48 protein-coding genes and 1 riboswitch (2 of these 49 only partly in view) are annotated in these 55,671 nt (G+C 73.4%); of the genes, 17 read left to right on the top strand and 31 right to left on the bottom strand.

Going from position 1 to position 55,671, the window contains the following annotated elements; genetic code table 11:
• Positions 1–608 carry the 5' portion of a GntR family transcriptional regulator gene (locus tag AC1Q5D_RS06035; protein WP_481737666.1) on the bottom strand. It extends 64 nt beyond the left edge of the window, so 608 of the gene's 672 nt are visible here — the first part of the coding sequence; the start codon lies at positions 606–608; its stop codon lies beyond the left edge, outside the window.
• Between the two features lie 132 nt (positions 609–740).
• On the opposite strand from AC1Q5D_RS06035, the gene AC1Q5D_RS06040 reads away from it, so the two are divergent.
• The 5 genes from AC1Q5D_RS06040 to AC1Q5D_RS06060 all read left to right on the top strand — a co-directional run bounded on the left by AC1Q5D_RS06040 (position 741) and on the right by AC1Q5D_RS06060 (position 7,478).
• Complete coding sequence (locus AC1Q5D_RS06040; RefSeq protein ID WP_481737667.1) at positions 741–2,600, top strand: FAD-dependent oxidoreductase; 1,860 nt, start codon at positions 741–743, stop codon at positions 2,598–2,600.
• Positions 2,600–3,934: an MFS transporter gene (locus AC1Q5D_RS06045; RefSeq protein WP_481737668.1), complete on the top strand. Its 1,335-nt coding sequence runs from the start codon at positions 2,600–2,602 to the stop codon at positions 3,932–3,934. The genes AC1Q5D_RS06040 and AC1Q5D_RS06045 overlap by 1 nt, the downstream gene beginning before the upstream one ends.
• A 126-nt stretch (positions 3,935–4,060) precedes the next feature.
• Entirely contained in the window at positions 4,061–5,185 is a 1,125-nt protein-coding gene (locus tag AC1Q5D_RS06050; protein ID WP_481737669.1) for a PLP-dependent cysteine synthase family protein, read from the top strand.
• 65 nt (positions 5,186–5,250) lie between these two features.
• Positions 5,251–5,342, top strand: a riboswitch (TPP riboswitch).
• Positions 5,343–5,392: 50 nt separating this feature from the next.
• On the top strand, positions 5,393–6,157 hold the full coding sequence (locus AC1Q5D_RS06055) for a 3-oxoacyl-ACP reductase (protein WP_481737670.1): 765 nt from the start codon (positions 5,393–5,395) through the stop codon (positions 6,155–6,157).
• Between the two features lie 4 nt (positions 6,158–6,161).
• Complete coding sequence (locus tag AC1Q5D_RS06060; RefSeq protein ID WP_481737671.1) at positions 6,162–7,478, top strand: LLM class flavin-dependent oxidoreductase; 1,317 nt, start codon at positions 6,162–6,164, stop codon at positions 7,476–7,478.
• A gap of 79 nt (positions 7,479–7,557) precedes the next feature.
• Here the strand turns inward: AC1Q5D_RS06060 and AC1Q5D_RS06065 are convergent, their stop codons facing one another.
• Positions 7,558–7,827, bottom strand: a complete 270-nt coding sequence (locus AC1Q5D_RS06065; RefSeq protein WP_481737673.1) for a hypothetical protein — start codon at positions 7,825–7,827, stop codon at positions 7,558–7,560.
• A gap of 145 nt (positions 7,828–7,972) precedes the next feature.
• Between AC1Q5D_RS06065 and AC1Q5D_RS06070 the strand changes: the two genes are divergently transcribed.
• The gene (locus AC1Q5D_RS06070) at positions 7,973–8,746 is read left to right on the top strand and encodes an alpha/beta fold hydrolase (RefSeq protein ID WP_481737674.1); all 774 of its coding nucleotides are present in this window, start codon (positions 7,973–7,975) and stop codon (positions 8,744–8,746) included.
• Positions 8,747–8,894: 148 nt separating this feature from the next.
• On the top strand, positions 8,895–9,470 hold the full coding sequence (locus tag AC1Q5D_RS06075; RefSeq protein ID WP_481737675.1) for a hypothetical protein: 576 nt from the start codon (positions 8,895–8,897) through the stop codon (positions 9,468–9,470).
• Between the two features lie 87 nt (positions 9,471–9,557).
• Here AC1Q5D_RS06075 and AC1Q5D_RS06080 read toward each other — a convergent pair whose 3' ends face one another.
• The 4 genes from AC1Q5D_RS06080 to AC1Q5D_RS06095 are packed head-to-tail and all read right to left on the bottom strand — an operon-like array spanning position 9,558 to position 14,544.
• Positions 9,558–11,183, bottom strand: coding sequence for an amidohydrolase (locus tag AC1Q5D_RS06080; RefSeq protein WP_481737676.1), 1,626 nt, complete (start codon positions 11,181–11,183; stop codon positions 9,558–9,560).
• Positions 11,180–12,442, bottom strand: coding sequence for an MFS transporter (locus tag AC1Q5D_RS06085; protein ID WP_481737677.1), 1,263 nt, complete (start codon positions 12,440–12,442; stop codon positions 11,180–11,182). Before AC1Q5D_RS06085 ends, AC1Q5D_RS06080 begins: the two co-directional genes overlap by 4 nt.
• Before the next feature lie 42 nt (positions 12,443–12,484).
• A complete protein-coding gene (locus tag AC1Q5D_RS06090) occupies positions 12,485–13,504 on the bottom strand; it encodes an agmatine deiminase family protein (protein ID WP_481737678.1) in 1,020 nt (339 codons plus the stop codon).
• A 14-nt stretch (positions 13,505–13,518) separates the two neighbouring features.
• On the bottom strand, positions 13,519–14,544 hold the full coding sequence (locus tag AC1Q5D_RS06095) for a nitrilase-related carbon-nitrogen hydrolase (protein WP_481737679.1): 1,026 nt from the start codon (positions 14,542–14,544) through the stop codon (positions 13,519–13,521).
• A gap of 149 nt (positions 14,545–14,693) precedes the next feature.
• Here AC1Q5D_RS06095 and AC1Q5D_RS06100 point away from each other — a divergent pair, with 149 nt between their 5' ends.
• Positions 14,694–15,299 carry a TetR/AcrR family transcriptional regulator C-terminal domain-containing protein gene (locus AC1Q5D_RS06100; protein WP_481737680.1) on the top strand — a complete coding sequence of 202 codons (606 nt, stop codon included), beginning with the start codon at positions 14,694–14,696 and terminating at the stop codon, positions 15,297–15,299.
• Positions 15,300–15,710: 411 nt separating this feature from the next.
• On the opposite strand, the gene AC1Q5D_RS06105 is transcribed toward AC1Q5D_RS06100, so the two are convergent.
• From AC1Q5D_RS06105 to AC1Q5D_RS06115, 3 genes are all read right to left on the bottom strand, one after another.
• Positions 15,711–16,511: an ABC transporter permease gene (locus AC1Q5D_RS06105; RefSeq protein ID WP_481737724.1), complete on the bottom strand. Its 801-nt coding sequence runs from the start codon at positions 16,509–16,511 to the stop codon at positions 15,711–15,713.
• A 109-nt stretch (positions 16,512–16,620) separates the two neighbouring features.
• Positions 16,621–17,610, bottom strand: coding sequence for an ABC transporter ATP-binding protein (locus tag AC1Q5D_RS06110; RefSeq protein ID WP_481737681.1), 990 nt, complete (start codon positions 17,608–17,610; stop codon positions 16,621–16,623).
• The gene (locus tag AC1Q5D_RS06115) at positions 17,607–18,785 is read right to left on the bottom strand and encodes a LolA family protein (RefSeq protein WP_481737682.1); all 1,179 of its coding nucleotides are present in this window, start codon (positions 18,783–18,785) and stop codon (positions 17,607–17,609) included. The genes AC1Q5D_RS06110 and AC1Q5D_RS06115 overlap by 4 nt, the downstream gene beginning before the upstream one ends.
• Positions 18,786–19,069: 284 nt before the next feature.
• Between AC1Q5D_RS06115 and AC1Q5D_RS06120 the strand changes: the two genes are divergently transcribed.
• The 3 genes from AC1Q5D_RS06120 (at position 19,070) to AC1Q5D_RS06130 (ending at position 21,739) form a co-directional block, all read left to right on the top strand.
• A complete protein-coding gene (locus AC1Q5D_RS06120; RefSeq protein ID WP_481737683.1) occupies positions 19,070–20,161 on the top strand; it encodes a thermonuclease family protein in 1,092 nt (363 codons plus the stop codon).
• A gap of 50 nt (positions 20,162–20,211) precedes the next feature.
• Positions 20,212–20,505: a hypothetical protein gene (locus AC1Q5D_RS06125; RefSeq protein WP_481737684.1), complete on the top strand. Its 294-nt coding sequence runs from the start codon at positions 20,212–20,214 to the stop codon at positions 20,503–20,505.
• Between the two features lie 118 nt (positions 20,506–20,623).
• Positions 20,624–21,739: an alcohol dehydrogenase catalytic domain-containing protein gene (locus tag AC1Q5D_RS06130; RefSeq protein ID WP_481737685.1), complete on the top strand. Its 1,116-nt coding sequence runs from the start codon at positions 20,624–20,626 to the stop codon at positions 21,737–21,739.
• Positions 21,740–21,856: 117 nt separating this feature from the next.
• Here the strand turns inward: AC1Q5D_RS06130 and AC1Q5D_RS06135 are convergent, their stop codons facing one another.
• Together AC1Q5D_RS06135 and mmsB are read right to left on the bottom strand one after the other, a co-directional pair.
• A complete protein-coding gene (locus AC1Q5D_RS06135) occupies positions 21,857–23,383 on the bottom strand; it encodes a CoA-acylating methylmalonate-semialdehyde dehydrogenase (protein ID WP_481737686.1) in 1,527 nt (508 codons plus the stop codon).
• 5 nt (positions 23,384–23,388) lie between these two features.
• Entirely contained in the window at positions 23,389–24,306 is a 918-nt protein-coding gene (gene mmsB / locus AC1Q5D_RS06140; protein WP_481737687.1) for a 3-hydroxyisobutyrate dehydrogenase, read from the bottom strand.
• Positions 24,307–24,431: 125 nt separating this feature from the next.
• Here mmsB and AC1Q5D_RS06145 point away from each other — a divergent pair, with 125 nt between their 5' ends.
• Positions 24,432–25,319 (top strand): LysR family transcriptional regulator, encoded by an 888-nt coding sequence (locus AC1Q5D_RS06145; RefSeq protein WP_481737688.1) that lies wholly within the window; start codon positions 24,432–24,434, stop codon positions 25,317–25,319.
• Between the two features lie 62 nt (positions 25,320–25,381).
• Here the strand turns inward: AC1Q5D_RS06145 and AC1Q5D_RS06150 are convergent, their stop codons facing one another.
• A complete protein-coding gene (locus AC1Q5D_RS06150; protein WP_481737725.1) occupies positions 25,382–26,731 on the bottom strand; it encodes an MFS transporter in 1,350 nt (449 codons plus the stop codon).
• 270 nt (positions 26,732–27,001) lie between these two features.
• Between AC1Q5D_RS06150 and AC1Q5D_RS06155 the strand changes: the two genes are divergently transcribed.
• On the top strand, positions 27,002–27,361 hold the full coding sequence (locus AC1Q5D_RS06155) for an ArsR/SmtB family transcription factor (protein WP_481737689.1): 360 nt from the start codon (positions 27,002–27,004) through the stop codon (positions 27,359–27,361).
• Positions 27,358–28,065 carry a cation diffusion facilitator family transporter gene (locus tag AC1Q5D_RS06160; protein ID WP_481737690.1) on the top strand — a complete coding sequence of 236 codons (708 nt, stop codon included), beginning with the start codon at positions 27,358–27,360 and terminating at the stop codon, positions 28,063–28,065. Before AC1Q5D_RS06155 ends, AC1Q5D_RS06160 begins: the two co-directional genes overlap by 4 nt.
• Before the next feature lie 18 nt (positions 28,066–28,083).
• Here the strand turns inward: AC1Q5D_RS06160 and AC1Q5D_RS06165 are convergent, their stop codons facing one another.
• From AC1Q5D_RS06165 to AC1Q5D_RS06190, 6 genes are all read right to left on the bottom strand, one after another.
• The gene (locus AC1Q5D_RS06165; RefSeq protein ID WP_481737691.1) at positions 28,084–29,094 is read right to left on the bottom strand and encodes a PDR/VanB family oxidoreductase; all 1,011 of its coding nucleotides are present in this window, start codon (positions 29,092–29,094) and stop codon (positions 28,084–28,086) included.
• Positions 29,095–29,119: 25 nt separating this feature from the next.
• On the bottom strand, positions 29,120–29,911 hold the full coding sequence (locus AC1Q5D_RS06170; RefSeq protein ID WP_481737692.1) for an amino acid ABC transporter ATP-binding protein: 792 nt from the start codon (positions 29,909–29,911) through the stop codon (positions 29,120–29,122).
• On the bottom strand, positions 29,908–30,861 hold the full coding sequence (locus AC1Q5D_RS06175) for an amino acid ABC transporter permease (protein WP_481737693.1): 954 nt from the start codon (positions 30,859–30,861) through the stop codon (positions 29,908–29,910). Before AC1Q5D_RS06175 ends, AC1Q5D_RS06170 begins: the two co-directional genes overlap by 4 nt.
• 10 nt (positions 30,862–30,871) lie before the next feature.
• Positions 30,872–31,828, bottom strand: coding sequence for an ABC transporter substrate-binding protein (locus AC1Q5D_RS06180; RefSeq protein ID WP_481737694.1), 957 nt, complete (start codon positions 31,826–31,828; stop codon positions 30,872–30,874).
• A 90-nt stretch (positions 31,829–31,918) separates the two neighbouring features.
• Positions 31,919–32,362: a hypothetical protein gene (locus AC1Q5D_RS06185; protein WP_481737726.1), complete on the bottom strand. Its 444-nt coding sequence runs from the start codon at positions 32,360–32,362 to the stop codon at positions 31,919–31,921.
• Between the two features lie 15 nt (positions 32,363–32,377).
• The gene (locus tag AC1Q5D_RS06190) at positions 32,378–33,424 is read right to left on the bottom strand and encodes a Rieske 2Fe-2S domain-containing protein (RefSeq protein ID WP_481737695.1); all 1,047 of its coding nucleotides are present in this window, start codon (positions 33,422–33,424) and stop codon (positions 32,378–32,380) included.
• A gap of 178 nt (positions 33,425–33,602) precedes the next feature.
• Here AC1Q5D_RS06190 and AC1Q5D_RS06195 point away from each other — a divergent pair, with 178 nt between their 5' ends.
• Together AC1Q5D_RS06195 and AC1Q5D_RS06200 are read left to right on the top strand one after the other, a co-directional pair.
• Entirely contained in the window at positions 33,603–34,259 is a 657-nt protein-coding gene (locus AC1Q5D_RS06195; RefSeq protein ID WP_481737696.1) for a GntR family transcriptional regulator, read from the top strand.
• Between the two features lie 113 nt (positions 34,260–34,372).
• Positions 34,373–35,629: a M20 metallopeptidase family protein gene (locus AC1Q5D_RS06200; protein WP_481737697.1), complete on the top strand. Its 1,257-nt coding sequence runs from the start codon at positions 34,373–34,375 to the stop codon at positions 35,627–35,629.
• 357 nt (positions 35,630–35,986) lie between these two features.
• On the opposite strand, the gene AC1Q5D_RS06205 is transcribed toward AC1Q5D_RS06200, so the two are convergent.
• The 8 genes from AC1Q5D_RS06205 to AC1Q5D_RS06240 form a co-directional block, all read right to left on the bottom strand.
• Positions 35,987–37,612 (bottom strand): amidase, encoded by a 1,626-nt coding sequence (locus tag AC1Q5D_RS06205; protein ID WP_481737698.1) that lies wholly within the window; start codon positions 37,610–37,612, stop codon positions 35,987–35,989.
• Complete coding sequence (locus AC1Q5D_RS06210) at positions 37,609–38,943, bottom strand: M20 family metallo-hydrolase (RefSeq protein WP_481737699.1); 1,335 nt, start codon at positions 38,941–38,943, stop codon at positions 37,609–37,611. Before AC1Q5D_RS06210 ends, AC1Q5D_RS06205 begins: the two co-directional genes overlap by 4 nt.
• A gap of 16 nt (positions 38,944–38,959) precedes the next feature.
• Positions 38,960–40,282: an MFS transporter gene (locus tag AC1Q5D_RS06215; protein WP_481737700.1), complete on the bottom strand. Its 1,323-nt coding sequence runs from the start codon at positions 40,280–40,282 to the stop codon at positions 38,960–38,962.
• A gap of 262 nt (positions 40,283–40,544) precedes the next feature.
• Positions 40,545–41,459 carry a LysR family transcriptional regulator gene (locus AC1Q5D_RS06220; protein WP_481737701.1) on the bottom strand — a complete coding sequence of 305 codons (915 nt, stop codon included), beginning with the start codon at positions 41,457–41,459 and terminating at the stop codon, positions 40,545–40,547.
• Positions 41,460–41,843: 384 nt separating this feature from the next.
• Positions 41,844–43,304: an aldehyde dehydrogenase family protein gene (locus tag AC1Q5D_RS06225; protein ID WP_481737702.1), complete on the bottom strand. Its 1,461-nt coding sequence runs from the start codon at positions 43,302–43,304 to the stop codon at positions 41,844–41,846.
• A gap of 115 nt (positions 43,305–43,419) precedes the next feature.
• Positions 43,420–44,865, bottom strand: a complete 1,446-nt coding sequence (locus AC1Q5D_RS06230) for a plasmid pRiA4b ORF-3 family protein (protein ID WP_481737703.1) — start codon at positions 44,863–44,865, stop codon at positions 43,420–43,422.
• Positions 44,866–45,084: 219 nt separating this feature from the next.
• On the bottom strand, positions 45,085–46,458 hold the full coding sequence (locus tag AC1Q5D_RS06235; RefSeq protein WP_481737704.1) for an aminotransferase class III-fold pyridoxal phosphate-dependent enzyme: 1,374 nt from the start codon (positions 46,456–46,458) through the stop codon (positions 45,085–45,087).
• A gap of 10 nt (positions 46,459–46,468) precedes the next feature.
• Positions 46,469–47,962, bottom strand: coding sequence for a CoA-acylating methylmalonate-semialdehyde dehydrogenase (locus AC1Q5D_RS06240; protein WP_481737705.1), 1,494 nt, complete (start codon positions 47,960–47,962; stop codon positions 46,469–46,471).
• Positions 47,963–48,097: 135 nt separating this feature from the next.
• On the opposite strand from AC1Q5D_RS06240, the gene AC1Q5D_RS06245 reads away from it, so the two are divergent.
• Positions 48,098–49,861, top strand: coding sequence for a PucR family transcriptional regulator (locus tag AC1Q5D_RS06245; RefSeq protein ID WP_481737706.1), 1,764 nt, complete (start codon positions 48,098–48,100; stop codon positions 49,859–49,861).
• A gap of 123 nt (positions 49,862–49,984) precedes the next feature.
• Here AC1Q5D_RS06245 and AC1Q5D_RS06250 read toward each other — a convergent pair whose 3' ends face one another.
• The 5 genes in view from AC1Q5D_RS06250 to AC1Q5D_RS06270 are tightly spaced (at most 46 nt apart) and all read right to left on the bottom strand, a layout consistent with a single transcriptional unit that may run on beyond the window.
• A complete protein-coding gene (locus tag AC1Q5D_RS06250) occupies positions 49,985–51,514 on the bottom strand; it encodes a gamma-aminobutyraldehyde dehydrogenase (RefSeq protein WP_481737707.1) in 1,530 nt (509 codons plus the stop codon).
• A gap of 41 nt (positions 51,515–51,555) precedes the next feature.
• The gene (locus AC1Q5D_RS06255) at positions 51,556–52,353 is read right to left on the bottom strand and encodes an ABC transporter permease (RefSeq protein WP_481737708.1); all 798 of its coding nucleotides are present in this window, start codon (positions 52,351–52,353) and stop codon (positions 51,556–51,558) included.
• Positions 52,354–52,363: 10 nt separating this feature from the next.
• Positions 52,364–53,392 carry an ABC transporter permease gene (locus AC1Q5D_RS06260; protein WP_481737709.1) on the bottom strand — a complete coding sequence of 343 codons (1,029 nt, stop codon included), beginning with the start codon at positions 53,390–53,392 and terminating at the stop codon, positions 52,364–52,366.
• Positions 53,389–54,543 carry an ABC transporter ATP-binding protein gene (locus AC1Q5D_RS06265; RefSeq protein ID WP_481737710.1) on the bottom strand — a complete coding sequence of 385 codons (1,155 nt, stop codon included), beginning with the start codon at positions 54,541–54,543 and terminating at the stop codon, positions 53,389–53,391. Before AC1Q5D_RS06265 ends, AC1Q5D_RS06260 begins: the two co-directional genes overlap by 4 nt.
• A 46-nt stretch (positions 54,544–54,589) precedes the next feature.
• Positions 54,590–55,671: the 3' portion of an ABC transporter substrate-binding protein gene (locus tag AC1Q5D_RS06270; RefSeq protein ID WP_481737711.1), read on the bottom strand. The gene runs 148 nt beyond the window's last position; the window shows 1,082 of its 1,230 coding nt (coding positions 149–1,230); the start codon falls outside the window, past its right edge; the stop codon is at positions 54,590–54,592.

Genomic DNA, 55,671 nt, shown 5'->3' on the forward strand with positions numbered 1-55,671 from the left:
TTCGCGTCCCCGGCCTCCAGCGCTTCGACGATCCGCACGTGGTCGGCATGGCGGTGTTCGGTGTGCTCGCTGAAGTTGCCACCGGCGCCAAGGGTGTTGACGAGGTAGTCACTGAGATCCCACATGCGCCGAGACAGCGACTCAATGACCCGGGAGCCGGCCATCTGCTGGATCTGGTCGTGAAAGTCCCGGTTCGCCTCCCGGTAGCGTCTGGCGCGCAACGAGGGGTCAGCGACACCCGAGAGGCCCTCCGTCAAGGACAACAGTGAGCGGAGCCCGTCGACCTGAAGGGGCGTTCGGCGTTCGGCCGCCGCCGCAGCAACCGCACCCTCCGAGGCCGCGAACACATGGAAGAAATCCGCGACCTCGGTGGGCCCGTAGGCCATGGGCCGGCAGCCCACCTGGGGAAGGATCTCCACGATGCCGTCCGACGACAACTGCCGGAACGCCTCCATCACCGGCTGTTTCGACACCCCGAACTCCGCGCGCAATTCCTCCATCGAGATCCGCTGCCCGGCGGGAAACCCGCCCTCGATGAGCCGCGTCTTGAGAGCCACATAGACCCGGCCCGCGAGGCGTCCACCCACTGCTTCGCTTCCCAGCGCCACGCACTCTCCTCTCCTCCGATGCCCATCCTGCCACCGGACACGCCATCCGGGACCGGGGACGCTCCCACTAAAGCGTGCCGCTGTTCGGCACACACTCTTCTACTGGCATGCTAGTCGACTAGCCTGAGAGTGATGCAGGCAACACTGGAGGAGGGTTCCATGTCCCGGAACTTCACAGACACGACAGGGGCCGCCGACGCGGCCGACGCCGCGGCCGGGCCTACCGGCTTCGACACCGATGTTGTCGTCGTCGGCACCGGACCGACCGGCGCGACCACGGCTTTGGCTCTCGCGACCTACGGAGTGCGGACCATGATGGTGTCGCAGTGGTCGTGGCTGGCGAACACGCCCCGCGCCCACATCACCAACCAGCGGGCCGTGGAGGTACTGCGGGACCTCGGCCTCGAGGAGGAAGCCAAGAAGTACGCCGTGCCGTGGGACCAGATGGGCGACACGCTCTTCACCACCTCACTCGCCGGCCCCGAGATCGCCCGGCTTCAGACGTGGGGCACCGGCGACCTCCGCGCCGGGGATTACACCCGGAACAGCCCGTGCACCATGCTCGACGTCCCCCAGACGTACATGGAGCCACTGCTCGTGAAGAACGCGGCAGAGCGCGGCGCCAAAGTCGCCTTCTCCACGCGGTACCTGGGGCATGAGCAGGACGACGACGGCGTCACGGTGCACCTGCTGAACCGCACGTCCGACCAGAAGTACTCCGTGCGCGCCCGCTACCTGGTGGGTGCCGACGGGGCCAAGAGCCGCATCGCCGAGGACATCGGGCTGGAACTCGTCGGGCACACGGCCCGCGCCGGAACCGCCTACGTCAGGTTCCGGGCCGATCTGTCCCGCTACGTCGCGCACCGCCCGTCGATCCTGCACTGGATCCTCAATCCGGCAGCCAACTTCGGAGAGATCGGCATGGGCCTGCTGCGCGCCGTCCGCCCCTGGGACGAGTGGATCGCCGGCTGGGGCTTCGACCTGACCGCTGGCGAGCCCGACCTGTCCGATGAACGCGTCCTCGCCCAGATCCGTACGCTCGTCGGCGATCCGGACCTCGAGGTCGAGCTTCAGGGATCCAGCACCTGGTACGTGAACCAGCAACATGCGACCTCGATGTCGAAGGGCCGCGTCTTCTGCGGCGGGGATGCGACGCACCGGCACCCGCCGAGCAGCGGCCTTGGGTCCAACACTTGCATGCAGGACGCCTTCAACCTCGCATGGAAGCTCGCCTACGCGGTCAAGGGGTGGGCCGGGCCGGGCCTGCTAGAGACGTACTCGGACGAGCGGACACCGGTCGGCGCACAGATCGTCGCCCGCGCCAACCAGTCGCGCCTCGACTACGCGCCGCTGCGGGAATGCTTCGATACGCGCGGCCCGGATGGCACCCAGGATGTCGCCCACGGCCTGGCCCGCCTCAACGCCCCCACCGCGGAGGGTGAGGCGCTGCGGGAACGGCTCCTCGGGGCCCTGGAGCTCAAGAACGACGAGTTCAACGCGCTCGGCGTCGAAACCAACCAGCGGTACGCGAGCTCCGCCGTCATCCCCGACCCCGAGGCGGGCGATGAGGTCTTCGAACGCGACCCGGGCCTGTACGCGCAGCCGACAACACGCCCAGGCGCCAAGATCCCGCACGCATGGCTGGTCGGACCCGATGGTCGCCGGGTTTCGACCATCGACGTCACGGGCCATGGACACTTCACGCTGTTGACCGGACTCTCCGGCACCGCGTGGAAGGAGGCCGCCGCCCGGCTCGGGGCGCCGTACCTGCGCACCGTCGTCATCGGCCAGGACGGCATCACCGACCCGTACCTGTACTGGGCGCGCGTGCGGGAGACCGCCGAGGCCGGCGCCCTGCTCGTGCGGCCCGACGGCGTCGTCGCCTGGCGCCAGCCCCATGCCGTCCGCGACCCGGAGGAGGCCCTAGCACTGCTGCGCGGCGCCGTGGCCGCTGTCCTGTCCGTTCACGTTCCCGCACTCCAGGAGGCCTGATGTCCACCAAGCAAGCCCCGCGGCCCACGTCGCCCTTGAAGGTGGCCATGGCCAGCTTCATCGGGACCACGGTCGAGTACTACGACTTCTTCATCTACGGCACCGCCGCGGCCCTCGTTTTCCCGCGGCTGTTTTTCCCCGAGGCCACCCCGCTGATGGGCACGCTGCTGTCCTTCGCGACCTTCGGCGTCGGCTTCCTTGCCCGCCCCGTTGGCGGCATCGTCTTCGGCCACTTCGGCGACCGAGTCGGCCGGAAGAAGATGCTGGTCATCTCGCTGGTCGGCATGGGCTTGGCCACCCTGCTCATGGGCCTGCTGCCGGGCTACGCGCAGATCGGCGTCGCGGCTCCGATCCTGCTGACCGTGCTGCGCCTGTTCCAGGGCGTCATGGTCGGCGGCGAGTGGGGCGGTGCGACACTCATGGCCGTCGAACACGCACCCCGGGGCAAGAAGGGGTTCTACGGCGCCTTCCCCCAGACCGGCGCCCCTGCCGGCACCGCCCTGGCCACCGTGGCTTTCTTGACCGCCGCCGGCCTGCCCGACGACGCGTTCCTGGCGTGGGGCTGGCGCCTGCCGTTCCTGGCCAGTGCCGTCCTGGTCGCGGTCGGACTGCTCATCCGCCTGAGCGTCGCAGAGTCCCCGGCCTTCGCGGCGGCGCGCGAACAGCAGGAGATCGTCAAGGTGCCCCTCGTCGAGGCCTTCCGGCGCCACCCTCGGGAGATCTTCCTCATCGCGGGCACGTACCTCTCGCAGGGCGTTCTGGCCTACATCACCATGAGCTACCTGGTGAACTACGGGTCCAATATCGTAGGCATCGACCGAATGGGGACCCTGTTGGGTGTATTCATCGCCGCCGTGATCGCCACGGTCCTCTACCCGGTGTTCGGCGCACTCTCCGACATCTGGGGACGAAAGACGATGTACTTCACGGGCGCCGTCGCGATGCTCCTGAGCATCTGGCCCGCGTTCGCGCTCATCAACACGGGAACCGTGGCCGGCTTCATCGCTGCGGTAGTGCTGCTGTTCGGTCTGGCCATGCCGCCGGCGGCCGGCGTCACCGGGTCGCTGTTCTCGATGGTCTTCAGCCGCGAGGTCCGCTACACCGGCGCCTCCGTCGGGTACACGATCTCGCAGATCGCCGGGCCCGCCTTCGCCCCCACCATCGCGACGGCGCTGTTCGCGGCGTTCGGCACCTCCGACGCCGTGGTCGTCTACCTTCTGCTGGTCGGACTGGTCTCCGTCGTATCTGTGGCGATGCTGCCCGGCGGCTGGGGACGCCGCGAGGCAGCACACAACCTCGAGCGGCAGGAGGTCAGGGACACCGCACTGGTCTGACGGCGGACCAGCGGACGGCGGGGAACCCGGATTCCTGGTCCCCGCCGTCCGTTCTAGCTGGTGTCCCGGCGTCTGCCGTCATGCAAGACTCGTGGGACCCACGAGTCCCACTCCGAAAGGAACCGCATGACCGCCGCGCACCCCGGCCCCGCCGTCGCCCCCGAGGAGGACCTCGACCGGTACGACCCGGAGTACCGGCGGTGGCTCGCCGAGGCGGTCCAGAAGGTGCGGGCCGAGGCGAACCGGTCGGCGGACACGCACCTGCTGCGCGTGCCGCTGCCGGAGGCCTGGGGCGTCGGCCTGTACCTCAAGGACGAGTCGACGCACCCCACGGGCTCCCTGAAGCACCGGCTCGCCCGGTCCCTGTTCCTGCATGCGCTGTGCAACGGGTGGATCCGCCCCGGCCGGCCCGTCATCGAGGCCTCCAGCGGCTCCACCGCGGTGTCCGAGGCCTACTTCTCGCGGCTGATCGGGGTGCCGTTCGTCGCCGTCATGGCGCGCTCGACCAGCGCCCAGAAGGTCGACCTGATCCACTTCCACGGCGGGACCTGCCACTTCGTCGACAACGCCGACGAGGTCTACGACGCCGCGATCGGCCTGGCGCGGGAAACGGGCGGGCACTACATGGACCAGTTCACGTACGCGGAGCGGGCCACGGACTGGCGCGGGAACAACAACATCGCCGAGTCGATCTTCGAGCAGCTGGCCCTCGAGGAGCACCCCGAGCCGGAGTGGATCGTGGCCACCGCGGGAACCGGCGGCACCTCGGCGACGCTCTCCCGCTACGTCCGCTACACCGGCCGCGCCACGGGGATCTGCGTTGCCGACCCCGAGAACTCCGCGTTTTTCCATGGCTGGCGCGACGGCGACCCCACGGCGACCACGCCCGCGGGCTCGCGGATCGAGGGCATCGGCCGACAGCGCGTCGAGGCCAGCTTCATCGGCACCGGCATCGACCGGATGATGCGCGTGCCGGACGCGGCCTCGGTCGCGTCGGTCCTGTTCCTCGAGCGGCTCCTGGGCCGCCGCACCGGCGCCTCCACCGGCACCGGCCTCTGGGCCGCGCTGCGGATCGTCTCCGAGATGGTCGCCGCGGGCCGGCGGGGCAGCGTCGTCGCCCTGATCTGCGACCCCGGCGAGCGCTACGTCGACAAGTACTACTCGGCGGAGTGGCTGGCCGGCGAGGGCATCGACGTCGCTCCGTTCGGCCGGCGGCTGGACGCGTTCCTGGAGACCGGCCTGCTGGACTGACGCCGCCGTCGTCCACCCGGACCCTGCCGCTGGGACGCGCGCCACGTCTGCTACGGTAACCGGCAGGACTCGACACGGGGTGCCGGCAACGGCTGAGACAAGACCCGTCGAACCTGATCTCGATCATGCGAGCGAAGGGATGCCGAGCCGGCGCGGACTCGCGTCCGCCCCGCCACGCACCCTTCCCTACGAAGGGAAGGCACGAAGATGTCACTGCAGAAGCAGACCGTTCTGGTCACCGGGGCCGGCCGCGGGCTCGGGCGGGAGATCGCCCAGGCGTTCGCCCACGAGGGCGCCCGCGTCGTCGTCAACTACCGGCGCAGCGGGGAGGCCGCACGGGCGCTGGCGGCGGGCCTCGGCGCGGACCGCGCCGTCGCGCTCGAGGCCGACGTCACCGACCGCGAACAGGTCGACGCCCTCTTCCGCGCCGCGGAGGAGCACTTCAACTCCCCCGTCACGACGGTCGTGAACAACGCCCTGCCGGACTTCACGTTCAACGGGGACGCCCGCCCCAAGGCGGACGGGATCGGCTACCCCGAGTTCGCCGCGCAGCTGGAGGGCATCCTCGGCGGGGCGGTGAACACGATCCAGGCCGCGCTGCCCGGCCTGCGCGCGGCCGCCGGCGGCAGCGTCGTGAACATCGGCACCAACCTCTTCCAGAACCCGGTGGTCCCCTACCACGACTACACCGCGGCGAAGGCCGCCCTGCTGTCCCTGACCCGCACGTTCGCCGCGGACCTCGGCCCGGAGAACATCCGCGTCAACATGGTCTCCGGGGGCCTGCTGCGCACCACGGACGCCTCCGCGGCGACGCCCGACGAGGTGTTCGACCTGATCGCCGGCTCCACCCCCCTGCGGAGGGTGACGACGCCGGCCGAGTTCGCGTCCGCCGTCCTGTTCTTCGCGTCGGACTGGTCGCGCGCGGTCACCGGGCAGAACCTGGTGGTCGACGGCGGCCTCGTCATGGACTAGCCCCATGCGCACGCTGCACCTCAACGCCTTCCTGTACGGGGCCGGCCACCACTCGGCCGCGTGGCGCCACCCCGCCTCCTCCGCGGACCGCCTCGGCGACATCGCCTACTTCGAGGAGCTGGCCCGCACCGCCGAACGCGGCTGCCTCGACGCCGTGTTCTTCGCCGACGGGCACGCCGTGAATCCCCAGTACTCGGCCGGGACCACGTGGTTCCTCGAGCCGATCACGGCCCTGTCCGCGATGGCCCGCGCCACGGAGCGGATCGGGCTGGTCACCACGGTCTCGGCCAGCTTCTACACGCCGTTCCACGCCGCCCGGATGCTCGCGTCCCTGGACCACATCAGCGGCGGCCGGGCCGGGGCGAACATCGTCACCTCGATGTTCGACGCCGAGGCCCGCAACCACGGGATGGAGGCCCTGCCCGCCCACGCCGAGCGGTACGCGCGGGCCGCGGAGTTCATCGGGGCGCTCACCGCGCTCTGGGACTCCTGGGAGGAGGGCGGCCTCGCCGTCGACCGCTCCGGCGCCCGGTACCTGGACGCGGAGCGGATCCACCCGGTCGGCCACGCCGGGGAGCACTTCCGCGTCGAGGGGCCGCTGACGGTCCCGCGCTGCCCGCAGGGCCGGCCCGTCCTGTTCCAGGCCGGGGCGTCGGAGGCGGGCCGGGACCTGGCGGCCCGCCACGCCGAGGCCGTGTACTCGGTGGCGTGGGACCGCGAGGCGGCCCTGGAGTACGCGACCGACCTGCGGCGGCGCGTCGACGCCGCCGGGCGGGAGGCCGACGGCGTCGCCGTCCTGCCCGGGCTCGTCACGTATGTCGGGGCGACCCACGAGGAGGCCCTCGCGAAGAAGGCCGCGCTGGATGCCTACCTGGTCACTGAGCAGGCCCTCGCGCAGCTGGGCGTGTTCACCGGGCAGGACTACACGGGGCACGACCTCGACGCGCCAGTGGAGGACCTGCCGCCGATCGGGGAGTTCGCCGGGCCGCAGGGCCGGTACGCCACCGTCCAGCGGATCATCGCCACCCGGCGGCCGACGCTGCGCGAGCTGCTCGGCTACCTCGCCGCCGGTGGCGGGCACGCGACCATGGTCGGGACGCCCGAGTCCGTCGCCGACGAGATCCAGGCGTGGTTCGAGTCCGGCGCGTGCGACGGCTTCAACCTGATGTGCCCGGCGTATCCGGCCTCGCTCGAGGACTTCGTGGACCTCGTCGTCCCCGAGCTGCAACGGCGCGGACTGTTCAGGACGGAGTACCCGGGTGCGACGCTGCGGGACTCCCTCGGGCTGCCGGTTCCGCACGCCGCGCGCGCCGGCGTGTAGCGTTTCCCGAGGGGCTTTGCAGACTGGCGCGCCCCGCAGTCGTTGTCCGGGCGATGACGGCGGGGCGCGCCTCCCCTTGCTAGCGGGCCTTCGGCTTGCGGACGTCCTTGATGATGTCCCCGGCCTGCCGGTACAGGTCGCGGGCGGCCGGGCTGTTGGCCAGCTTCACGAGCCGGCCGGCGGCGTCGACGGCGCGCTTGGCCGTCGCCTTGGCCTCGGGGCTCCTTGCGTAGCCCATGGCGCGGTCCCGGGCGGAGTTCGCCCTGGCCCTGGCCGCGTTGGCCCGCACGCGGGCCGCCTCGGCCGCCCTCCGGGCGGAATTGCCGGGGGTCGGGTCGTTGTACGTCATGGGCGTCGCCTTCCTTGGTGCCGGACGGCCGGTGCCGCTGAATCGTGGACCGGTCTCGGGAACATCCCATCATGCCCGCGCCGCCAGTGGAACCGCCGCGCGGACCGCGGGCGCTAGTCTGGCTGCGATCCCGAAGGAGGACCACATGCCCGCCACGACCGCCGCGGACGGCTCGCGGATCGCGTTCGCCGTCGACGGTTCCGGACCGGCGCTCCTGCTCCTGCCGGGCCAGGGGACGGACCGGCACTGGTGGGACCGCGTGCTGCCCGATCTTGCCCGGCACCACACCGTCGTCCGGCCGGACTACCTCGGCACCGGCGGCAGCGCGCCGGCCGACCACGCCGGGTACTCGACCCGCCGCTTCGCCGCCGACGCCGTCGCCGCCCTGGACGCGGCCGGCATCGACCGGTTCCACGTCTACGGGATCTCGATGGGCGGCAAGGTCGCCCAGTGGGTCGCGCTCGACCACCCGGACCGCGTGGACCGCCTGGTCCTCGGCTGCACCTCCCCCGGCGGCGCCGCCGCGGTCACCATGGACCGGGCCACGGCCGTCGCGTTCGGGAAGCCCGGCCAGGCGGGCCGGCGCGCCCTGCTCGAGTTGATGTACACGCCCGCCTGGCTCGCGGACCACGAACCCAACCCCGCCGTCGTCGCCGCCCCCGCCGCCCCGAGGGCCCGCGTCGGGCACCGAAAGGCCAGCCGGCAACACGACACCTCCGACCTGCTCGGCGCGCTGCGCGCCCCGACCCTGGTCCTCCAGGGCACGGACGACGCCATGATCCCGCCGGCCAACGCCGGCCTCCTCGCCGACCGGATTCCCGCTGCGCGGATCCACCGGTTCGAGGGCGCGCGGCATGCCTACTTCGAGGAGTGCCCGGAGGCCACCGACGTCGCCCTGGACTTCCTGCGCGCCGGCTGAGCGACCGTCCGCCTTCGGGGGGCGCCCCGGCCGCCCCCCCAATTTTGGGGGGCGTTTCGCGTGAACCACGGACGGGTGTCGTGCGTTCCAGCGGTACCACACCCGCATGCCGCCTTGGGGAAGCGGCCACAATTGAAGAAGGTGCGCCATGGCCCGCTCCACGGCCGCAGAGTTCTCCCTCCGCCGCCACACGGAACGCCAGACACGGCAGTTCGTGGGCGTGCTCGCCGTCGTGGCCATCGCCCTCTGGGCCCTGACGGTCTACCTGTCCTCCTTCGTCCAAACGGACGACAGCACCCACCTGATCGCGCTGGTGATCCATGTCCTGGCCCTCGTCGGGTCCTTCGGCGCGGTAGTCATGGTCGACTGGCACGGCATGCTGTGGCTGTTCGGACGGCGCGAGCTGTTCGAGACCATCCGGCTCGACGCCGCCGCCAGTCCGCTGATCTGGGGCGGCGTCGTCGTCATGCTCGCGACCGGCGTGTTCCTCGAGCCCGACCTCGCCTCGACGCTGACGGTCGCCAAGCTCATCGCCGTCCTGGTGTTGACCGTCAATGGGATCCTGCTGATCCCCCTGATGCGGCGGCTCGTCCGCATGCCCTCGCGCACGACGTTCATGTCCCTGCCGATCGGACAGCGCGTCCACATGGTCCTGTGCGCGACGATCTCGCAGGCCGCGTGGTGGACCGCCATCATCGTGGGCTTCATCAACGTCGCCGAATAGGTCCTAGACCCCGCGGGCCCGGCATCGACCCAGACGGTGCCGGACCCGCGGCTTGCCGCCGGAGCCTCCGGCCCGGCGCCGCGCCCGCTAGACCTCCTGAGCCCGGTGCGTGATCCGCCCGCCCAGGACCGTGAGCGCGATCGGGGCGTCCGCTAGCTCGTCCGGCGGCGCGGCCAGCGGGTCGACGGCGAACGCGGTGAAGTCCGCCCGCTGTCCGACGGCGATGCGTCCCGCCGCCGGGTCCCCCGCCGCGGCGGCGGCCATGGTCGTGTAGCCCTCGAGCGCCATCCGCGCCGTGAGCGACTGCTTCGGCAGGATCGGCTCGGAGTCGGCCCGGCCGGCGGGACGGCGCAGCTGGGCGTCGGCCAGGACGGCCCGCGGGTCGTAGGGGGCGACCGGCCAGTCGGAGCCCAACGCCAGGACGGCCCCCGCGTCGCGGAGGTCCCGGGTCCGGAAGGCCCGGTTCGCGCGCTCGGGACCCAGCCGCTCGGACCAGTTGTCGCTCTGGTCCGCCGCCGTGTAGTGCGTGCAGTGGGTGGGCTGCATGCTCGCGGTGACGCGGTGGCGGGCGAAGAGCGGCACCAGGTCGTCCGGGATCGTCTCGATGTGCTCGATCCGGTGCGGGGCCGCCGTCCGGCGCACGCCGGACAGGGTCTGTAGCGCGAACTCGACGCCGGCGTCCCCGATGGCGTGGGTGACGGTCGGGACCCCGGCGTCGGCGAGGTGCTCCACGGCCCACGCGTACTCCTCCGGGTCCGGCCAGAACGGCGCCACCGACTCCCCGTGGGTGTCGGGTGCCTGGAGCCAGGCGGTGCCGCCGTCGATCGTCCCGTCGATCATGAACTTCACGCCGTCGACCCTCCAGTCGCGCCCGCCCCGCCGTTGGAGGGCCACGAGCTCGTCGAGCGCCTCCACGCCCACGCCCGGGAAGCAGAACGGGGCGCAGCGCAGCCGCAGTGACAGGGCGCCGTCGTCGTCCAGCGCCGCGAGCAGCTCGCCGCTGTCCTCCTCGAAGTCCATGACGTGCGCCCCCACCAGCCCCGTGGCGGCCATGTCCCGGAACAGGCGGGCGAGACGCCGGCGGCGGTCGGCCGGCGCGGCCCGCGGCACGTGGTCGAAGACCAGGTTCACGGCGGCGTCCTCCAGCAGGTGCCCCGTGGGCTGCCCGGCCCCGTCGCACACCACCTCGGCCGCCTGGTCGAACTCCACCGGACCCGCCACCCCGGCCTTGCGGAGGGCGGTGGTGCTGGCCACCCCGGAGTGGGCGTCGGAGAAGCGGATGAACACGGGCCGGTCCGGGACCGCCTCGTCGAGCACCGCGTTGTCCACGGCCGCCCCGGCGAACACGTTGGGGTCCAGGCCCCAGCAGCTGACCCACCCGTCCGGGCCGCCGCCGTCGTCCGCCGCCGCCCGGCGGAGCGCCGCGCGCAGGTGCTCCAGCGACTCGACGCCGGAGAGGTCGTGTCCCTCGCTGAACGTCAGGCCCATCACGGGGTGCAGGTGCCCGTCGATAAGACCCGGCGCCAGGGTAGCCGCCCCGAGGTCGACGACGTCGGCGCCCGCGCCCGCCCAGGACCTCGCCCGGCGCCGGTCCCCGAGCTCGGCGATCCTCCCGCCGCGGACCAGGACCGCCTGCACGGGCTCGGGGCCGCGCTCCGTGGCCGGGTCGAGGGTGTGGACCGTGTCCGCGAGCAGGACGAGGTCGCGGCTCACGGGGCGGCCTCGAGCGCCGGCTCGGACGCGGCCGGCGTGGCGCCGCCGTGCTCGGACACGCCGCTCCGCCGCGAGACCACGAGGAGCGCGGCGCCGAACGCGAGGCTCGGTACGCCGGCCAGTAGGCCGAACTGCAGGAGCCCGACGGACTCGATGAGCACCCCGCCGACCAGCGGTCCGAGCGCGATGCCCGTGATGTAGACGCCGGAGACGAGCGCGGCCACGCGGCCCGTGACGTCCATGCGGGCGGCCAGGGCGAACACCAGGGACAGCACCGCGCCGTACATGACGCCCCAGGCGACGATCGCCACGGCGTAGACGGCCGGGATGGTGGTCGTGACGATCAGGAACTTGCTCACCGAGCTGACGACGACGATTGCGAAGATCGACCACGACCGCCCGACCGTGCGCAGGGCGAGGGGCGCGACCAGGGCGCCGGCGAGCCCGCCGACGATGTTCAGCGAGATGAGCATCGAGGACTGTTCTACGGCCAGGCCCACGTGGGTGGTCGCCAGCAGTTCCGTCATGGCGTAGACCATGTCCTCCGTCATCGACCACAGGCCGAAGACGGTGGCGAGGACGACGGCCAGCAGGCCGACGCGGGCGCGGGGCGCGGGCGTCGCCGGCCGCTGCGGGGCGGGGACGACGGCGGCCCCGTCCGCGGCGGGGACGGCCGGGGCGGCGGCGCGGGGGACGCGCCCCACCGACGGCAGCCCGCCCGCGGTGAGTAGCCCGGCCAGGCCCAGCACCGCCGGGATGGCCAGGATCAGCCGCAGGTTCTGGCCCAGGAACGGGATCACGGCCAGCAGCAGCGCGGCGAAGAGGCGGTTGACGATCATGACGGCGCTGGCCGTCTTGTCCGGGTCGGCGGTCATCGCCGACGCCGCCGTCGCCGCGGCGACCGTGATGCCCGCCCCGATGCCGCCGAGGACGACGCCGGCGGAGACCGCGGCCGGGGTCATGGCGACCGCCCCGAGCCCGAAGCCCGCGGCGAGGGTCGCCAGGCCGATCCGGGCCAGGACGGGGCGGGACAGGCGGGCGACGACGGCGTTCGTGGCGAAGATCGCCCCGGCCGTCCCGAGGGACATGGCGGTCGCGAGGCCGGCGGCGGCCGAGATGTCGAACCCCAGGTCGGCGACGAGCGCGCCGATCATGACGGGAACGAGGTTGGCCGCCAGCAGGGCGAGCACCCACGTGCCCAGGAAGGCGGTCACGACGCGCGGCGTCAGGGCCGTCGGGTGGGTGGCGGTGGTTGCCATGGTGGGCTCCTCAGCAGGAAGGGAGGTGGGTCGGGCGGGCGGCTACGCGGTCGGGTGCGCGGTCGGCTGTTGCTGGGTGATGCAGTGGATGCCTCCGCCGCGGGCGAAGATCTCCCGGGCGTCGACGCCGACGACCTCGCGGCCCGGGTAGGCCTGGGCGAGGACGGCCAGGGCCTCGGCGTCGTGGGGGTCGTCGAAGGTGCAGGCGACGACGCCGCCGTTGACGACCAGGTGGTTGAGGTAGGAGTAGTCGACCCACCCCTCGCCGTCGCGCAGGGTGGCCGGCGCCGGGACGGACAGGATCCGCCAGGGCCGGCCGGCGGCGTCGGTCGAGCCCTCGAACACCGCGCGGATCCGGCGCGAGACCCCGTGGTCCGGGTGGGCGGGGTCGCGCTGGTCGTGCAGCAGGACGGTGCCGGGGCTGGGGATGGCCGCGACGATGTCCACGTGCCCGCGCGTGCCGAACCGGCCGTTGTCCCTGGTCAGCCCGCAGGGCAGCCAGACGGTCTTGAGCGCGCCGAGGAGCCGGGCGAATTCCGCCTCGATGTCGGCCTTCGTGGCCCCGGGGTTGCGGCCGGGGTCGAGCTGGACGGTCTCGGTGGCCAGGACCGTGCCCTCTCCGTCCGTGTGGATGCCGCCGCCCTCGTTGACGATCCGGGCCCGGACGCTCGGGACGCCGGCCAGCCCGGCGACCTCCCCGGCGATGTGCCGGTCGCGGTCCCACTCGGCCCAGTCCTGGGCGCCCCAGCCGTTGAACCCCCAGTCGACGGCGGCGAGCGCCCCGTCGGCGCCCCGCACGAACGTCGGGCCCATGTCCCGCATCCACGCGTCGTTCAGGGGCCGGACCGCGTAGTCGACGGCGTCGCCGAGGTGGCGCTGCGCGTCGTCCTTCGCGGCCGGGTCCACGACCATGGTCACCGGGGCGAAGCGGGCGACGGCGCGGGCGGTCTCGGCCCAGGCCGCGCGGGCGGCCTCGGCCTGCTCCTCGGTGTCCCCCAGCGTGTAGCCGCCGGAGGGGAAGGCCATCCAGACCCGCTCCTGGGGGCCGGTCTCGGCCGGCATGCGGTACCCCACGGCTACGCCCCCGCCACGGCCGCGGCGGCCGGCGCCTGCGCGGGCTCCGGGCGCGTGCGGGCGCCGCCGTCGTCCTCCCGCTCCCCCAGCGGCGTGCCCGCGACCGGCGCGGTGAGCGCGCCGTACGTGTCCGGGCGGCGGGTGCGCAGGAACGGGAAGAGGGTGAGCCAGTCGCGGCGGGCGTCGAGGTCGAGCGGGGCGACGAGGACGGCCGAGCCCTGCCTTGGGGCGCGGACCAGGATGCGGCCGAACGGGTCGGAGATGAAGGAGGACCCGTAGAAGGAGACCTTGCCCTCGTCGCCCCAGCGGTTCGGGACGATCATGTGCAGGCCGTTGGCGATTCCGTTGCCGACGATGGTCTGGCGCCACAGCGGCTCGGTGTCGAACGCCGGGTGGTCCGGCTCGGAGCCGATGGCGGTCGGGTAGGCGAGGGCGTCCGCGCCGGCCAGCGAGTAGATGCGGGCGGGCTCGGCGAACCACTCGTCCCAGCAGGTGGGCAGGCCCAGCCGCAGCCCGGCGGGGCCCTCGTGGACCGGGTAGGGGTCCCCGGCGGGGCCGGGCCGGAAGTACCGGTCCTCGTGGTAGCCGGCGGTGCGCGGGATGTGCAGCTTGTGGGTGGCGCCGGCCAGCGTCCCGTCGGGGGCGACGAGGATCGCGGTGTTCAGGCCGAGCCCGTCTCCGGCGTCGGAGCGCTGGTAGAGGGACGCGTGGACGTGGACGCCGCGGCGGGCGGCCTGCTCGGCGGCGAACGCGAAGGTCGGTCCCTCGAGCAGGTCCTCGGCGGCGTCGGAAGGGACGCCCTCCGGCAGCGTGTCCGCCGGGTAGCGCGAGAGCGTCAGCTCGGGCAGGAACACGGCGGCCGCGCCGTGGCCTGCGGCGCGGGCAATGCCCTCGGCGAGTTCCGCGCGGAGCGCGGCGCCGTCCTCCTGCCAGCGGTGCTGGACCAGGCCGACGACGGCGGTGCCGCGCCCCGGCGCCTCCGTGCGGCAGGGCGGGGACGGCGGGGTCTGGAGGACGATCTCCTGCATGGCGTGCTGCTCCTCGTGGGTTCCGGCGGCGGAGCCACCGATAAACGAATTTGATTCGTTTATGAGTATGAGGGGTGTCACAGGCGGCGCGCAAGAGGAAAAACGAATAGGATTCGTTGAAGTTGGATCCGCCCACGTCAGGAGCATGCATGGCCCGCCCGAGCAGCCCGAAGCTCTCCCCGGAGTCGATCGCGCGGGCGGCCCTGCGCCTGGTCGACAAGCACGGCGAGTTCACCATCCCGCAGGTCGCCGACGCGCTGAAGGTCCGCCAGTCCTCGCTCTACAACCACGTGGGCGGCAAGGCCGAGATCGTCGAGCTGATGCGCGGAACGGCGATGGGCGCCGTGGAGGTGCCCGACGGCGGCGGCGCGGACTGGCGGGACGTGCTGCGGCGGATCGCGGTCGTCTACCTGGACTCGTACGCGCGGCACCCGCGGCTGATCCCGCTGCTGACCACGCACACCGTGCGGGACCCGACGACGCTGCGGGTCTACGACGCGCTGGCCGACGCGCTGGCCGGCGCCGGGTTCGGCCCGGAGGAGCGGCTGGAGGCGATCACGATCATCGATTCGTTCGTGCTCGGCTCGGCCCTCGACGCCGCGGCGCCGGCCGTGGTGTGGGAGGCCGACGCCGGGGCCGGCGAGGCGTTCCGCGAGGCCCTCGAGGCCGGGATGGGGGCGCCCGACCGGGCGAGGAAGGCGTTCCTGGCCGGGCTGGAGATCATCCTGGCGGGGCTGGAGCGGCTGCGGGACTGACGCGGCGGGCCGCGGCCCCCACCGGCTCGCTGCACGCGTGTCGCCACCCGGCCCGCGAGCGGATCAAAGCCGTTGCCACGCATGGCCGCCGGCCGATGACGGGGGCGGGCGAGACCACCCCCTGCGCACGAAACGACCCGGCCCGCACGAAACGACCCGACGCGGGCGACACCACCCCCTACGCACGAAGCGACCCGACGCGTGCGAGACGACCCGGCATGCTGGGTCATCTCGCACGCGACGGGTCTCCTCGCACGCGGCGGGTCTGCGGACCGGCGTTGACCCACCCGTCAACGCGCGGTCCCGGGACACCGTCAGGTCCCACGCGGCCCCATTCCGCCACTCCGAGGGCCGCCGACGATCCGGGGTCGGTCCTGGGTAGTCGTCCCGGACCTTCCGAGTCGACGGGCGTCAGCTCAGGATGTCCTTCGACGCGAAGCGCCCGTACGCCAGGGACCCGAAGACGGCCACGTACCCGGCCTGCAGCAGCGCGTTCTCGCGGAACGAGTCCCACAGGATCGGCTCCCGCAGCAGGTCTGCGAACCCCAGCCAGTGGTGCGTGAACAGCCACGGGTGCAGCCACTCCAGCTGCGGCAGGGACCCCACGATCTGGGACACGATGGCCAGCACCACGGCGGTGGCCATCGCCCCGACCGGCACGTCCGTGAGCGTCGAGACGAACAGCCCGATCGCCGCAAACCCGGCCAGCGACACCGCCGAGTACAGGGCGATCAGCCCGATGCGCGCCAGTGTCTCGGCCGTGTCGATCGTGCTCCCCGACGGCAAGACCACCGGCCCGGTGTCGAACAACGCCAACCCGGTCAGCACCCCGGCCCCGGCCACGACCACCGCCGCGGACAGGCAGAACACGACGGCGGCCGCGTACTTCACGGCCAGGAGCCCGGCCCGCCGGACCGGCGCGGTGAGCAGGTAGCGCAGCGTCCCCTGGGAGGCCTCCCCCGCCACCGAGTCCCCGGAGACCACGGAGACGGTCAGCGGCAGGAACAGCGGCGTGCACACGAACAGCGCGGCCACGGCCAGGAACAGCCCGTTGCCGGCCACCTGGTCCAGGAACGCGGGCCCGCGCCCGCGGGGCGGCCCCGACGAGACGCGGACGGCCACGCCCATGAGCACCGGCACGGCGGCCAGCGCCGCGAACAGCGCCCACGTCCGCCGCCGGCGGTACAGCAGCCCCAGCTCGGAGAACAGCAGCGCCGTCCCTGTGCGGAGCGCGCCCGGCCGCACGACACGCTCGGGCGCCGCCGCCCGGTGCTCGGCCCCGGAGCCGCCCGGGCCCCGCGCGTCTTCGGCCGCGTCCGGCTCAGCGCTCAACGTCGAACCCCTCCCCCGTCAGCTGCACGAACCGCTCCTCCAGTGTCGAATGCTCCACCGCGAACCCACGCACGCCCACGCCGTCGGCCACCAGCTCGGCGACGATCCGCTCGGGCGCCGGATCCGCCGGGCCGTGCGCGGCGCGAACGGCCGCGTCGTCGTACCCGTCCCCGGGCGCGGGGGCGCCGCCGTCGGCCACCTCGAGCCCCAGCCGGCGCAGCACGGCGGCCGCGCGGCCGGGCTCGCGCGTGCGGACGACGACGCGGCCGGCCCCGCCGTCGCGCAGCGAGGCGAGCGTCCCCTGGGCGACGAGGTTGCCGTTGCTCATGACGGCGGCGTGGGTGCACACCTGCTCGATCTCGGACAGCAGGTGACTGGAGACGAAGACGGTGGCGCCGGTCCCGGCGAGCGAGCCGATGAGGTTGCGGACCTCGCGCGTGCCCTGCGGGTCGAGCCCGTTGGTCGGCTCGTCGAGGACGAGCAGCTCCCGCTCGGAGGTCAGCGCGTTGGCCAGGCCGAGCCGCTGCTTCATGCCCAGCGAGTACGCGTGGACGGGCACCTTCGCGGCCTGCCCGAGCCCGACGCGCTCCAGCGCGCGGTCGATGCGCCGCTTGCGCGTGGCGGGGTCGGAGCTGCGGTCGGCGGCGTCGAGGCGCAGCAGGTTGGCCCGGCCGGACAGGTAGGGGTAGAACGCCGGCCCCTCCACGAGCGCGCCGACGCGGGGCAGCACGTCCAGCGCGGCCGCGGGCATCGGCCGGCCGAGCACGGAGATGTCCCCGCCGGTCGCGGACGCGAGTCCCAGCAGCATGCGGATGGTGGTCGTCTTCCCGGAGCCGTTGGGGCCGAGGAACCCGAACACGGAGCCGCGCGGGACGGACAGGTCGAGGGCGTTGACGGCCCGCTTGGACCCGTAGCGCTTGGTCAGGCCGCGGGTGCGGATCGCCAGCTGGGGATCCGCGGCGTCGGGGGCGGCGCTCACTCGGTGCCGGCCACGTCCAGCAGCCGCTCGAGCGGCACGGCGCCGGCGAGGACCCGGCCGTCGTCGGCGATCAGCACGGTCGCGAGCGGCGTGCTGAGCACCTTCCCGGCGTCGGTGTCGGTCGCGTACTGCTCCACCAGCGGGGAGGCGGCCAGGTCCTCCGGGACCTCGTCGGCGGGGATGACGACGACGGCGTCCCAGCCGGTGCCGCGGGCGACGTCGGCGTCCCCACGGTCCCCGTCCCGGGCGTGGTCCTTGGCGTCCTGGAGGTGTTCGCGCTTCGCCTCGTGGTCCTGGGCCTCGTGCTCCTCGACGGTGGCGCCCTCGGGCGGGGTGAACTCGAAGATCGACGCGTCCGGGGCCTCGGGGGTGAAGGAGGTGAAGCCGACGCTGATGGCCGGGTCCTCCTGGCCGACGGCGTTGACCTGCACCTGGAGGGCCGTGCCGGTGGCGGCGTCGATGGCGAGCGTGACGTCCTCGACGAGCGTGTCCTCCGTCTTCGGGTCGATGCGGAGCGTGTAGGCGTCGCGGCCGGCGACCCGGGTGTCCTGCTCGACCGTGACCTCCGTGGTGGGGCCGGCCTGGTCGAGGAACTTCGCCGCGAGCTCGTCGGGGGTCTGGGTCTCGCCGGGCAGGACGCCGCCGCCGCGGTTGCGCGGGGCCAGCCCGTGGCCGTCCCCGTGCTCGGGCAGGGTGGCGTGCGTGGCGGTGTTCTCCGCGGAGTCGTAGAGCCACACGTCGTCGCCGTTGCGGACGACGTTGCGCTCGTCGGTGCCCTCGAAGACCTGGAGGCGGGCCTTGTCCTTGCCGTCCACGAACACGCGGGCCTCGTGGGTCCCGGAGAGCAGGTCGAACGCCTCCGCGAGCTTGGCCTGCCCGCGGTCCGCGCCGTCGTCCTCCCCCGCGCCGGAGGAGTCGCCGTGGCGGAACGGGCTGGAGCCGGAGTCGCCGTCGGCGCCGGGCAGCTGCGGCAGGCCCAGCGCGAAGCTGGCCTCGAACGTGCCGGAGAAGGAGTGCGTCTCGTGCCCGGCGGCCAGCGCCAGGACCTCCTGGGCGGTCTTGTCGGGCAGGTCGCTGTCCGCGTTCGCGGCGATCCCGCCTCCCAGGGCAAGGGCCCCGACGACGGCGGGCACGGCGACGGCCGGCACCCACTTCCTGCGCTGTTCCGAATTCATGTCTCGCACCCCGGTGGTCTCGCGTGTACTCCCACGGTACGCCGCGCGCCCGCGGATCGCGACGCGGGCGCGCGCGTCGCGCCGTGCCCGCCACGGCGGGGCACCCGGCGAACCGGCCCCCGGGCCCGGGCGGTGTCGCGGCGGCACGAGGCCCGAAGCGTCGGGCCGCCCCCGTACAATCGGTGCCACAACACCAAAAACTTCATGGGGGGAACATGTTCGGGGGGACCAGTGCGGCCGCATCCGCGGCCGGATCAAAGATCGGGATCACTCTGGCGGCGGGGGTGGCTGTCGCTGCGCTGGCGACCGGCGCGGTCGCGGCGACGGTGAACGCCAACGACGATTCGCAGGGCACGGTCGTCCGGGTGATCGACGGCGACACGTTCGTGGCCGAGATCGCGGGCGACGAGCAGACAGTCCGGCTGCTGAACGTCGACACGCCGGAGACGAAGCACCCGAGCCAGCCGGTGGAGTGCCTCGGGCCCGAGGCCACCGAGCACCTCGAGTCGCTCCTCCGGCCGGGCGACCGGGTGGGGCTCGAGTACGACGTCGAGCGCACCGACCGCTACGGACGCACCCTCGCCGGCGTGTACAAGGACGACTCGCTGGTCAACGCGGACATCGCCGCGGCCGGTCTCGGCGTCGCCGTGCTCTACGAGCCGAACCGCAGGTTCTACGACGAGGTCCTCGCCGCCCAGAGCGAGGCCACGGCGCGGCCGGCCGGGCTGTTCGATCCGCAGGTCGAGTGCACGATCCCCGCGGGCATCCAGCCCGCCCTCGCCCAGGCCGCGGCGCTTCCGGCGCAGGCGCCCGCCACGGCGGCCCAGGCCGCCGCCATGGCAGGCACGGCGGGCGCCGCGGTCTCCGCCGTCGGGCTGGCGCAGCAGGGATTGGGCGCGCTGAAGAGCGGTGGGTCGGCCGTGGAGAAGGCGGTCCTAGCCTCGGCCGGGACCGCGTGGCTGGCCTCGCTCTCGGACGCGAAGTCGACCGCCGGGGATCGCCGGGCCGAACTCAAGGCCGCGCACAAGACCCTCAAGGCCGAGGAGAAGGCCGCCCGCGAGGCCGAGCAGCGGCGGAAGGCGGCCGCGGAGGCCAAGCGCAAGGCGGAGGCGAAGGCGAAGCGCGAGGCCGCCGAAAAGGCCGCGGCCGAGCAGCGCGCGGCAGAACAGCGCGCCGCCGAGGAGCGGGCGGAGCGCGAATGGGCCGAGGAGCAGGCCGCGCGGGAGGCGGCGGAGCGCGAGGCGGCGCGGGAGGCCCAGCGCCGGGAATCGAGTTCCGGCGGTGGCTTGGGCGGCACCTCGTCCAACCCCTACCCGGGCTACACGGGCCCCCGGTGCTACGCCCCGGGCGGCAAGACGTGGAAGCCCTGCGGATAGGGCCGCCGCGCCCGACGCCGCCCGTTTCACACATCTGGTAGACAGTAGCCATGGGGGCGAAAACGAAGTCGTGGCGGCCGCACCGTCCGGCGGGGCTGGACCGGACGTTCCCGCCGCTGGTGTGCGCGCTGCTGTTCTTCTTCCTGCAGCTCGGGCTCGGCGTGTGGGCCGGCCTGTGGTGGGCGCAGCGGCCCGTCCTGCAGGAGGCCGAGGGCCCGATCATCGTCGGCCTGCTCTCGATCCTGATGTGGCTGGGCATGGTCGTCGCGATCGTGGTCGCGGTCTTCCGCGCGTCGCGGTCCATCGACTGGCTCGTGGACCGCGAACTGGTCCGCGGCCGCTGAGGGACGGGACGGCCGGGCCGGCCCGCCGCCCTCCGGACAGCGCCAGCGCGGTCGCCCAGCGCGGCCGCCCAGCGCGCCCGGCGGTGTGCGCCACGCCACAACGCCTAGGGTGGGAACCATGTCCCCCACGACGATCCGCGGCGCCGTCCTGACGGCCATCGGCGCCCCGCGCCCCTACGCCGACTCCCGCCCGCTCGAGCTCCGCGACCTCCGCTTGGACCCGCCCGGCCCCGGCGAGGTGCTGGTGCGGATCGAGGCCGCCGGCGTGTGCCACTCCGACCTCTCCGTCGTCGACGGCAACCGGGTCAGGCCCGTCCCGATGCTGCTCGGCCACGAGGCCGCGGGCGTCGTCGAGGCGCTCGGCGACGGCGTGGCGGACGTCGCCATCGGCGAGCGCGTGGTCATGGTCTTCCTGCCCCGCTGCGGCGAGTGCGCGGCGTGCGCCACGGACGGGCGCCTGCCGTGCGAGCGCGGCAGCGCATCCAACGCGGCCGGCGAGCTGCTCGGCGGCGGGCGCCGGATCCGGGACGGCGGCGGCGCCCCCGTGCACCACCACCTCGGCGTCTCGGCGTTCGCCACGCACGCCGTCGTCGACCGCCGGTCCGTCGTGCCCGTGGGCCAGGACGTCCCCGCGGACATCGCCGCGGTCCTGGGGTGCGCGGTGCTCACAGGCGGCGGGGCGGTCGTGAACGCCGCGCGACCGGGCGGGCACGACGACGTCGCCGTCGTGGGGCTGGGCGGCGTGGGCATGGCGGCGCTGATGGTCGCCCGTGCGGTGACGGACGGCCGCGTCGTCGGGATCGACCAGCAGCCGGACAAGCTGGCCCTGGCCCGGGAGCTGGGCGCCGACGACGCCATGACCCCGGCGGAGGCCGAGGAGCGCGGGCTCAAGGCGCCCGCCGTCGTCGAGGCCGCCGGGCACCCCCTGGCGTTCGAGACGGCGGTGCGGCTCACCGCGCCCGGCGGGACGACCGTGACGGTCGGGCTGCCCGCCCCGGACGCGGTCTCGCGGGTCTCCCCGCTGGGCCTGACGGCCGAGGCGCGCACGATCACCGGCAGCTACCTCGGCTCGGCCGTGCCGGCCCGCGACGTGCCCCGCTTCGCCGAGCTGTGGCGGCGGGGCAAGCTGCCGCTCGAGCGGCTCGTCACCCGGCGCATCCGCCTCGAGGACGTCAACGACTCCATGGACGAGCTCGCGGACGGGCGCGCCGTGCGGCAGGTCATCGAGTTCTGACCCGGCCGCTCGGCGGCCGCCGCCGCTCCGGGGTCCGCAGCCCGACGACGGCGGCGCGCGGGTCCCGGGCGCGGCGACGGCGGGGCCCCCGCGGGCCCCGCCGTCGTTTCCCGGCCGTCAGTGGGTCGGGAACCCCATGCTGATCTGGGACTCGCTCGGCTCCGGCCAGCGGCTGGTGACCACCTTGCGCCGGGTGTAGAAGTTGAACGACTCCGGCCCGTACATGTGCGTGTCCCCGAACAGGGAGTCCTTCCAACCGCCGAAGCTGAACGCGCCGATCGGCACGGGGATGGGCACGTTGACGCCGACCATGCCGACCTCGATGTCGAACTCGAACTCGCGGGCCGTCTTGCCGTCGCGCGTGAACACGGCGGTGCCGTTGGCGAAGCGGTTCGAGTTGATCAGGTCCACGGCCTCGCCGTAGGTGTCGACGCGGACGACGGCGAGCACGGGCCCGAAGATCTCCTCGTCGTAGACGCGCATGCCCGGCCGCACGTGGTCGACCAGCGACGGGCCGATGAAGTGGCCGCCGCCGTCGAATTCCAGCTCGCGCCCGTCCAGGACCACGGTGCCGCCCTCGGCGGCCGCCCCCTCGACGAACCCGGCCACCCGGTCCCGCGCGGCGGCGGTGATGAGCGGGCCCATGTCGGAGGCGGGGTCCGTCCCGTCGCCGACGACCAGCTTCACGGCGCGGTCGCGGATCTTGCCGACCAGGCCGTCCGCGATCGGGCCGACGGCGACGACGACGGAGACCGCCATGCACCGCTCCCCCGCCGAGCCGTACGCGGCGGAGATCGCGGCGTCGGCGGCGGCGTCCAGGTCCGCGTCCGGCATGACCACCATGTGGTTCTTCGCCCCGCCGAGCGCCTGCACGCGCTTGCCGTGCGCGGCCGCGGTCGAGTAGACGTGCTTGGCGATGGGCGTGGACCCGACGAACGAGACGGCGGAGATCCCGGGGTTGGCCAGGATCTCGTCGACCGCCTCCTTGTCGCCGTGGACCACGTTGAGGATCCCGTCCGGCAGGCCGGCATCGCGGAACGCCTGGGCGATCCACACGGACGCCGAGGGGTCCCGCTCGCTCGGCTTGAGGATGACCGCGTTGCCGGCGGCGATCGCGGTGGTGATCATCCACAGCGGGACCATGGCCGGGAAGTTGAACGGGGTGATGCAGGCGACGACGCCCAGCGGCTGGCGGGTCTGGTGGACGTCGACGCCGGTGGCGACCTGCTCGGCGAACTCGCCCTTGAGGTGGTGCATCAGCCCGGTGCAGAAGTCGACGTTCTCCAGGCCGCGGACGATCTCCCCGCCGGCGTCGGAGAGCACCTTCCCGTGCTCGGCCGTGATGAGGGCTGCCAGCTCGTCGCGGCGCTCGTCGATGAGCTGGCGGACCTTGAACAGGACCTGGCTGCGCTTGGCGAGCCCGGTCCGGCGCCACGCGCGCTGGGCCTCGGCGGCGACGGCGACGGCGTCGCGCACGGTCTGCGCGTCGGCCAGCGCGAGCCGCGCGGTGGCCTCCCCGGTGGCGGGGTTGAACACGGGCGCGTGGCGCGCGGCCGCCGTGACGGGGGCCCCGCCGATGACGTGGCCGATGGTGGGCAGGCCCTCGAGCGGGGCGGTGGCGTTCTCGGTGCTGGTGGCGGTCATGGCGCTCAGGCCTCCTTGTTGTAGCCGCGGACGGTGCCGTCCGGGGAGACGTTCTTGACGATGAGGGAGCAGTCCTTGTCGGCCAGCCCCTCGGCGATGAGGGTGTCGAAGTGCTCGCGGGCGAGCGTCGCGGCCGGGAGCTTGACCCCGGTCATCTCGCCCGCGTCGAGGGCCAGCCCGACGTCCTTGCGGGCCAGGTCCACGCGGAACGTGGCCTCGAACTTCTTGTTGGCGGCGGCCGTGTCGATGACGCCCGGCACCGGGTACCAGGTCTGCTGGGCCCAGGACCGGCCCGAGGACACGGAGGCGATCTCCCAGAAGACCTTCGGGTCCAGGCCCAGGTGCTCGGCCAGCTGCGAGCCCTCCGAGGCGGCCATGAGGTCGATGAACAGCATCATGTTGTTGCAGATCTTCGCGGCGATCCCCGCCGTGGCGCCCCCGGCGGCGATGGTCTTGCCGGCCATGGGTTCGATGAACGCCGTCGCCTCCGCGACGGGGGCGTCCTCGCCGCCGACCATGAACGCGAGCGTCGCGGCCTCGGCGCCGGAGATCCCGCCGGAGACGGGCGCGTCCACGAACCGGAAGCCCCGGGCCGCGGACTGCCCGTGGCAGTACCGGGAGGTCTCGATGTCCACGGTGGAGCTGTCCACCAGCAGGGTGCGCTCGTCGGCGCGGGCCCAGATCCCGTCCGTTCCGTCGTAGACGGCGCGGACGTGCTCGCCCTTGGGGAGCATCGTGAAGACGACGTCGGCCCCGGCGACGGCCTCGGCCACGCTGCCGACCGCCGTGACGCCGCGCGCCGCCGCCTCCTCGAGCGCCCCCTGGTTCAGGTCGAACCCCTGCACGGTGTGTCCGGCGGCCACCAGGTTGGCCGTCATCGGCCCGCCCATGTTCCCCAGACCGATCCATCCGTAGACGGCCATGGCATCCTCCTCGATCGCGTTTTCCGTTGTGATGCCCCTCACGCTAGGGGGCGGAGGCTGCGGCATCAACGCACGGGACGGCGGGAAGTTTGCACCCATGCCGTGCATGGACGCACAATGCGGGGATGGACCAGCCCGCGGCGCACCACCACCTCGAAGCCCTCATGACGTTCCTCGCGGTGGCCCGGCTCGGCCGCTACACGGCGGCGGGCGAGGCCCTGGGCGTCAACCACTCCACCGTCTCGCGCCGGATCGCGGCGCTGGAGAAGTCGATGGGCGGGCGCGTCCTCGCGCGCACGCCCTCCGGCTGGGAGGTCACGGCGCTGGGGCGCCGCGCCCTGTCGGCCGCGGAGACGGTGGAGGGGGCGCTGTCGCGCCTGGTGGACGACGACGGCGGCGCCGTCGCCGGCTCGGTCCGGCTCGGCACGCCGGACGCCTTCGCGGTGCACGTCGCGGCCCCGGCCATGGCCCGGCTCCAGGACGACCACCCGAGCCTCGCCGTCGAACTCATCAGCGCCACCCAGCGCGCGCGCCAGACCCGCTCCGGGCTGGACCTGGAGCTCGTCGTCGGCCGGCCGCAGGTGCACCGGGCGACGGCGGCCCACGTGATGGACTACGCGCTGGGGTTGTACGCCACGACCGAATACCTCGCCGAGCGCGGCACGCCCGAATCCATCGCGGCCCTCGCGGGGCACCGGCTCAACTACTACGTCGAGACCGTGCTGAGCATCGACGACCTGGACCGGGCCACGGAGGCGCTGCCGCCGATGCGCCGGGGCGTGGCCTCCACGAACGTGTTCGCGCACGTCTCCGCCACGCTCGCCGGCGCGGGGATCGGCCTGCTGCCGGACTTCGTCGCGGCCCGGGAGCCGGGCCTGCGCCGCGTGCTCCCGCGGGAGTACGCGCACCCGCTGTCCTACTGGGCCGTGGGCCGCGAGGAGGCGCTGCGCAACCCCGCGGTCCAGGCCGCCTACGCGGCCCTGTGCGACTACGGGCGGTCCATCCCCCGCTGACGCGCCGAGGCGCCCGGGCGGCGCGGTGCCGCCAGGGCGCCCCTCGTCCGGCGCGGGACCGGTCAGACGCCGGTGGTGGTGTCGCGGCGCGCGGGGGCGCCGCCGTCGTCCGCCTGCGCCGGGCCCCCGAGGAACCGCTGCCGGTCCAGCTCGTCCAGGTCCCGCAGGGACGAGCCGCGGGTCTCGCGCAGGGCCAGGACGGCGACCATCGTCAGGGCCGCGGCCACGGTGATGTAGATGGCCACCGGGACCCAGCTGCCGAACTCGCTCAGCAGCGCCGTCGCGATGATCGGCGCCATCGAGCCGGCCACGATCGAGGTGACCTGGTAACCGAGCGAGACGCCGGAGTAGCGCATCCGCGTCGGGAACATCTCGGCCATGATCGACGGCTGCCCGGCGTACATGAGCCCGTGCACGAACAGGCCGGCGATGATGGCCAGCAGGATCACGAGGTCGTTCGCGGTGTCGAACATCGGGAAGGCCACGAAGCCCCACACGACCATGAGGGCCACGCCGGCGCCGTAGACGGGGCGGCGGCCCACCAGGTCGGTCGCGAGCCCGACCAGCGGGACCATGCAGAAGTGCAGGGCATGGGCCAGGAGCATCAGGCCCAGGATGGTCGAGGTGTCCTTGTCGACCTGGGTGGCCAGGTACGTGATGGAGAACGTGACGACCATGTAGTAGAGGACGTTCTCGCCGAGGCGCAGGCCCATGGCGGTGAAGACGCCGCGCGGGTAGCGCTTGAAGACCTCGACGACGCCGTAGCCGGCCTGCTTGTTCTGCTCGAGCTCGCCCTTGGCCTCGTGGAAGATCGGGGCGTCGCTGATCTTGGTGCGGATGTAGTAGCCGACCGCGACGATGACGACGGAGAGCCAGAAGCCGACGCGCCAGCCCCAGGCCAGGAACGCCTCCGGGGTGAGCGTCCAGGACAGGACGAGCAGCACGATGGTCGCCAGCAGGTTGCCCATCGGGACGGCGGCCTGCGGCCAGCTGGCCCAGAAGCCGCGCTGCTTGTCCGGGGCGTGCTCGGCGACGAGCAGGACGGCGCCGCCCCACTCCCCGCCGACCGCGAAGCCCTGCAGGAACCGCAGCACCACGAGCAGGATCGGGGCGGCGTAGCCGATCGCGTCGAAGGTGGGCAGGCAGCCCATGAGGAACGTGGAGACGCCGACCAGGATGATGGCCACCTGGAGCAGGTGCTTGCGGCCGAACCGGTCGCCGAAGTGCCCGAACACGATGCCGCCGATGGGCCGCGCGATGAAGCCGACGGCGTAGGTCAGGAACGCCTTGATGATGTTGTCGAGCTCGTTGTCGGTCGGCGGGAAGAAGATCTGGTTGAAGACCAGGGTCGCCGCCGTCGCGTAGAGGAAGAACTCGTACCACTCGACGACTGTGCCGGCCATCGACGCCATGACGACCCGGCGCAGCCCCCGCCGCTCGGTCGTCCGCTCGCTCGCACTTGCCACTGGTCCTCCTGCTGCTGGGGAGCCGCCGTCCGCGGGCGCCCTTCGGGAACGGGTGATCGACTGTGACTCGCGTCACCGTCAGGGCCGACCCTACGTCCGTTCCGGCGGAATGTGTGCGCCGTTGCCGCACCAAGACCGTGCGAATCGGCGCGCGGGCCGTGCGTTGACGCACGACGGCCATCGCATTGATACACGCAAACGTGTATCGTCGGGGGCATGGACACCGCCACCGCCGCACCGGCCCCCGGGCAGACCCCCGCCGCGCCGGCCACCGCGCTCGCCCGGCTCGGCCATGCGCTCTCCGACCGGACCCGCACGCGCATCCTGCTCGCCCTGCGCCTGGCCCCCGCGACGCCGTCGGAGCTCGCCGACCGGCTGGGCGTCTCCCGGCAGGCGATGTCCAACCAGCTCGCGTGCCTGCGCGGCTGCGGTCTCGTCGAGACCGAGCGGCGGGGGCGCAACACGTGGTACCGGCTGACCGGCGAGAGGCTCGGCCCCGCCCTCGGGGAGCTGCTCGCCCTCGCCGCCGACTTCGGCCCCGCCTGCCACTGCACGGAAGGCTGCCAGTGCCCATGACCTCGACGCCCGCCGTCTTCTCGCGCCCGACGCCGGCCCGCCGCGCCGTCCTCGAGCGCCGCATCCGCTGGGTCGTCGCCGGGACCATCGCCTACAACGCGGTCGAGGCCGTCGTCGCGCTCACCGCGGGCAGCATCGCCTCCTCGGCCGCGCTGGTCGGCTTCGGGCTCGACTCCGTCGTCGAGGTCCTCTCCGCCGCGGCCGTCGCCTGGCAGTTCGCGGCCCCGGACCCGCACCGCCGCGAGCGGGCGGCGCTGCGGCTGATCGCGTTCTCGTTCTTCGGGCTGGCGCTGTTCGTGTCCGTCGACGCGGTGCGCACCCTGCTCGGCGCCGCGGAGCCGGACCACTCCCCCGTCGGCATCGGCCTGGCCGCGGTGAGCCTGGCGGTCATGCCGCTGCTGTCCTGGTTCGAGCGGCGCACCGGGCGCGAGCTCGGCTCGGCCTCCGCCGTCGCGGACTCGAAGCAGACGCTGATCTGCAGCTACCTCTCGGCCGTCCTGCTGGCCGGCCTGCTGCTCAATGCCACGCTCGGGTGGACGTGGGCCGACCCGGTCGCCGCCCTCGTCATCGCCGCGTTCGCGGTCCGGGAGGGCCTCGAGGCGTGGCGCGGGGACGCGTGCTGCGCGCCGGCCGCGGCGCTGCTCGCTGACGACGGCGGCGGCCCCGGTTGCGCGGACGGCTGCTGCCCGCCGGAGGCCCGGTAGCGCCGCCGTCGTCGGCGCCTAGAGGTCCAGCCGCAGGGGGCAGGTGCCGCGCGCCCGGGACACGCAGATCATCATCGTCTCGGAGGCCTCCTTCTCCGCGTCGGAGAGCAGCGTGTCGCGGTGGTCGACCTCCCCGGCCAGGACCGGGGTCTCGCACGTGCCGCAGATGCCCTCCCGGCAGGAGTTCAGCGGCGCGTAGCCCCGCGCCTCGAGCGCCTGGAGGATCGTCTGGTCCGGGCCGACCTCCACGCGCGCCCCGTCGTTGAGCTCGACCGTGAACGCCGCGTCCGCGCCGGCGTCGGCGCCCGCACCCGGCGCCGCGGGGGCGGCCGGGTCGGCGACGAACCGCTCGAGGCGCAGGGCGGACGGGTCGGGCCATCGGGCGGCGCCGCCGGTCAGCGCGGAGAGCAGCCCGCCCGGCCCGCACGCGTACGCCAGGCCCCCGGCCTCGGGCTGGGCCAGGTGCGTCGAGAGGTCGAACAGGCCGTCCGCGTCGTCGGCGTGCACCCGCGCCCGCGGCCCGAGGGCCTCGACCTCCGCCAGGAACGCCATGCTCGTCCGGCTGCGGCCGAGGTAGTCCAGGGTCCACGGGACGCCCCGCGCCGCGGCCTCCCGCACCATCGAGAGGATCGGCGTGATCCCGATGCCGCCGGCCAGGAACCGGTACGAGTCGGCCGGCTCGAGCGCGAAGTTGTTGCGCGGGCCGCGCAGCCGCACGGTGGCGCCGGGCCGCAGCCGGGTGTGCACGTGCTCCGACCCGCCCCGGGACCTCGGCTCGCGCAGGACGGCGACCCGCCACGGCTCCCCGGGCCGCGAGCACAGGGAGTACTGGCGCACGAGCCCGGGCCCGAGCTCGACGTCCAGGTGGGCCCCCGGTTCCCACGCGGGCCAGGGTTCGCCGTCCGTTGGCTCGAACTCGAGGGAGAGGACGCCGTCGGCCTCCCAGCGGATGGAGCGGACCAGCGCGTCGCGCAGCGGGCCGAGCCGGCCCGCGGCGCCCGCCTCGCGGTGCTCGTCGGTGAGCGTCATGGTGTTCCTTTCACACGGGTGCCGGTCAGCGGCCGACGGAGGAGACGAAGTGGCGGGTCCGCTCGTTCACGGGCGCGTCGATGACCTGCGCGGGCGGGCCCTGCTCGACGACGACGCCGTCGGCCATGAACACGACGCGGTCGGCGACCTCCCGCGCGAAGCCCAGCTCGTGCGTGACGACGACCATGGTCATGCCCGAGGCGGCGAGGTCCTTCATGACCTTCAGGACCTCCCCCACGAGCTCGGGGTCGAGCGCGGACGTCGGCTCGTCGAAGAGCATGAGCTTGGGCTCCATGCACAGGGCCCGGGCGATCGCGACGCGCTGCTGCTGCCCGCCGGAGAGCTGGCGCGGGTAGGCGCGCTCCTTGTCGGCGAGGCCGACAGCCGCCAGGTAGCGGCGGGCGCGGGCGACGGCGCTGGCCTTGCCCTCCCGCTTGACCTGCCGGGGCGCCTCGATGAGGTTCTCCAGGACGGTCATGTGCGGGAACAGGTTGAAGTGCTGGAAGACCATGCCGATCTCGGTGCGCTGGCGGCAGACCTCCCGGTGCGGCTGCTCGTACAGCGCGTTGCCGCGCTGGTTGTAGCCCATGATCCGCCCGTCGACGCGCATCCGGCCGCCGTTGACCGACTCGAGGTGGTTGATGCAGCGCAGGAACGTGCTCTTGCCCGAGCCGGACGGGCCGATGAGGCACACGACCTCGCCCGGCTCGACGGTGAGGTCGATGCCGCGCAGCACCTCGAGGTTGCCGTAGGACTTGTGGATGGACCGGGCCTCGACCATGGGCGTGCGGAGGGCCGCGGGGGCGCTGGTGCTCATCGGGTCTCCTTGGCGGCGGGGCGCGGGGCGTGGGTGCGGAAGGAGGCGCGGAGCGCCTGCCAGGGGGTCGGCGGCAGCTGGCGGCTGTTGCCGCGGGCGAACCGGCGCTCCAGGTAGTACTGCCCGATCGACAGGACCGTCGTGGCGAGCAGGTACCAGAGGCTGGCCACGATGAGCAGCGGGATCGTCTCGAAGTTCCGCGCGTAGATGATCTGCGAGCTGTACAGGACGTCCGGGACGGAGATCACGGAGACCAGCGCCGTGGTCTTGAGCATCCCGATCGTCTCGTTGCCGGTCGGCGGGATGATGACCTTCATGGCCTGCGGCAGGACGATCCGCCACATCGTCTTCAGCCTCCCCATGCCGAGCGCCTCCGCCGCCTCCGCCTGCCCGGAGTCGACCGAGATGATGCCGGCGCGGACGATCTCCGACATGTAGGCGCCCTGGTTCAGGCCCAGCCCGAGGATCGCGGCGGTCATCGGGCTGATGACCTGGTTGGCGTCCAGGGCGACCCCCGGCAGCCCGAACGTGATCACCGGGTACAGGGCCGCCAGGTTGAACCAGAACAGCAGCTGCACCAGCACCGGGGTGCCGCGGAAGAAGTACACGTACGCGGCGGAGGCCCCGGCGACGACCGGGTTGCGGCTGATGCGCATCACGGCGAGCAGCACGCCCAGCGCGACGCCGATGACCATGCTGACCACGGTGAGCTGGAGCGTCACGACCATGCCGTTGACGATCGAGAAGTCCCGGATGTAGGCCGCGACGACGTCCCAGCCGAAGTTGGGGTTCGTGAACACCGACTTCAGCACGAGCGCGGCCAGGCCCAGGACGAGGCCCGCCGCGATCCACTGCCACGGATGGCGGGCCTTGACGACGTGCAGTTCGTCGACGGGCTCCCGGGCCGCGGCCTGGGCCGCGGTCCGGGGGGTTTCGGTCTCGGTGGACATGCCCGCGCTCCTACTTGGAGTACTTGGCGAAGCCGGCGGCATCGATCTGCAGGCTCTCGGGCAGCTCCCACTGCGCGTAGAGCTCGTCGTAGGCGTCCGTGCCGACGAGGTCCTCCATCGCGGCGCTCAGGGCGGGCCCGAGGTCGGAACCCTTCTCGACGGCCATGCCGACGCCGGTGGGCTCGTAGTCCTCGCCGGCGGCGACCTCGAACTTCCCGTCGGCCTGCTGGCCCTGGTAGGCCAGGGACGTGCTGTCGGAGAGGATCGCGTCGACGCGCCCGGAGAGCAGGGCCAGGTTGGCGTCCGACTGGCCCGGGAAGGTCTGGATGTCGATGGGCTTCTCCCCCGCCGCCGTGCAGCGCTTGGAGAACTCCGGGCCCTGGGACAGGGCCTGGATGGAGCCCTTCTGGGCCGCGATGGACTTGCCGCAGAGGCTGTGGTCCGTCAGGGCCAGGCCGTCCGGGTTCCCGGTGGGGACGCCGAGCCCGGTGCCGCCGGCCATGTAGGGCACGAAGTCGACGGCCTTCTGGCGCTCCGGGGTGATCGAGAAGGAGGAGACGCCGACGTCGTACTTGCCCGAGGTCAGCCCCGGCAGGATCGTGTCGAACGTCGCCGCCGTGTGGACGGGCTCCAGGCCAAGGGACGCGGCCACCGCGTCGGTGAGGTCGATGTCGAAGCCGATGAGGGTCTTGTTGTCGGCGGCCATGTACTCGAACGGCGGGTAGGTCGGGTCGGAGGCGAAGACGAGCGTGCCGCGCTCGCGGATCTCCTCCGGCAGCAGGGCCCGGGCCTCCTCGTTGACCGCGACGGACGCGGCGACGCCACCGGTGGCCGGGGCGGACCCGCCGGAGCCGGACGCGGCGCCCGAGGCGGAGCCGGCTTCGGCGGAGGCGTTGGTGCAGGCGGAGGCGCCGAGCAGGGTGAGCGCCGCGAGGGACAGGGCGGCGGTGCGCTTCAGGATCGACATGGGGAGGCCTTTCGTCGTTGAACGGCGTACTGAACGGGTGGTGTGGGTCATGGCGGTGGTGCGGGTGGTGCGGTCGTGCGGGTGGTGCGGTTACGGCACCCAGCGCAGGGCGCGCGGGGCCGTGGGCGCGAGGACGAACAGCTTGGCGCTCGACTCGCCGCCGGCCAGGGAGACGCGCAGGGTCTCGTCGTCCTCCCCCTCGAGGACGAAGACGTCGCCGGGGCGGATCCACCGCTCCCAGGGCCCGTCGGCCGCGGCCACGAGGGCCTCGCCGGCGAGGACCGCGACGACGAGGACCTCGCCGGAGGAGCGCTCCACGGTCCCGGTGTGGTGGCCCGCGTAGGTCTCCTCGCGGTGGACGACGTAGCTCTCGTCCGTCGCGGCGACGGCGCGGGGGCCGCCGTCGCCCGGCTCGAGGGTGACGCTCCAGCGCCACGGGTCGCCGCGCTCGGCGGTGTCGGGGCAGGCGGCCAGGACCCGGCTGCCGTCCGGGGCGGGGTCGGCCAGCCCGAGGGCGTTGGCCCTCACCAGCATCCACATGGCGGGCCCCTACCGCGCGGCCGCGGCCGGCTCGGGGCGGCCCGCCGCCGCGGCGGCCGCCTCGCGGCGGAGCAGGGCGGACATGACGCGGCGGGCCTTGGCGACGCCGCCGTCCTGGGCGATGAGCACGTCGAACTCGCCGGCGGGGCGCTCCTGCATGCCGGTCTCCTGGGCCTCCAGCGCCTCGGCGTCCTCCTTGAGCACCAGGGCGAGGCCCTCCTTGAGCTGCTCGGTGGCCTCCGTGTTCTCGACGGCGAAGTTGCGGGAGAACGCGTAGTAGTACCAGGAGTTGTGCGCATCGATGGGCGTGATCCCGTTGAGGACCTTGATGAGGTAGCCCTCCTCGCGGGGGCGGCCCTCCCCGGTGATGCCCGAGTGCAGCACGTGCAGGTTCGGCACGAAGAACTCGGTGCAGTGGAAGCGGTCGTAGCTGCCGCTGATGCCCATCGTCTCGGCGTACAGCGGCGGGGCCTCCACGGAGGGCATGAGCCGGTCGACGCTGACCGTGTTGCCCTCGACCTCCACCGTGATCCCGTGCTCGTAGATGTAGTCGTCGCCGACGGTCGTCTTGTGCAGGAAGGACTCGTGGGTCAGGTCCAGGAGGTTGTCGTGGATCAGGTCGGCGCGGCACTTGAAGTGGACCGAATGGGTGACGGTCGCCCACTCCGGGTCGACCATCCAGTGGGTGTCCGGGATGTCGGAGGGGTCGGCCTTCTCGGCGTCGCCGGTCCAGACCCAGATCCATCCGTCCTTCTCGTGCAGCTGGTAGCTGCGCACGCGGGCCCGCTCCGGGATGGTCGTCTGCGCGGGGACCTTGGTGCAGGCGCCGTCGGGCCCGTAGGTGAACCCGTGGTACCCGCACTCGATGGAGTCGTCGATGCAGCGGCCGGCCGAGAGCGGGAACGCGCGGTGCGCGCAGCGGTCCGCGAGCGCCACCGGCGCGCCGGCGCGGGTCCGGAACAGGACCATGGGCTGCTCGCAGACGACGCGGCGGACGGGTTGGCGCATGACCTCGTGCGACCAGGCCACCACGTACCAGGTATCGAGAACGTACATTTCGCTCCTTGTTCGGCACTTCCTCGGTGAAGTTGTATGCACCGTATACAGTGGATAATGTGGTGTCAATCACTCTGCGTTTCGGTCTCCTGAACGGGCCGCTTCACAATGGAGGCGGACGGCGCGGGCGAAGGGACCCTCGCCTGACGGGCAAGGACCGGACGAGGAAGGGAACGGCATGGAGGAACACGGGAGTCCGGGGCTGCCGCTGGCGGCCCGCGTCTACGCGGGGATCAGCGAGGACATCGTCGCGGGCAAGCTCGCCCCGGGCACGCCGCTGGTGCAGGAGCAGCTGGCGGTGCGCTTCGAGGTCTCCCGCACCCCCGTGCGGGACGCGCTGACGCAGCTGACCACGGACGGCCTGGTCAGGCTCGTGGCGAGCAAGGGCTACTTCGTCAACGACCTCTCGCGCGACGACGTCAGCGACGTGTTCGCGGTGCGCTACGTCCTGGAGTCACTGGCCCTGCGGGAGGCGTTCGGCCACCACACCCCGCGCCAACTGCACCAGCTGCGGATGCTCGCCACCGAGACGGAGCTGGCCAGCCCGGAGGACGGCGCCGAGGTCTTCGAGATCTCGTTGGGCTTCCACCGCGCCCTCATGGAGCCGTGCCCCAACGCGTACCTGCTGGAGGTCCTCGCCGGCGTGTGGGCCCACCCGATCCAGCGCCGCATCACCCTGACGTACCGGCCCGGGCCGGAGCACATCAAGCGCATCGCCTCGGACCACCTCGCCATCGTCGCGGCCCTCGAGGCCGGGGACCTCGACAAGGCGCTGGCCGTCCTGCGCGACTGCCACGACCCCGACGACCAGCGCGGGGCGCCGCTGGCGACGTAGCCGGTGCCGGCCGCGCCGCCGGCCGCGCGGTCGCCCACGGGCGGGCCCGCCTTCCCCGCGCCACCCGAAGAGCCCCGGGACCCCGGTCCCGCCGAGAGCAAAGGAGCTCCCGCATGTCAGAACAGTCCACCCTCGCCCCCGCCTCCGCCGTTCCCGCGGCCCCGGCCGGCCTGCTGGCCGACGCCGAAGCGCTGGCCCCGGAGCTGGTCGGGCTGCGCCGCGAGGTGCACCGCCACCCGGAGCTCGGGCTCGACCTGCCCGTGACGCAGGCGGCCATCGTCCGCCGACTGGAGGCCCTGGAGGGCGTGGAGATCACGACGGGGACGCGGCAGTCCTCGGTCATCGGGGTCATCCGCGGCGGGGCCCCGCACGACGGCGAGCGCCCGGTCGTGCTCCTGCGCGGTGACATGGACGCCCTGCCGGTGGTGGAGGAGACCGGGCTGGAGTTCGCCTCGGAGGTCCCGGGACACATGCACGCCTGCGGCCACGACCTGCATGTCGCCGGACTCTACGGGGCGGCCCGGCTCCTGCACGCGCGCCGGGCCGAGCTGGCCGCCGACGTCGTCCTCATGTTCCAGGCGGGCGAGGAGGCGTACCACGGGGCGCGCTACATGGTGGAGGACGGCGTCCTGGACGCGGCCGGGCGCCGCGTCGACGCCGCGTACGGCCTGCACGTCTTCTCGGCCACGTACGAGTCCGGCGTGTTCTACTCCCGTCCCGGCGCGCTGATGGCCGGGTGCGAGGAGTTTTTCGTGACCGTGCACGGAGCGGGCGGGCACGGGTCGGTCCCGCACCTGGCCCAGGACCCGGTCCCGGTGGCCGCGGAGATGATCGTCGCCCTGCAGACGCTGGTCACGCGCGGGTACAACGTCTTCGACCCGGTGGTCGCGACGGTCGGGCGCCTGGAGTCGGGCACGGCGGGGAACATCATCCCGGACACGGCGACGTTCGACGTGAGCCTGCGGCTGTTCTCGCCCGAGAACAAGCGCAAGCTGCTCGCCGACGTCGCGCGGCTGGTCGAGGGCATCGCGGCGGCGCACGGGCTGCGCGCCGAGTACACGCTGGCTCCGGACTACCCGGTGACGGTCAACGACGACGCCGAGCACCGCTTCGCCCGCGACACGGTCACCGGCCTGCTCGGCCCCGAGTCGTTCCGGGAGCTCGAGTTCCCGATGACCGGCTCCGAGGACTTCTCCCACGTGCTCAACGAGGTCCCGGGCGCGTTCCTGACGCTCGGGGCGCGGATCGGGGACTCCACGGAGACGAACCACTCCCCGCGCGCGGACTTCGACGAGGCGGTGCTGCCGCGCGCCGCCGCCGTGCTCGCCGCGCTGGCGCTGGGCCGGCCGGCCTGGCGGGACGCGGAGTAGCCGGCCGGCTCGAGTCCGGCGGGGGCGGTGGCAGCCAGCCGTGGCAGATTGTTCGTAGTTCACGCCCAGCGCGCCGAATCGTTCTTGGTTGCGGCCGCCATCGCCGAATCGTTCTTAGATAGAGCCCGCAAATGTCCCCATTCCCGGCAATATCTACGATCGATTCGTCAATCACGGCATGAGCTAAGAACGATTCGAGCGCCGGCGGCACGAGCTAGGAACGATCCGGGCGCCGCGGCATGACCTGAGAACGATCTGTCCCGGGTCGGGCCGGAACAGCGGCCGGCGGCGACGTGATGCCCGTCCCGGGCCGGTCCTCGACGCGCCTCCGGGGACGCGGTCCGCCGCCCCAGCGGTTCAGGCCGACGGCGGCGCCAACGCCGGCCAGACCGGCCGCGGCAGCAGGGCCTCCATGGCGGCCCCGATGCGGAAGACCATGGCCTCGTCGAAGGGGTGCCCCACGACCTGCACGCCGGTGGGCACCCCGTTGCCGGCGGTCCCGCTGGGAACGGCCAGGACCGGGCACCGGTTGGCGACGTTGAACGGACTGGTCAGGTGCGCCTCCCAGTAGTGGCCCAGGTGGCGCCCGTCGGCGTCGATGCCGTCCAGGTAGTCGCCGTCGGCGTCGAGCATGGTCACGGCCGACGTCGGGCAGATGAGGGCGTCCAGCCCGCGCATGGCCTCGGCCAGTTCGGCCTGCAGCCGGGCGTCGAGGGCGAGCGAGTCCGGCAACGGATGCCGGGCGGCGGCCGCCTCGGCGTCCCGCATGAACCGCAGCGTGTAGGCGGCCAGGTGCTCCTCGGTGCCGGCGGTCTCCGCCCGCATGGCAGGGCCCAGGAGGTTCCCGAAGTGCGCGAAGATCGTCTCCGCGATCCGCTCCGTCGTCCACGGCAGCTCCACGGGGACGACGGCGGCGCCCGCGTCCTCGAGCGCCGCCACGACGGCCATCGTGTTCGCGGCGACCTCGGGGGCGACCGGGTAGTCCCCGAGCGTGACCGAGTACCCGATCCTCAGGCCGGCCAGCCCGACGCCGGGCTCCCCCGACCGGGCGGGGCCGGCCCCCGGCACGGTCGGCCCGGCCAGCGGCGGCGTCGCCGTCGGGCCCCACGAGGTGTGGTCCGCGGCGTGGCGCCCGGACATCACGGACGCGAGCAGCGCGGCGTCAGCGACGCTGCGGCCCATCGGCCCGTCGCCGCGGTACCAGTCGCCGGAGAGCGGCGGCAGCCCGGGGATCCGGCCGTAGGGCGCCTTGTACCCGACCGTCCCGGTGAATCCGGCGGGGATGCGGGTGGAGCCCGCGATGTCGCTCGCGGTGGCCAGGGTCGCCATGCCGGCCGCCAGTGCCGCACCGGCCCCGCCCGAAGACCCGCCCGGCGACGCCGCGGGGTTCCACGGGTTCCGGGTGGTGCCCCACATCGGCGAGTGCGTCACGGTGGCGCAGCTGAACTCCGGGGACGTGGTGCGGGCGTGGACGATCCCGCCGGCGGCGAGGATCCGCTCGACCACGGGGTGGTCTGCCGCCGCGATCCGCCCGCGGTGGGCGTGCAGCCCCTGTTCGATCCGGCGCCCGGCCAGCGCGTGCTTTTCCTTCGTCGCTACCGGCAGCCCGAGCAGCGCCGGCGGCTCCTCCCCCGTCCGGACGCACCGCGCGTAGCGGTCCGCGGCGGCGCGGGCGGCGGCCAGCGCCTCGTCGAACAGCGTCTCGGTGAACGCGTTGATCCCCGTCTCCCGGTCCCCGTTGACCGCCTCGGCCCGGCGGACGACGGCGCCGACGAGCTCCACCGGGGAGAGGTCCAGGGAACGGAACCGCGCCAGCGCCTCCGCGGCCCCGAGGTAGGCCAGCCCCGCGTCGCCGTCTGGCGAGCCGGCGGCCACGGTCGGGGCGGGAACCGTCCGGGGCTTGCCCGCCGCGCGGTCGCCGCCGGCGCGGGCCGTCGGGGCGGCGGGTTCCGGCGCGGCGACGTTGCCGGCGGTGGCGGTCATGCCGGCGCCTGGGTCGCGAGGGGTGCCTTCCCGGCCGCGGTGCCGCCGCCGGCCCGGCCGGCCGTGGCCGCGGCGCCGCCGTCGTCGTCCGCCAGCGCCCCGTTCACCAGCTCCCACACGACGCCCGCCAGGGCGTCCACCCCCGCGACCATGTCCTCATCCGTGGTGAACTCCCGCTCGCAGTGCGAGACCCCGTCGATGGAGGGGATGAACATCATGACCGTGGGGACGATCCGGTTCATGGCGACCGAGTCGTGCCCGGCCATGGTCCGCAGGCGCCGGACCCCGAGTCCCAGGTTCGCCCCGATCTTCTCCGTCAACTCGAGCCCGGCCTCCGGGTAGTACTGGTTGTCGCGGACGTCGAAGTCCTGGACGTTGATCCGGATGTCGTGCTCGCGGGCCACTGCGGCGATGTCCTCCAGCAGCGACGCGCGGGCCGCCTTGACGGTCTCCGGGGACGCCGAGCGCAGGTCGGCCACGAGGTGGACTCGCCGGGCGACGACGATCGGCGAGTTCGGCTCGAGCGTCAGGCGGCCGACGGAGGAGACCAGCGCCTCCTCCTCGAACTTCCGCACCACCTCGTGCACGAGCAGCACGACCTTGGACGCGGCGACGAGCGCGTCGTGCCGGTCGGCCATCGCCGTCGCGCCGGTGTGGGACTGCTCCCCCAGCACCTCGATGTCCAGCTTCTGCGTGTACCAGCTGAAGTCGACGGCCCCCAGGGGGTAGCCCTCCCGCTCGAGGATGCGGCCCTGCTCGATGTGGATCTCCGCGTACCCGGCGGCCTCGGGCCGCGGGTCGGTCCCCCGGTAGCCGATGGCGTCCAGGGCGTCGGCGACGCTCGTGCCATCCAGGTCGGTGACGGCGAGCATCTGCCCCTCGTCCATGAGCCCGGCGAACACGGAGCTGCCCATGATCGAGGGGGCGAAGCGGCCGCCCTCCTCGTTGAACCAGTTGACGACGGCGAGGTTGTGGCGCGGCGCGGCCCCGCCGTCGGCCCGCTCCGCCGCGACCCGCTCGTCCAGCCGGGCCGCCGCGTGCAGCGCGGCGACGACGCCGTAGGCGCCGTCGAACCGGCCGCCGAGGGGCTGGCTGTCCAGGTGCGACCCGGCCAGGACGTACGGGGCGCCCGGCGTCCACTCGAGCAGCGCGAACATGTTCCCGATCCCGTCCACGCGCACCTGCCAGCCGCGCCCGCGGGCGAAGTCGGCGAACCAGTCGCGGGTGCGCCGGTCCTCCTCGGTGGCGGCCTGGCGGTCCACCCCGTGGGCGGGCGTGGCGCCGATCGCGGCGACGTGGTGGAAGTCGGTCAGGAAGTCCTGGGCGTCCATGGGGCGGCTCCTTGGGCTAGTGGATGGCGTGGCGGGTCTCGGGGACCCGGGTGAGCGTGAGCAGGGCGAGGACGACGGCGGCGGCCGCGGCCATGTAGTACCCCGGCGCGGCCGGGACCGACGTCTGCGCGACCAGCGCCGTCCCGATGAACGGCGCCGTCCCGCCGAAGACCGCGTAGGCGACGTTGTAGCTGACGGCCGCGGAGGTGAAGCGGGTGCGGGTCGTGAAGATCTCGACGAAGAACGTGTAGCAGCCGCCGCCGTACACGCAGAGCGGGACGACGAAGAGCAGCTGCCCGAGGATCGCCAGCCCGAGCGAGCCGCTGGTGACGAGCGTGAAGCACGGGACGGCCAGGACGGCGATGGCCAGGGACCCGGCGATGAGCATGGGCTTGCGGCCGAACCGGTCGCCGAGGATGCCGCCGATCGGCAGCAGCAGGGCGTAGAGGGCCATGGCGGCGGCGTTGGCCAGCAGCGACTGCTCGCGGCCGAGGTTGCCCGTGGTCTGCACGTAGGAGACGAAGTAGCCGGAGAGGAAGTAGAAGCCCATGGCCGTCAGGCCCATGACGAAGATGACCTGGAGCATCCGGACCTTGTTCTCGCGGAAGGCCTCCGAGATCGGGCTGTATTCCTTGGCGGACTCCTTGGCCAGGACCTGCTTGAACGCCTCGGACTCCTCGGTGCGGCTGCGGATCCACAGGCCGAAGAACGCCAGCGGCAGGGCCAGGAGGAACGGCAGGCGCCAGCCCCAGGCCTCGAAGGCCTCCGCCGACATGGACTGCGAGAGGACCAGGATCAGCGTGCCGCCGAAGACGGAGGGCAGCGCGGTGGCGGCGAGCGTGATGTTGAGCCAGAAGCCGCGGCGGTGCAGGGGCGCGTGCTCGAACACGAACGCGGGGGCGCCCACGGACTCGCCGCCGGCCGAGAAGCCCTGGACCATGCGGCACAGCACCAGCAGGGCCGGGGCCGCCGCGCCGATGGCGGCGTGGGTCGGCAGGACGCCGATCAGGGCGGTGGCGGTGCCGATGGACAGCAGGGTGATGTAGAGGACGCGGCGGCGGCCGATCTTGTCGCCCAGGGCGCCGAAGAACAGGCCGCCGAGCGGGCGGACGAGGAACGCGACGCCGAACGTCGCGAACGTGGCGAGCAGGCCGGCCAGCGGGCTGGAGCCGGGGAAGAACAGCTCGGACAGGACGACGGCGGAGAGGCCGTAGAGGGTGAAGTCGTAGAACTCGATGAACTGGCCGACGCTGCCGCCGGCCAGCACGCGTTTCTGCATGCCGTTGGCGTGGCGGTGGCTCTCGACGGAGGCCGCGGTGGCCTCGGTGCTCTGGCTCATGGGTGCTCCCTGGTCACGCGCGGCCGGGGCGGCCGCTGCGGGTGGGCGGGCGGTGGGTGGTCCGGGGCCGGGGCCTCCGGGCTCCTTCCATGGTTGTGGCTCAAGTCACTCGAGTCCAATGAAGATGTCCACTGGTTCCCATCGGAAAAAACGATGGGAACGAGGCTGCGCGGCCTGCCTCCCGGTCCCGGCCGTCCCGGCGGGCCCGGCCGTCGGTCAGCCGGCTTGCCGCCGCTTCCGGCGGGGCCCGCCGTCGGCCAGCTCAGTCCGCGGTGCCGTAGAGCGCCTGCACCGTCGCCGCGAAGGCCCGCGCCTTGGCGCTGGACCGGGCATCCGGCGGGTATGCCAGGAGCGCGCGGATCGCGGGCAGGTCGTCCGTGAGGGCCAGCGGAACGACGCCGCCGCCGGTGTACGTCGCCTGGTGGGAGATCCACTGGTTGAGGATGGAGTAGCCGTGGCCGCGGCCGACGAAGGAGCGGACCGTCTCGTAGCCGGACGCCCGGTGGCGGATGCGCGGGTGGATCCCGGCCAGCTGGAACAGGCTCAGGAAGTACTCGCGGGTGTGGGGCAGATCGAGCAGAATCAGCGGCTCGTCGGCGAGATCGGCCAGGGCGACCGCTCCCCCGGGCACGCCGGCGAGGCGGTGGCCCTCCGGCACGATCACGTGGGGCGGGATGAGCTCGACGAGCTCGCGCTCCAGTTCGGGGTCGAGCCCGATGTCGTACATCAGGGCCAACTCGCACCGCCCCTCAAGCAATGCGCGGCGCAGCGTCTCCTGGTCCCCCTCGAGGAACGTGACCTGCACGTGGGGGTGTTCGCGCTCGAACTCCTGCAGGATCACGGGCGCGCGGAACGGGGCCAGCGGCGAGAAGATCCCGACGACGAGCGGCCCGGACAGCCGCCCCTCCTCCTCCCGCACGGCCTGCTGGAGCAGGTCCGCACCTTCGAGGAGCTCGGTGCAGCCGCGCAGCAGGCGGCGGCCGGCCGGGGTCAGGGCGAGCCCGCGCCGGGGCAGCCGCGTGAACAGCCGCACGCCCAGCTCCCGCTCGAGCTGGGCGATGGCGGCCGAAAGCGTCGACTGCGTGACGCTCAGCGCCTGCGCCGCGGCCGTCATGTGCTCCAGGCGCGCGACGGCCTCGAAGTAGCGCAGCTGGACCAGGGTGAAGTTCTTGCCCATCGCCCCATCCTGCCAGCCACGGCGGCATCAGCCTCCCAGGACAGCGGCGGCCAGCCGCCGACCCGGGCATCAGCCGCCCGGCCCCGGCCACCACCCGCTGCCGGGGCCCGCTGCTGAATCGTCCGTCGTTAGTTCCCTATTCCGGGAATCGTGTGGAGGTAATCCACGAAGCCGGGAATCGTTCTGAGGTCATGAGGGAATATGGCCGGATCCGCCCGAATAGCTGCGAACGATCGCCGGATTTGCCGAACAACTACGAACGATTCCGAGACGGGCGGCCCCGCGGGACGCCCTCGCGCCAAGCGCGCCCTCGGGGCCCCTCGAGCAGGGCGCCGCCGTCGTCGTCCAGCGGCATGCCCGCGCCGCCCGCCACGGCCCGCCCGCCTAGAACGGGTACGGCGCGATGTCCGGCCGCACGGTCAGCCACTGCACCTCGGTGAAGGACTCCATGTTGGCCGCCGCGCCGCCGACGCGCCCGCCGTTGCCGGAGTCCCGGACCCCGCCGAACGGCGAGTTGGCCTCGTCGGAGACGGTCTGCTCGTTGATGTGCACCTTCCCGGACTCGACCCGGTCCGCGACCTTCATCGCCAGCCCGACGTCCCCGAGGATCGCCAGGGACAGCCCGTAGCTGGAGTCGTTGGCCAGGGCCACGGCCTCGTCGACGCTGCCGACAGGGCGGACCGGGGCCACGGGCCCGAAGATCTCCTCGCGCCAGGCCTCGTGCTCGTCGGCGAGGTCGGTGAGGACGGTCGGGTGGTAGAACAGGCCGTCGCGCACGGACCCGCCGGCGGCGACCTTCGCCCCGGCGGCGACGGAGGACTGGACCATCCCGTCGATGCGGGCCAGCTGCCGCCCGTCGATGATCGGCCCGATGGCCACGGTCCCGGACTTCGGGTCGCCCATGGGCAGGTTCCGCGCCTTCTGGGCGAGCGCGTCCACGTAGTCCCCGTACACGTCGCGGTGCACGATGTGCCGGCCGGTCGCCATGCAGATCTGGCCCTGGTGCATGAAGGAGCCGAACGCCGCCGCGGACGCCGCCTTGGCCACGTCGGCCCCGGGCAGCACGATCATCGCGCTGTTCCCGCCCAGCTCCAGGTGGGCGCGCTTGAGCAGCCGCCCGCACGTCTCGCCGATCTTCCGGCCGGCCGCCGTCGACCCCGTGAACGCGACGACGCGCACCTCGGGCGCCTCGACGACGGCGGCGCCGGTCTCCGCGCCGCCCGGCACCAGGTGCAGCAGCCCCTCGGGCAGCCCGGCCTCCTCGAAGATCCGCACGATGCTCACGCCGGCGCACACTGTGGTGCGCGGGTCCGGCTTCAGCAGCACCGCGTTCCCCAGGGCCAGCGCGGGCGCGACGGCGCGGATCGCCAGGATCAGCGGGAAGTTGAACGGCGCGATCACGGACACGACGCCCACCGGCCGGCGGCGCGCGAAGGACCACCGCTCCTCGTTGGTGGTCAGGACCTCGCCGGCGGGCAGGCCGGGCAGGGCGGAGGCCTCGAAGCACTCGTTGGCGGCGGTGTGCGTCTCGAGGCTTGCCTTGGCGGGGATCCCTCCGCCCTCGCGGACGATCCAGTCGCCGATCTCCTCGGCGTGCTCCTCCCAGAGCAGGCCGGCCCGGCGCAGCACGGCCGCGCGCTCCTCGGGTTTGCGCGCGGCCCAGTCCTTCTGGGCGCGGGCCGCCGAGGAGGCGGCGCGGGCGACGTCGTCGGCCGACGCCACGCCGAACCGGCCGAGCGTCTCGCCGGTGGCCGGCTCGACGGCGTCGTGGGTGCCGCCGGAGCCGGCGGTCCAGCCGTCGAGGAAGATCTTGCCGTCCCAGATCGACGGGTCGAGCAGCGCCATGGTGGGTCCCTTCACTGGTGGGGTGGGTCTGGTGCCGAGGCTACCCGGCGCCCGCGGCGCCGTACACGGGTCGGGCGGTGGCGGGGCTCGAACGACGGCGGCGCCGGGCCGGCCCCTACACGGCGGGCGAGGCCAGCACGGCCCGGGCGAATTCGGCCTCGACCCGGTCCTGCCACGGGTGCGTGCGCCGCCCGCCGGCTCGCTCGACGTCCAGCCCGCACCGCAGCCCGAGCCACCGCTCCGGGACGGCCCGGGAATCGTCGGCGCGGATCGGCTCCCCGTCCGGGTACTCGTAGCCGATCAGGTCCAGGCCCTCGTTGATGGCGCGCTTCGTGCGTTCCCAGTTCGGGCGCTCCTGGGCCGCCGCGGCCAGGACGAGGAGCATGTGGACGTCCCGCACGTAGTCGGTCCGCAGGCCGGACAGGGCCCGCCCGGCCAGGTGCGCCCAGAGGTCGGCGTCGGAGCGGACCGCCTTCCGGCCCGCGGCGGTGGCCACGAGGCGCTTGCCCGCGCGCCGGACCAGCCCCGCCCCGGCGGCGGCCCTGCGGAACACGAGGACGCTGCGCACGTCGCGCTCGCGCTTGCCGCCGAACGCGACGGTCTGTTCGTCCTGCCACCCGAGTGCCTCGATAAGCGTGCGCAGCGCGGCGGGCGTGAGGTACGCGGCGTCGGTCATCGGCAGGCCGTCGCCGTCGCACGCCTCCACGAGCCGCCGGAACGGCTCGACGGCGGGGCCGAACCCGTCCGGGGGCGCGGGGGCCGCGCCGGGGGCGAGCGGGTCGACACCGGCGCGGTGGAGGGCGGCCGCGAAGAGCGCCGCGGGGTACGGAGGCAGGCCCGCCAGCCAGTCCGCGGCGACCGACGGGGACGTTCCCCGGGGGAACAGCGAGCGCGCGGGACGGCCGCCGGCGTCGGGACGGGCGGAGACGACGGCGGCGCGCGGGTCGGGCCCGGAGACCTCGAACCGCACGGCGGCGTCGGCCTCCGCGGCGTCGAAGCGCTCCGGTTCGAACGGGGTCCAGGGCCCGTCGTGGTCCGCGAGCCATTCGGCCTTGAGGGCACGGTCGGGGTCGTCGGCCCCGCCGCCGCGGTGGATCTCGAGCATCCCGGCCCAGCCGTCGACGCCGCCGGAGTCCTCGAGCGGGCAGGCCCCGGCGCCGTCGAGGACGGCGGCCTCCGGCTCGCCCGGCGCGGCGGGGCGCGTGGAGACCTGCTGGAGCTCGTGCAGCCAGCCGTCCCCGAAGTCGTACTCGTACCAGAGCGTGCCGCCGGCGAGGGCGAGGGCCCCGGCCACGGTCTCGGACCGCTCGTCCCGGCCCTCCATGCCGTCGGCCAGACTGTCCTGCATCTGCCACGAGACGGCCTCGGCGAAGCCGTGGACGGAGGGGTCCCGGTCCAGGAACTGGTGCAGGTGGGAGTCGGTCCACCCCATGGCCGTCTGCAGGACGCGGTGGAAGCGGTCCAGCGGCAGGGCGCCGTCGACCTCCACCAGGCGCCAGACCTCCGGCTCGGCCCCGGTCAGGGAGACGTGGACGGTGTGCACGGTGCGCTCGGGAGCCATACCCCTATCCTGCGGGTTCCGGTGGCGCCCTGCCGAATCCGCGCCCGTGGGCCCGCACGGCAGCCCGGTCCCGGCCGCGCGCCGGGGACGGCCGGGACACCTTTGCGCGGCGGGCCGGGTCCGCAGCGGCGTGTCTGGCGGGGACACGCCGCGCGCGGGCCAGGTTCGGGCCGCGCGCGGCGGACCATGTGTCCCGGCCGTCCCCGGCAGGCGCGGGAGCTACCCCACGTGCCGGTCCGCGGCCTCCAGAGCCGCGTCGATGACCTCCAGCCCCCGCCGCGCATCCTCCTCGGAGACGTTCAGCGGCGGGCACACGTGGATCCGGTTGAAGTTGGCGAACGGCAGGACGCCGCCGGCCTTGATCGCAGCCAGGGTCTCCCCCATCGCGGGCGACGAGCCGCCGTACGGGGCCAGCGGCTCGCGCGTGGCACGGTCCTTGACCAGCTCGATGGCCCAGAACGCGCCCAGGCCGCGCACGTCGCCGACGGACGGGTGCCTGGCGGCGATTTCCGCGAGCCCCGGCCCGAACACGTTCTCGCCCAGCCAGGCCGCGTGCTCGACCATCCCCTCGTCCTCCATCGCGTTGATGGTCGCGACGGCGGCGGCGCACGCCAGCGGGTGGCCGGAGTAGGTGAGCCCGCCGGGGTAGGCGCGCTTCCCGAACGTCTCGCGGATGGGGCCGCTGATGACGACGCCGCCCAGCGGCACGTACCCGGAGTTCACGCCCTTGGCGAAGGTAATCAGGTCCGGGGTGACGCCGAAGTGGTCGACGGCGAACCAGCGCCCGGTCCGCCCGAACCCGGCCATGACCTCGTCGGCGATGTACACGATCCCGTACTTGCGGGTCAGCTCCCGCACGCCGGCCAGGTAGCCGGGCGGCGGCACGTAGATCCCGGCGGTCCCGGGGACGGACTCGAGGATCACGGCCGCGATGTTGTCCGGCCCCTCGAGCACGATCGTGTCCTCCAGGTGCCTCAGCGCGCGCTCGGTCTCCTCCTCGGGCGTGGCCGAGTGGAAGTAGGAGCGGTACGGGTAGGCGGGCAGGAAGTGCACGACGCCGCTGGTCGCGTCGTCGATCGGGAAGCGGCGCGTGTCGCCGCTCGTGTTGACCGCCAGGTTCGTGCCGCCGTGGTAGCTGCGGTAGGCGGAGAGCACCTTCTTCCGGCCCGTGTGCAGGCGGGCCATGCGGATGGCATGCTCGACGGCGTCGGCGCCGCCGTTGGTGAAGAACACGTGGTCCAGGCCCTCCGGGGCGAGCCCGGCGATGAGCCGGGCCGCCTCGGAGCGCGCGTCGTTGACGTGCGCCGGCGCGACCGTGCACAGCTTCGCGGCCTGCTCCTGGATGGCGGCCACGACGCGCGGGTGCTGGTGGCCGATGTTGGTGTTGACCATCTGGGAGGAGAAGTCCAGCAGCCGCCGGCCCTCGCCGTCCCAGACGTGGGAGCCTTGTGCCCCGACCACGGTCATCGGGTCCAGATCGTCCTGCGCGGACCAGGAGTGGAAGACGTGGGCGCGGTCCAGCTCGCGGGCGCGGCGCCCGGCGGCCAGGTCCTCCTCGGTGGGGGCCCAGGCCCCGGTGATGGTCTCGGTCATGGTGGTCCTCCTAGGCGTTGGTCGGGAAGCCGAGGTTGATGCCCCCGTGGCTGGGGTCCTGCCAGCGCGTGGTGACGACCTTGCCACGGGTGAAGAAGTGCACGCCCTCGGTGCCGTGGGCGTGGGTGTCCCCAAACAGCGAATTCTTCCAGCCGCCGAACGAGTAGTACGCCATCGGCACGGGGATCGGCACGTTGATGCCGACCATGCCGACCTGGATCTCGTTCTCGAAGCGGCGGGCGGCGCCGCCGTCGTTCGTGAAGATCGCGGTGCCGTTGCCGTACGGGTTCGCGTTGATCAGGTCCACGCCCTCGTCGTAGGAGGGGACGCGCACGACGGACAGGACCGGGCCGAAGATCTCGTCCGTGTAGATGGACATGTCCGGGGTGACGTCGTCGAACAGCGTGGGGTTGAGGAAGAACCCGTCGCCCTCGGCGTCCGGGGCCGTCTCGCGCCCGTCGAGGACCAGGGTCGCGCCGGCGGCCTCGCCGGCGTCGATGTAGCCGGCGACCTTGTCCCGGTGGGCGGCGGTGACCAGCGGGCCCATGTCGCAGCCGCGGGTGCCGTCCCCGACGCGCAGACCGCGCGTGCGCTCGGCGATCTTGGCGACCAGCTCGTCGGCGACCGAGTCGACGGCGACGACGGCGGAGATCGCCATGCAGCGCTCGCCCGCGGCGCCGAAGCCGGCGTTGACGGCGGCGTCGGCGGCCAGGTCGAGGTCGGCGTCGGGCAGGACCAGCATGTGGTTCTTGGCGCCGCCGAGGGCCTGGACCCGCTTGCCGGACGCGGTGCCGCGCTCGTAGACGTACTTCGCGATCGGGGTGGAGCCGACGAAGGACACGGAGTCCACATCCGGGCTGTCCAGCAGCGCATCGACGGCCTCCTTGTCGCCGTGGACGACGTTGAACACGCCGGCCGGCAGGCCGGCCTCGGCCCACAGCTCGGCCATCCAGTTCGCGGCGGTCGGGTCCTTCTCGCTGGGCTTGAGGACCACGGTGTTGCCGGAGGCGATGGCGACCGGGAAGAACCACATCGGGACCATGGCCGGGAAGTTGAACGGGGAGATGATCGCGGAGACGCCGAGGGGCTGGCGCACGGAGTGCACGTCGACCTTCGTGGACGCGTTCTCCGTGTAGCCGCCCTTGAGCAGGTGCGGGATGCCGCACGCGAACTCGACGACCTCCTGGCCGCGGCTGACCTCGCCGAGCGCGTCGTCGAGGACCTTGCCGTGCTCGGCGGTGATGATCTCGGCGAGCTCGCCCTTGCGGGCGTTGAGCAGCTCGCGGAACGCGAACATGACCTGGGTTCGGCGGGCGATCGAGGTGTCGCGCCAGGCGGGGAACGCGGCGGCGGCCGCCGCGACGGCCTCCTGGACGGTGGCGGCCGGGGCCAGCGCGACGCGGGAGGTGGTCTTGCCGGTGGCCGGGTTGGTGACGTCCGCGAAGCGGGAGCCGGTGCCGGGCTCGACGGGGGCGCCGTTGATCCAGTGGGTCACGGTCTGCATGCGTGGGGTCCTCTCGACGGGGGGTCTAGGCGTCCGGCCGTCCGGCCGCGCCGCTGCTCCCATCGTGGTGCCCCGCGCCACCCTCCGGTAGCGACACCCTGTATCACTTTCGCTCCCCCTGCTTACACTGTGACGGTGACCTCTGCCCCGAGCTCCCCCACCGTCACGGTGGGCGCCCTCCTCGCCCTGCCCGAGGTCGAGGCCGGCGCGCCCGAACTCGTCTCCGGCCTCGCGGGCTTGCACACCCCCGTGCGGTGGGTGCACATCGCCGACTCGGAGCGCGTCGCCCCGCTGCTGGAGGGCGGCGAGCTGGTGCTCAGCACGGGACTGTCCTTCCGCGGCTCCGCGGAGGCCACGGCCCGGTTCCTCGACGACCTCGAGGGCGCGGGCGCGGCCGGCGCCGTCGTCGAGCTGGTGGACGACGACGGCGCCCCGGACGCGGCGGCCCTCGCCGCGCTGCGCGCCGCGGCGGCGGGGCGCGACCTTCCGGTCGCGGCCCTGACCCGCACCGTCCGGTTCGTGCGGATCACCCAGGTGGCGCACCGGATGCTCGTCGGCGAGCAGCTGGCCCGCGTGGAGCGGGCCCGGCGCGTGCACGAGGTCTTCACGCAGCTGAGCCTGGAGTCCGCCACGGAGCGGCACATCGTCGCCGAGGCCGGCCGGATGCTTGCCGCGCCCGTGGTGCTGGAGGACGTCGCCCACCGGGTGCTGGCCTTCCACGCCCCGGGGGCGGACGCCCGCGCGCTGCTGGACGACTGGGCCGGGCGGGCCCGCCGGGTCGGCTACCAGGAGGCGACCGGACGGCGGGACGGCCCGGACGACTGGCTGCAGACGCCGGTCGGCGTGCGGGGCCGGCGGTGGGGGCGGCTCGTGGTCCCGTCGCCGCTGGACGACGACGCCGACGCCGCCCAGGTCCTCGAACGCGCCGGGCAGGCCCTGACGATCGCGCGCATGGCCTCCCGCGACGAGCGCGACCTGCTGCAGCAGGCGCAGGCGGGCCTGCTGCACGAGCTGCGCCCGCCGCACACGCTCACCGAGCCGGAGGCCCTGGCCCGCGCGGCCGCCGTCGGCCTCGAGGCCAGCCCGTTCTACGTCCCCGCCGTGGTGCGGCTCGACCGGCCGGAGGGCGGGGACCCGACGGCGCTGCAGCTGCGCGAGCGGGCCGTGCTCGAGGGGCTCGCGTCCGCGGCGCGCCAGGCGCGGCGGTCCGTGCTGGCCGCGGGACTGCACTCGGGGGCGCTGGGCGTGCTCGTCGGCGTCCCCGCCGTGCAGCTCGCCGACGGGGTGCTGGGCCGGCTGTTCGGCCAGCTCGCGGAGGACGCGGGCGGGGACGATCAGGCGGCGGGGGCTCCGGCGGCGCCGGGTACGGTGCCGGGCCCATCCGACGGCGCGCCTGCGGGCCGGGCCTCGGCGAACGCCGGCGTCCCCTGGACCATCGGGGTCAGCCCGGCGCGTCCCTCGCTGCTGGAGGCGGCGGCCGGCCTGGAGGAGGCCACCCAGGTCGCGGACATCGCGGCGACCCTGGCCGTGCGGCGCCGCCGGTTCCACCGCTTCGCGGACCTGCGCGTGCGCGGGCTGCTGTCCTCGCTGCGGGAGGACCCGCGGGTGCGGGCCTTCGCGCACGCGGAGCTCGGGCCGTTGCTGGAAGCCGGGGACAACGAGGGACTGCGCCTGCTCGAGGCGTTCCTGCGCCACTCCGGGAACAAGGCCTCGCTGGCGCGCGCGGCCCACCTGAGCCGCCCGGCCCTGTACGCCCGGCTGGCCCGGCTGGAAGCGCGGCTCGGGGTCTCGCTCGAGGACGCGGAGTCGCGCACCGCGCTGCACGTGGCCCTGCTGTGGCACCGACTCGGAACCAGCGGAGCGGCGGCCGGCGCGGCGCCCCGCGATGTACGGACCTGACGCGCGCCCGGAGCGGGCCAGCGCACCCCGCGTTCGCACGGACCCGCCGGCGCCATCTCGTGGCACCCCTCGGGGGCCCCGCCTGTCCACGTCCCACGGCGCGCCGCCGTCACCCTCTCCCGCCTACGAGAACACCGTCCGGTGCCACTTCTTGTCGGCCTCGCCCGTGATGTCGACCATCACGTGCTTGACGACCGTGTACTCGTCCAGGGAATACGTGGACATGTCCTTCCCGAACCCGGACTGCTTCAGCCCGCCGTGGGGCATCTCCGAGATGATTGGGATGTGGTCGTTGACCCACACGCAGCCGGAGCGGATCTCGCGCGTCGCCCGGTTGGCGCGGTACAGGTCGCGGGTCCACGCGGAGGCGGCCAGCCCGTACGGGGTGTCGTTGGCCAGGGCGATCGCCTCGTCGTCGGTGTCGAACGGCAGGACCGCCAGGACGGGGCCGAAGACCTCGTCGCGCACGATCTCGCTGTCCGCCGGGGCGTCCGCGACCAGGGTGGGCCGGTAGTAGGCCCCGGCGGCGGGCAGGCCCTCCGGGACGCCGCCCCCGATGACGCGGGCGTAGCCGCGGGCGCGGTCCACCATCCCGGCGACCTTCTCGCGGTGCTCCCGCGAGACCAGCGACCCCATGTCCGTGGCCGGGTCGGAGGTCCGCCCGATCCGCACCCCTTCGTACAGCTCCGCGACGCCCTCGATGAACCGCTCGTAGAGGGAGCGGTGCACGATCGCCCGGGTGGCCGCCGTGCAATCCTGGCCGGCGTTGATCAGGCTGCCGGCGACGGCCCCGCGCACGGCGGCCTCGAGGTCGGCGTCCTCGAACACCACGAACGGAGCCTTGCCGCCCAGCTCCAGGTGCACGCGCTTCGCCGTCGTCGCCGCCGCGTCCAGCACCATCCGGCCGACCGCGGTGGAGCCGGTGAAGGAGAGCATGTCGACGTCGTGGTGGCGCAGCAGGTGCGCGCCGACGGAACGGCCGCCGCCGCAGACGACGTTGACGACGCCGTCGGGCAGGCCCGCCTCCGTGGCGAGCTCGGCGAACAGCAGCGTGGTCAGCGGCGTGTTCTCGGCGGGCTTGAGGACGATCGCGTTGCCCGCGGCGATGGCGGGCAGGATCTTCCACGCGGCCATCTGCAGCGGGTAGTTCCAGGGGGCGATCGAACCGACGACGCCGACGGCCTCGCGGCGGATCGACGAGGTGTGCTCGGGCGAGTACTCCCCCGTGGCCTTGCCCTCGAGGTGCCGGGCCGCGCCGGCGAAGAACGCGATGTTGTCGATGCTGCCCGGTACGTCGAACTCGCGGGCGAGGCGGATCGCCTTGCCGCCCTGCCGGCTCTCGAGGATGGCGAACTCCTCGGCGTGCTCATCGAACAGGGCCGCCATCCGCTGCAGGACGGCGGAGCGTTCCGCGGGGGTGGCCCCGGACCAGCCCGGGAACGCGGCGCGGGCTGCCGCGACGGCATCGTCGACGTCCCGGGTGGAGGCGCCGGCGACGGTGGCGATGAGGTCCCCGTTGGAGGGGTCGCGGACCTCGGTCGGCTCCCCCGCGCCGGGACGCGTGGCACCGTTGATGTAGAGGCCGGCCGCGAACGGCGCGGCCGATTGGAAGGCGCCGCGGACGGGCCCGGGCGCGGTGGTCGTTTCGGTCATGGTCACTCCTAAGACGTCGGACTGAGCAGGCGTCGGTCGCGCTAACGCGCCGCCAGGGCCTTGCGCCGACGGTGGGCCAGCACCTGCCCGGCGACGACGACGGCGAGGGCCACGAGGAACATCGCCGAGCCGACGACGTTCGCCTCGGCCGGGATGCCGCGCGTCGCGGCGACGTACACGAACTTCGGGAACGTCGTGAGGTTGCCCGAGTTGAAGTTGGTGATGATGAAGTCGTCGAAGCTCATCGCGAAGCTCAGCAGCGCCGCGGCCAAGATGCCCGGGGCAAGCAGCGGCAGCGTCACCTTCCAGAACCGGGCGACGGGCCCGGCGTACAGGTCGGCGGCGGCCTCCTCCAGCCGGGGGTCCAGCGAGGACACCCGGGCCCGGACGGTGACGACGACGAACGCCATGCAGAACATCACGTGCGAAATGACCACGCTCCCGAACCCGAGCTCCCACCCGAGGTTGAGGAACTGGGCCAGCAGGGACGCGCCGAGCACGACCTCCGGCGTGGCCAGCGGCAGGATGATCAGCAGGTCCGCGGCGTTGCGGAACCGGAACCGGTAGCGCACCAGGCCCAGCGCCACGCACGTGCCGAGCACGGTGGCGGCCACCGTGGAGACCACGCCGATCTGCAGCGAATTGACCAGGGACGCGCAGACCTCGGGCGCCCCGCACGGATTGGCCCAGTTCTCCAGCGTGAACCCGCGCCACTGCAGGTTATTGCGCCCGGCGTCGTTGAACGAGAAGGCGAAGATGTAGGCGATCGGCACCAACAGGTACACGAAGGCCAGCCCGGCCACGGCGGGGACGATCCAGCGTCCGATGCTGCGTTTCATGCGCGGCCTCCTAGAAGAGTTCCCGGGTGCCGAAGCGCCGGATATACACGATGACGAGGACCAGGATCGCCACCATCAGCACGAAGCTCAGGGCGGACGCGGCGGGGTAGTCCACGACCCGGAAGAACTGCGAATCGATGACCTGGCCGATCATCGTGGTGTCGCGGTTGTTGCCCAGCAGCGCCGCATTGACGTAGTCGCCGGCGGCGGGGATGAAGGTCAGCAGGGTGCCGGCGAAGACGCCCGGGGCGCTCAGCGGCAGGGTGACCTTCAGGAACGTGGTCGCGGGGTTCGCGTAGAGGTCCCCGGATGCCTCGAGCAGGCGCGTGTCCAGCCGCTCCAGGTTGGCGTAGATGGGCAGCGTCATGAACGGCAGGAAGTTGTAGGTCAGGCCGCAGACGACGGCGAAGGCCGTGGCCGTCAGCGTCCCGTCCGGCGGCAGGATCGCGATGGCGCGCAGGACGCCCGCGACCGGCCCCTCGTCGGCGAGGATCTGCTTCCATGCCTGCGTGCGCAGGATGAAGCTGGAGAAGAACGGGGCGATGAGCAGCACCAGCAGGACGCCCTGCACCAGGGGCCGCCCGCGGAGCCGCACGGCGACGAGGTAGGCCATCGGGTAGCCGATCAGCAGCGCGGCCACCGTGGCGATGGCGGCGAACCCGAACGAGCGCAGGAACACGTCCCAGTACGCCCCGAGGACCCGCGCGTAGTTCTCCACCTGGAAGGCGGGGACGAACTGGCCGATCTCCCCGCCCGGTGGCCGCGCGTAGAGCGACATCGCGAGCAGGACCATGACTGGCGCGGCGAAGAACAGCGCCAGGTACGCCATGCCGGGCAGCACGAGCAGCAGGCCCATCCGGCCGCGCTTGCGCTCGGCGGCCTCCTCGACGGCGCTGCGCGGTTCCCGGCCGCCGCCGTCGCCCCGCCTCCGGCGCGGAGGCCGGCCGCGGCCCCCGCCTCCGCGGTCCCCGCCCCCGGGCGCGCCGCCGTCGGGCCCACCGGGCGGGGCGGGATCCGCGTGCTGCAGCTGCGCGGTCATACCGCGTCCACCCCCTCGGTGGCGGCCTCGGCCCCGTCGAGCCCGAACGCGTGGGCAGGGTCCCAGGCGACGCGCACCTGCTCCCCCGGCTCGGCGGGCGCCTGGCCCAGGTTGCGGGAGAAGGTGCCGACGGCGCCGACGCCGGGGACGTCGAGGACGTACTCGGTGGTGGTGCCGGTGAAGGAGGCGTCGCGGACGGTCCCGGTGAGCGTGTCCGCGCCGTCGGGGGCGGGGTCGCCGGGCCGGGTGATGGACATCTTCTCGGGGCGGACTCCCACGAGGACCCGCCCGTCGTGGGCGACGGCGCGGGCCTTGGGCACGACGAGGCGCCTGCCGGCGACGTCCACGCCGAGCGCGTCCCCCAGGTCCTCGGCCACGGTGCCGGGCATGAGGTTGGAACGGCCCAGGAAGTTCGCAACGAACGCGGTGCGCGGCAGGTCGTACAGGTCGCGCGGGGCGCCCATCTGCTCGATGCGGCCCTTGTTCATGACGGCGACCGTGTCCGCCATGGTCATGGCCTCCTCCTGGTCGTGCGTGACGTGCACGAACGTGAGGCCCACCTCCGTCTGGATGGCCTTGAGCTCCATCTGCATCTGCCGGCGGAGCTTCAGGTCCAGGGCGCCGAGCGGCTCGTCCAGCAACAGGACGGACGGGCGGTTGACCAGGGCCCGGGCCAGGGCGACGCGCTGCTGCTGGCCGCCGGAGAGCTGGGCCGGGCGGCGCGCGCCGAGGTGGCCCAGCTCGACCAACTCCAGCGCCCGCTTGGCCCGCTCCAGCGCGTCGGGCGCCTTCTTCCGCTTGAGCCCGAAGGCCACGTTGTCCAAGACGCTCAGGTGCGGGAACAGGGCGTAGGACTGGAAGACGGTGTTCACCGGCCGGCGGTGGCTAGGCAGGGCGGTGACGTCCTCGCCGCCGATCAACAGGGTGCCCTCGGTGGGCTGCTCGAGCCCGGCGACCATCCGCAGCGTCGTCGTCTTGCCGCACCCGGAGGGGCCGAGCAGGGCGAAGAACGTGCCGCTGGGAACGGTGAGCGAGAGGTCGTCGACGGCGGTGAAGTCCGTGAACCGCTTGGTCACGCGGTCCAGGCGGAGGTCCGCGCCGGACCCGGCGGGCGCCGGGGCGGGGGCGGGCAGGGTTTCGGTGCTGCTCATGCGGGGAACCACTCCTCGGGAACGGTGGGGCGGGAACGGCGCGGCCTCACGCGCCGATGGCGGTCTGGAAGCGGCCGTTGAACGCGGTCTCCTCCTCCGCGTCCAGCGCACGGAAGACGTGGGCCTTGGCCAGGTCCTCGTCGGAGGGGAAGATCAGCGGGTTGTCGACGAGGGACGGGTCGATCTTCTCCATGGCCTCGCGCGCGCCGACGACGGGCGAGATGTAGTTGACGTACGCGGCCACCTCGGCGGCGACCTCGGGCTCGTAGTAGTAGTCGATGAGCTTCTCGGCGTTGGTCTTGCGCGGCGAGGCGACGGGGACCATGAGGTTGTCGCTCCAGAGCGTGCCGCCGGCTTCGGGGAGGACGAACTCCCACTGGTCGTCGTTCTCGAAGTTCATCTGCGTGATGTCCCCGCTCCAGACGATGCCGGCCAGGGCGTTGCCGGAGATGAAGTCCTGCTTGTAGGAGTTGCCCTTGACCTGGCGGATCTGACCGCTGGCGATCTGCCGCTCGAGGGTCTCGACGGCGGCGTTGAACTCGCCCTCGCCCCAGTCCCCGGCCAGGTCCACGCCGTCCTGGAGCATGAGCAGGCCCATGGTGTCGCGCATCTCGTCCAGCACCGTGATCCGGCCCTTGAGCTCGGGGTTCCAGAGGTCCTCGACACTGCGCAGGCCCTGCGGGTACTTCTTCTTGTTCCACGCGATGCCGGCGTAGCCGGACTGCCAGGTCGCGGAGTGCTTCCGGCCCGGGTCGAAGTCGACCTCGCGCAGGTTCGGCAGCAGGTTGTCCAGGTTCGGGATGTTCCCGTGGTCCAGCTTCTGGGTGTAGCCCTGCCGGATGAGGCGGGCGGCCATCCAGTCGGTGAGCGTGACGAGGTCCTGGCCGATGTCCTGCCCGGCGGCGAGCTGGCCCTGGACCTTGCCGTAGTAGGTGTCGTTGCCGTCGATGTCCTCGGAGTAGTTGGCCTTGATGCCGGTGCGCTCCGTGAACCGCTCGAGGGTCGGGTACTTCCCGGCGGCGTCGTCGTAGTCCAGGTACAGCGTCCAGTTGGCCCAGTTCACGGTCTTGTCCTCGGCGGAGACGTCCTGGACGTCCGGGGCCGGGGCGGCGGCCGTGCCCGTGCCCC

The organism is Arthrobacter paludis, assembly GCF_056782315.1.

Excerpts from the sequence above, each read along its gene's own strand:
- AC1Q5D_RS06220 (WP_481737701.1), bottom strand. The coding sequence starts at position 41,459 with ATGGGCAAGAACTTCACCCTGGTCCAGCTGCGCTACTTCGAGGCCGTC.
- AC1Q5D_RS06050 (WP_481737669.1), top strand. The coding sequence starts at position 4,061 with ATGACCGCCGCGCACCCCGGCCCCGCCGTCGCCCCCGAGGAGGACCTC.
- AC1Q5D_RS06045 (WP_481737668.1), top strand. The coding sequence starts at position 2,600 with ATGTCCACCAAGCAAGCCCCGCGGCCCACGTCGCCCTTGAAGGTGGCC.
- AC1Q5D_RS06260 (WP_481737709.1), bottom strand. The coding sequence starts at position 53,392 with ATGACCGCGCAGCTGCAGCACGCGGATCCCGCCCCGCCCGGTGGGCCC.
- AC1Q5D_RS06265 (WP_481737710.1), bottom strand. The coding sequence starts at position 54,543 with ATGAGCAGCACCGAAACCCTGCCCGCCCCCGCCCCGGCGCCCGCCGGG.
- AC1Q5D_RS06065 (WP_481737673.1), bottom strand. The coding sequence starts at position 7,827 with ATGACGTACAACGACCCGACCCCCGGCAATTCCGCCCGGAGGGCGGCC.
- AC1Q5D_RS06090 (WP_481737678.1), bottom strand. The coding sequence starts at position 13,504 with ATGCCGGCCGAGACCGGCCCCCAGGAGCGGGTCTGGATGGCCTTCCCC.
- AC1Q5D_RS06180 (WP_481737694.1), bottom strand. The coding sequence starts at position 31,828 with ATGTCGATCCTGAAGCGCACCGCCGCCCTGTCCCTCGCGGCGCTCACC.
- AC1Q5D_RS06225 (WP_481737702.1), bottom strand. The coding sequence starts at position 43,304 with ATGGCGCTGCTCGACCCGTCGATCTGGGACGGCAAGATCTTCCTCGAC.
- AC1Q5D_RS06250 (WP_481737707.1), bottom strand. The coding sequence starts at position 51,514 with ATGACCGAAACGACCACCGCGCCCGGGCCCGTCCGCGGCGCCTTCCAA.
- AC1Q5D_RS06175 (WP_481737693.1), bottom strand. The coding sequence starts at position 30,861 with ATGTCCACCGAGACCGAAACCCCCCGGACCGCGGCCCAGGCCGCGGCC.
- AC1Q5D_RS06200 (WP_481737697.1), top strand. The coding sequence starts at position 34,373 with ATGTCAGAACAGTCCACCCTCGCCCCCGCCTCCGCCGTTCCCGCGGCC.
- AC1Q5D_RS06085 (WP_481737677.1), bottom strand. The coding sequence starts at position 12,442 with ATGGCAACCACCGCCACCCACCCGACGGCCCTGACGCCGCGCGTCGTG.
- AC1Q5D_RS06060 (WP_481737671.1), top strand. The coding sequence starts at position 6,162 with ATGCGCACGCTGCACCTCAACGCCTTCCTGTACGGGGCCGGCCACCAC.
- AC1Q5D_RS06055 (WP_481737670.1), top strand. The coding sequence starts at position 5,393 with ATGTCACTGCAGAAGCAGACCGTTCTGGTCACCGGGGCCGGCCGCGGG.
- AC1Q5D_RS06185 (WP_481737726.1), bottom strand. The coding sequence starts at position 32,362 with ATGCTGGTGAGGGCCAACGCCCTCGGGCTGGCCGACCCCGCCCCGGAC.
- AC1Q5D_RS06205 (WP_481737698.1), bottom strand. The coding sequence starts at position 37,612 with ATGACCGCCACCGCCGGCAACGTCGCCGCGCCGGAACCCGCCGCCCCG.
- AC1Q5D_RS06195 (WP_481737696.1), top strand. The coding sequence starts at position 33,603 with ATGGAGGAACACGGGAGTCCGGGGCTGCCGCTGGCGGCCCGCGTCTAC.
- AC1Q5D_RS06100 (WP_481737680.1), top strand. The coding sequence starts at position 14,694 with ATGGCCCGCCCGAGCAGCCCGAAGCTCTCCCCGGAGTCGATCGCGCGG.
- AC1Q5D_RS06070 (WP_481737674.1), top strand. The coding sequence starts at position 7,973 with ATGCCCGCCACGACCGCCGCGGACGGCTCGCGGATCGCGTTCGCCGTC.
- AC1Q5D_RS06240 (WP_481737705.1), bottom strand. The coding sequence starts at position 47,962 with ATGCAGACCGTGACCCACTGGATCAACGGCGCCCCCGTCGAGCCCGGC.
- AC1Q5D_RS06165 (WP_481737691.1), bottom strand. The coding sequence starts at position 29,094 with ATGACGCTCACCGACGAGCACCGCGAGGCGGGCGCCGCGGGCCGGCTC.
- AC1Q5D_RS06150 (WP_481737725.1), bottom strand. The coding sequence starts at position 26,731 with ATGGCGTCGATGGCCGGCACAGTCGTCGAGTGGTACGAGTTCTTCCTC.
- AC1Q5D_RS06125 (WP_481737684.1), top strand. The coding sequence starts at position 20,212 with ATGGGGGCGAAAACGAAGTCGTGGCGGCCGCACCGTCCGGCGGGGCTG.
- AC1Q5D_RS06230 (WP_481737703.1), bottom strand. The coding sequence starts at position 44,865 with ATGGCTCCCGAGCGCACCGTGCACACCGTCCACGTCTCCCTGACCGGG.
- AC1Q5D_RS06235 (WP_481737704.1), bottom strand. The coding sequence starts at position 46,458 with ATGACCGAGACCATCACCGGGGCCTGGGCCCCCACCGAGGAGGACCTG.
- AC1Q5D_RS06115 (WP_481737682.1), bottom strand. The coding sequence starts at position 18,785 with ATGAATTCGGAACAGCGCAGGAAGTGGGTGCCGGCCGTCGCCGTGCCC.
- AC1Q5D_RS06215 (WP_481737700.1), bottom strand. The coding sequence starts at position 40,282 with ATGAGCCAGAGCACCGAGGCCACCGCGGCCTCCGTCGAGAGCCACCGC.
- AC1Q5D_RS06155 (WP_481737689.1), top strand. The coding sequence starts at position 27,002 with ATGGACACCGCCACCGCCGCACCGGCCCCCGGGCAGACCCCCGCCGCG.
- AC1Q5D_RS06075 (WP_481737675.1), top strand. The coding sequence starts at position 8,895 with ATGGCCCGCTCCACGGCCGCAGAGTTCTCCCTCCGCCGCCACACGGAA.
- AC1Q5D_RS06255 (WP_481737708.1), bottom strand. The coding sequence starts at position 52,353 with ATGAAACGCAGCATCGGACGCTGGATCGTCCCCGCCGTGGCCGGGCTG.
- mmsB (WP_481737687.1), bottom strand. The coding sequence starts at position 24,306 with ATGGCCGTCTACGGATGGATCGGTCTGGGGAACATGGGCGGGCCGATG.
- AC1Q5D_RS06210 (WP_481737699.1), bottom strand. The coding sequence starts at position 38,943 with ATGGACGCCCAGGACTTCCTGACCGACTTCCACCACGTCGCCGCGATC.
- AC1Q5D_RS06190 (WP_481737695.1), bottom strand. The coding sequence starts at position 33,424 with ATGTACGTTCTCGATACCTGGTACGTGGTGGCCTGGTCGCACGAGGTC.
- AC1Q5D_RS06135 (WP_481737686.1), bottom strand. The coding sequence starts at position 23,383 with ATGACCGCCACCAGCACCGAGAACGCCACCGCCCCGCTCGAGGGCCTG.
- AC1Q5D_RS06170 (WP_481737692.1), bottom strand. The coding sequence starts at position 29,911 with ATGAGCACCAGCGCCCCCGCGGCCCTCCGCACGCCCATGGTCGAGGCC.
- AC1Q5D_RS06160 (WP_481737690.1), top strand. The coding sequence starts at position 27,358 with ATGACCTCGACGCCCGCCGTCTTCTCGCGCCCGACGCCGGCCCGCCGC.
- AC1Q5D_RS06145 (WP_481737688.1), top strand. The coding sequence starts at position 24,432 with ATGGACCAGCCCGCGGCGCACCACCACCTCGAAGCCCTCATGACGTTC.
- AC1Q5D_RS06130 (WP_481737685.1), top strand. The coding sequence starts at position 20,624 with ATGTCCCCCACGACGATCCGCGGCGCCGTCCTGACGGCCATCGGCGCC.
- AC1Q5D_RS06040 (WP_481737667.1), top strand. The coding sequence starts at position 741 with ATGCAGGCAACACTGGAGGAGGGTTCCATGTCCCGGAACTTCACAGAC.
- AC1Q5D_RS06095 (WP_481737679.1), bottom strand. The coding sequence starts at position 14,544 with ATGCAGGAGATCGTCCTCCAGACCCCGCCGTCCCCGCCCTGCCGCACG.